The organism is Blautia fusiformis, from assembly GCF_020686995.1.
GTDB lineage: Bacteria > Bacillota > Clostridia > Lachnospirales > Lachnospiraceae > Blautia_A > Blautia_A fusiformis.
Map to the genome: position 1 here is coordinate 1 of NZ_JAJEPT010000022.1, position 49,330 is coordinate 49,330.

Below are 49,330 nucleotides of genomic sequence, written 5' to 3' on the forward strand. Positions count from 1 at the left end.
GCCAGGAGGGGAAGAGCGCGAGAAGGGGAGACGGCCTTCGCAACTATGAGTGCTTCCCCTTCTCGCAAACTGCCGCACGCCAAAGTGCTCCCCCGAAGGGGAACTCCGCCGCACGCGAGTGCCAGAACATCAGGACAACACAATATCCTGATCCTACCGGGAGGAGCTCCACCGTCCGGAAGCTCCGCAAGCAAGCACCAGCCCACTCTCCGTCACAGGAAGCCCGATCTCCTGAGATTCCACATTACCTTTCCAGGGCTTCAGTTCGGTAGCCAGCATATAAGTCAGCACAGCCGGTGCAAGACCTGTAGTATAGGAATTCACCAGGAAAAACAGCGGATCATCACTGAGGATCTTCGTACAAAGCTTGATCAGCGGATGGATCGCATCCTCGATCTTCCAGATCTCGCCCTTAGGTCCGCGGCCGTAAGAAGGCGGATCCATAATGATCGCATCGTAATGATTACCTCTGCGGATCTCACGCTCTACGAACTTCACGCAGTCATCCACAAGCCAGCGGATCGGCGCACCGGAAAGTCCGGAAGCGGCAGCATTCTCTTTTGCCCAGTTCACCATACCCTTGGAAGCGTCCACGTGAGTAACGGAAGCACCGGCTGCAGCTGCAGCCAGAGTAGCGCCGCCGGTATAGGCAAAAAGATTCAGCACCTTGATCGGGCGTCCTGCATTGCGGATCTTTTCACCGAACCAGTCCCAGTTCACAGCCTGCTCCGGGAAAAGTCCTGTATGCTTGAAGCTGAAAGGCTTCAGATTGAAAGTAAGGTCCTTGTAATGGAGCTCCCACTGATGAGGCAGATCAAAGAACTCCCACTCACCGCCGCCACGGCTGCTTCTGTGATAATGTCCGTTCATATGCTTCCAGCCACGGTTTTTGCGGGGAGTATCCCAGATTACCTGCGGGTCCGGACGAACCAGAAGATAATCTCCCCAGCGCTCCAGCTTTTCTCCTTTTGATGTATCAATAACTTCATATTCTTTCCATCCATCTGCAATCCACATGATGATCAATACCTCTTTCATAATAGTAAATTTATAAGATATATATAGCATTTTTATATAGCATTTCCGGAGATTACTGTACCAGATCCGGCTGATCGGGACGTGAATCCATAAAAACGCCATAATAATGTTTTTTCCAGTATAGAGGAAAAATGGATGCTGTGCAAGAGAAGTGAAGGATTTTCCACGAAAGATTTGACAACAGCGCTTTTACATACTAAAATGTACGCAGAGATTTTCTGCCGGGGCAGAGGCTTCCCGCTTCCGTGAAACTGTGGCTGTTTTTTGCGGAAGAGATTTTGCAGAGAATTCCTGACAGACAGAAATCGTTAACAGAAGAAACACAGCAACCGCAGATATGAAACTGTGCACAAAAAGAGGAGAAGCAAACTTATGAAAAAATATTGTGAGATGAGCAGGGAAGAGCTACTCGATTTAAAGAAAGAACTCGACCGTAAGTTCGACGAGATCAAAGCTGAAGGTCTGGCACTGGATATGTCCCGTGGTAAACCTGCACCGGATCAGCTTGATCTTTCCATGAAAATGATGGAAGTACTTGCAGGGGATGCAGATCTGAAATGTGAGACCGGTGTGGACTGCCGTAACTATGGAGTCATCGACGGAATCCCGGAAGCCAAGAGACTTCTCGGTGAGATGTCAGAGGTAGAGCCTGAGAACATCATCATCTATGGTAACTCCAGTCTGAACGTAATGTTCGATACCATTGCACGTTCCTATTCCCACGGAGTAATGGGAAATACACCATGGTGCAAGCTTGACAAGGTGAAATTCCTCTGTCCTGTACCAGGATACGACCGTCATTTCCGTATCACAGAATTTTTCGGCATTGAGATGATCAACATTCCGATGTCTCCGGAAGGCCCGGATATGGACATGGTTGAGAAATATGTCAATGAAGATCCGGCAGTAAAAGGAATCTGGTGTGTTCCGAAATATTCCAATCCGCAGGGCTACACATATTCCGAAGAAACAGTTAAGCGTTTTGCGCATCTGAAGCCGGCCGCACCGGACTTCCGTATTTACTGGGATAACGCTTACAGCATCCATCATCTCTATGATGACAATCAGGATTTCCTTCTTGAGATTCTTGATGAGTGTGCAAAAGCAGGAAATCCGGACATTGTTTATAAATTTACTTCTACCTCCAAGGTAAGCTTCCCTGGTTCCGGTATCGCAGCAGTTGCTGCATCCAAAGCGAACCTGGATGACTTCCGCAAATACATGACTGTACAGACTATCGGACACGACAAACTGAACCAGCTTCGTCACGTTCGTTTCTTCAAAGATATCAACGGACTGCATGAGCATATGAAGAAACACGCAGACATCCTTCGTCCGAAATTCGAGCTTGTTCTCGCAACACTGGATAAAGAACTTAATGGACTTGGAATCGGTGAGTGGACCAAACCTCACGGCGGATATTTCATTTCCTTTGATTCTATGGAAGGCTGTGCGAAAGCCATCGTTGCCAAAGCAAAAGAAGCAGGCGTTGTTATGACTGGAGCGGGCGCAACCTATCCATATGGAAAGGACCCGAAAGACAGCAATATCCGTATTGCACCAAGCTACCCAAGCGTTGAGGAGCTTGGCAAGGCAGCAGAGGTATTTGTTCTCTGTGTGAAGCTTGTAAGTGTGGAAAAACTTCTGGAGAAATAAATCGATCACATCAGACTGCCCGGTATTTCAGCATGCGTAATACCGGGCAGTCATAACTATTGGAGAGAGCTCATGGATGAGGAAAAAGAAAAAATGAAAACAGGCAAAAAGTTGGTCATTGCACTGATCATGATCCTGCTGATCCTTACAGCAGGGGCTTATGGATATGGTGTACATTATTTTACAGATCATTTTTTGCCGGGATCTCAGGTGAATGGTTTTAACTGCTCCTATAAAACTGCAGATGAAACAGAAAAGCTTCTTGCAAAGGAAGTGCAGGCATATGTTCTTACCGTTGATACAAGAAATAACGGAAAAGAGAGCATTACCGCAAAAGAAGCCGGCCTGGTCTACAAGCCGGATGGCGGAGCCAAAAAGCTGATCAAGAAACAGGCCCGGTACAAATGGTTCCTTGCTTTTAATCAGAAGAAAAAATATACACTGGCAACGGATACTGCTTATGAAGATCAGAACAAGCTGACAGAGGCTGTGAAGAATCTGAAATGCATGCAGAAGGACAATATGGAAAAGCCTGCAGACGCATGCATTAAGGATAATGGCGAAACCTACGAGATCCAGCCGGAAAAAGAAGGAACGACCCTGGATACAAAAAAGGTTCAGAAGGTGATCCGTGCAGCTGTTTCCGCAGGAGACAAAACAGTTAGTCTGGAAAAGAAAAACTGCTACAAAAAACCATCGATATATAAAGACGATGAAGCTCTGAAAAAAGATTGTGACCAGATGAACAAGCTTATCAGCTGCGTGATCACCTATGATTTTTCGGACCGGTCGGAACAGCTTGACCGAAATACCATCAAAGATTGGCTGGTCAGGGACGCAAACGGAGATTATATAGTAAATAAAGATCAGGTTGCAGCTTATGTGAACAGCCTGGGATATAAATATGATACCTTTGGCTGCACGAGGACATTTACCACCTACGATGGCCGCCAGAAAACCATTAAAGGCGGTGATTACGGATGGGCTATCGATCAGACCGCAGAGACTGAATGGCTTTATAATGCCATTCTTGCAGGAACTACAGAAGTGAGACAGCCGGCGTATGCTTACAGCGGACTTTGCAGAGATACCAATGATATCGGAAATACATATGTAGAGATTGACCTGACCAACCAGAGAATGGTATTCTATAAAGACGGACAGCTTCTGGTAGATACACCGGTAGTTACCGGCTGTGTCCGAAAGGGCCATTCCACACCAACAGGATGCTTTGCACTGGATGCCATGCGTTCACCGGCAGTTTTGAAGGGACCTGGATATGCATCACCGGTTACATACTGGATGCCGTTTTCCGGAGGAGTCGGAATCCATGACGCAAGCTGGCGTTCACAGTATGGCGGGCAGATCTATATCACAAATGGTTCTCATGGCTGTGTAAACACCCCGAAGGATAAGGCGGCAATCATTTATAATAATATTAGTGTAGGAGTACCAATTGTAGTTTATGAATAAGAGATTAAAAGAAATATTAAAAGAATACGAAAAAAGAAAACACAAGATCATCAAGGGAGATGAAAGTATGAATATCGTTGTATTGGCAGGCGGAACCAGTACAGAAAGAGAGATCTCCATCGTAACAGGAACCGGTGTCTGCAAGGCACTTCGTAAAAAAGGTCATAATGCCATTCTTGTAGATATTTTCTGCGGACTGGAGCCGGTGGACTGGGATGAGCCCTTTGGAGATAAAGATTATGAGGTAGATTCTGCGGCAGAGTATATGAGAAGCTTCGATGATGATATCGAAGAGATCAAACGCACAAGAAGAAGCTTTTTCGGACCGAATGTACTGGAATTGTGTCAGGCAGCAGACATTGTATTTATGGGACTTCACGGTTCCAACGGAGAGGATGGAAAGGTTCAGGCAACCTTCGATCTTCTGGGGATCCGTTACACAGGAACCGGATATTTAAGCAGTGCCCTTGCTATGGATAAGGGCCTCACCAAGAAGATCTTTCTCATGGATCAGGTACCGACACCGAAGGGCGTTTCCATGTTGAAAGAAAACTGTACAAGAAACATCCATGATCTTGGTATGGAATTTCCTGTTGTTGTAAAAACATGCTGCGGTGGTTCCAGCGTAGGTGTTTATATTGTAAACAACCAGAAAGAATATGAGGATGCCATTGATGGTGCTTATTCTTATGAAGAGGAGGTAGTTGTTGAAGAGTATATCAGGGGTCGTGAGTTTTCCGTTGCAGTTGTAGACGGAAAGGCTTATCCGATCATCGAGATCGCACCGAAGCAGGGCTTTTATGATTACAAGAACAAATATCAGGCAGGCTCCACAGTAGAAACCTGTCCGGCTGAGATCTCACCGGAACTGACCGAGAAGATGCAGCATTATGCGGAAGCTGGCGCAAAGGCTCTCTGCATTGAGGGCTATGCACGTTTTGATTTCATGATGAAAGAAAACGGTGATATGTACTGCCTGGAGGCAAACACACTTCCGGGAATGACACCCACCAGTCTGATCCCTCAGGAAGCAAAGGTCCTGGGAATTGACTATCCGGACCTCTGTGAAGAACTGATCCGCATTTCTTTTAAGAAATACAGCAAATAAAATATCTGACCGTAACTCCTCCTGTTGACAGGAGGAGTTTCTGGCAAAAGAAAGGATTTTATTCATGAAAAATCTTACATTGGAAAATATCACAAAAGTCTGCAATGGTATTTACCACGGCCCGCAGGAAAAACTTCAGGAGGAAGTGACTGCGATCACAACGGACAGCCGTAAGGTGGAAAAAGGAGGTCTTTTTGTACCGGTAGTAGGAGAGCGTGTGGATGCTCACCGTTTTATCCCGCAGGTAATGGAAGCAGGTGCACTCGCGACCTTATCCGAGAGAACTCTTGAAGGGGCGGATCATCCGTATATCCAGGTAGGCTCCTCCCTTCAGGCAGTAAAAGACATTGCGGAGTTTTATCTGGAGCAGCTTGATATTCCGGTTGTGGGAATCACAGGAAGCGTTGGAAAGACCAGCACAAAAGAGGTGATTGCCTCTGTGCTAAAGGAAAAATACCGTACACTGAAAACCCAGGGAAATTTCAACAATGAGCTGGGACTTCCACTGACAGTATTCCGCCTTCGTGATGAAGATGAGATCGCAGTTCTGGAAATGGGAATCAGTGATTTCGGTGAGATGACCCGTCTTGCAAAGATCGCAAAACCGGACACCTGCGTGATCACAAACATCGGAACCTGCCATCTGGAAAACCTTGGGGACAGAGACGGCGTCCTGAAGGCAAAAACAGAGATTTTTCAGTATGTGAAGAGAAATATCGTACTTAACGGTGATGATGATAAGCTTTCTACAGTAAAGGAATACAACGGCATGCAGCCAGTATTTTTCGGAAACGGAGAAAATGCTTCTGTTACCTGTGAAAATGTGGAAAGCCGTGGCCTGAAGGGAATGAGCTGTGACATCTGTCTGAAGGGAAAAATGGCAGAGAACGGAGAGCTCCAGACATTTCATGTAGATATTCCAATGCCGGGACGTCATATGGTATCCAATGCACTGGCAGCAGCAGCTGTGGGCAGACTTTACGGACTGAATGCAGAGCAGATCAAAAATGGCATCGAAAGCCTGGAACCGGTCAGCGGAAGATTCAATATGATCGAGACCGATAAATTCATGATCGTAGATGACTGCTACAACGCAAATCCCATGTCCATGAAGGCTTCCCTGGATGTTCTTCAGGACGGACTTGGAAGAAAGGTTGCCATTCTTGGCGATATGGGTGAGCTTGGAACGGATGAAGCTGCACTTCATGAAGGTGTAGGCGTTCATGCAGGTCAGTGCAGGATCGATGCATGCATCTGCGTAGGACCACTTGCAGCCCATATCGCGGAAAAAGCATCTCAGACCAATCCGGACCTGACAGTCATCCGGGAAAAAGATCTGGAAAGCCTTCTTAAGAACCTGAACACATATGTGAAACCTGGAGATACCATCCTCGTAAAGGCTTCTCACTTCATGAAATTTGAAAATGTAGTCAAAGCACTGCAGGAAATGTAAAAAGACCGAAAACAGGGGCAGCATTTGACGAACGAAAATTCTTTCCAGTTAAGTTATATAGAAGTATAATATTCCTAAGGCGATGAGCAGTGCGGCTAAAGAACAAAAGCACGCTCAGGCACTGTGCGGCAGTGAAAAAGGGAGGGCTTATGCTGGAGATGATTATGAAGCTGAACATCCCGCTTTACGTCATGACATCCATGGGATGTATCGGCGGTCTGGGGATGCTGGCAACAAACCTTACCTACCGAAGAATGATCCGAAATACGCAGCGATTACAGAATCTCAAAGAAAAATGGCTGAACCTGTGGAAGTCAAGGGACAGGCTCTGGCATCGGATGAACCGATTTGTATGGTATCCGTCACTGTTTTGTACATTTCTTCTGGGACTGTCTGTTTTTCTCAACAGCAGACTGGGATACAGGGAAGGATTGTCTATGCTTTATCTTTATATAGGGGCGGCAGTGCCGGTAGTACTGCTTCTTCTTCGTCAGGCATTGGACTTTTCTTATAAGGAAGAGCTTGTGATGGCTTCTCTTGCAGATTATGTGGAACAGGTCCGTACCTGGGTGGAGGAAGTACCGGTCGCAGAAAAGCCGGATCCTGTTCTGCAGGAAGAAATCGTAGATAAGATTACCAGAAGTATCCGTCAGACGGCTGCTACCGGAAGCCACTTCAGCAAGATGCTTTCTCCGGAGGAGGAAGAGATCATGCGGGAGATCATACGGGAGTTTATGAATGCAGAGTAAAAACATATCCCGGTATATTTGAGAAAATACAGAAATGTACACAAAGATATTCCGGAATAAGGGAACCGGATGCAAAAAAAACTCTCCGGCAGATACGATTCTCTGTATCCGCCGGAGAGTTTTTTTGTGTGACAGTAAAAAGAGAACGCAGGATAAGCATTCGTGGCTTTCCTGCGTCCTTTTATATGTTACTCAGTCTTCCTCAATCACCTGGATCTCCAGGTAGTCGAATTCAATATGTTCAATGAAATTATCCTGATAAAAGCGGGCCTTATCATGCTTTTTGAAATCCCGCACTGTGGCATCCAGCCAGATAGGATTTCCCAGATCCATCTGATAACAGATTTCCTCAAGTCCGTGAAAGATCTTGTGGGTTCTGGTATCATCGCTGTCATCACAGACAACGGTGTCCTGAAGCATGCGATTGTCTTTCCATATTTTTCCCCATAAACGAAACATAAACAGTACCTCCGTATTGAAACTGCCACAGCCGGCAGAATATGAATATCCGTCCGATATGGTCTTCAGTATAGCGGATTTTGCAGGGAAAGTAAAGCACAGGACAATAACGCTTGTATACAAAACAATGCACCAGGTGTGCTCACTTTTATTGACTAATGTGTAAAAATCCTCTATAATAAACGAAATTATGAAAAAAAAAGAATCATTACAGATTGGAGGAACCGAAATGAAACTTTACGATACCGGCGTTTATCTTCAGAACGGACAGGAAATCATTCCCGAGAACCAGGCTGATCTGCCTGTAGCGAAAGAAGAGGCTGCTAAGAATACCATCGCATATTCTATTCTCAAGGCTCACAATAAATCCAATAACATGGAGAAACTTCAGATCAAATTCGATAAACTGACTTCCCATGATATCACATTTGTGGGAATCATCCAGACTGCAAGAGCTTCAGGACTTGAGAAGTTCCCGGTACCATATGTACTGACCAACTGCCATAACTCCCTCTGTGCAGTAGGCGGAACCATCAATGAAGATGACCACATGTTTGGTCTCACCTGTGCCAAAAAGTACGGCGGAGTTTATGTACCGCCTCATCAGGCAGTTATCCATCAGTTTGCAAGAGAAATGCTTGCAGGCGGCGGAAAGATGATCCTCGGTTCCGACAGTCATACAAGATACGGAGCACTTGGAACCATGGCTATGGGAGAGGGCGGACCGGAGCTTGTAAAACAGCTTCTCTGCCAGACATACGATATTAATATGCCAGGAGTAGTTGCTATTTATCTGAAAGGTGCTCCACGTCCGGGTGTAGGACCGCAGGATGTTGCGCTTGCCATCATCGGCGAGGTTTTTGCCAACGGCTATGTGAAGAATAAGGTTATGGAGTTCGTTGGACCAGGCGTTGCCAGCTTAAGCGCAGATTTCCGTATCGGTGTTGATGTTATGACAACAGAAACCACATGTCTTTCCTCCATCTGGCAGACAGATGCGAAGATCGAGGAATTCTATGCGATCCACGGAAGACCGGAGGATTACAAAGAACTGAAACCGGGCAACGTTGCATACTATGATGGCTGTGTAGAGATCGACCTCAGTGAGATCAAACCAATGATCGCAATGCCGTTCCACCCAAGTAACACCTACACCATCGATGAGCTGAAGGCAAACCTTGACGATATCCTTGCAGATGTGGAGAAGAGAGCACAGGTAAGCCTTGACGGAAAGATTCCGTTTACATTGAGAGACAAGGTAGTTGATGGCAAGCTTTATGTTGAGCAGGGAATCATCGCCGGCTGTGCAGGCGGTGGATTCGAGAATATCTGCGCTGCAGCAGATATCCTCAAGGGCAAAAATATCGGCCATGATGCCTTCACCTTAAGTGTATACCCGGCAAGTACTCCAATCTACATGGAACTGGCTAAGAATGGTGTTCTTGCAGAACTGATCGGAACAGGCGCAGTTGTGAAAACTGCATTCTGCGGACCGTGCTTCGGCGCCGGAGATACACCTGCAAACAATGCATTCAGTATCCGTCATACAACCAGAAACTTCCCGAACCGTGAAGGCTCCAAGATCCAGAACGGTCAGATCTCTTCGGTTGCACTTATGGATGCACGTTCCATTGCAGCTACAGCAGCAAACAAGGGATTCCTTACCTCAGCAGAGGAGTTTGACGGAAGCTATTCCGAGCATAAATACTACTTCGATAAGTCTATCTACGAGAACCGTGTATTTGACAGCAAGGGCGTGGCAGATCCAAGCGTAGAGATCCAGTTTGGACCGAATATCAAAGACTGGCCGGAGATGGCTGCACTTGCAGACAACCTGATCCTGAAGGTTGTTTCCGAGATCCACGATCCGGTTACTACCACTGACGAGCTGATCCCGTCCGGTGAGACATCCTCCTACCGTTCCAATCCGCTTGGACTTGCAGAGTTCACACTGTCCAGAAAGGATCCGGCTTATGTTGGCCGTGCAAAAGAGATCCAGGCAGCACAGAAGGCAATCCAGGCAGGTAACTGCCCGGCAGAGGCTGTTCCGGAACTGAAACCGGTTATTAAAACCATCAACAAGACTTATCCGGATGTTGATAAGACAAACCTTGGCGTAGGAAGCACCATCTTTGCAGTGAAACCTGGCGATGGTTCCGCAAGAGAGCAGGCTGCATCCTGCCAGAAGGTACTTGGCGGCTGGGCAAACATTGCCAATGAGTATGCAACCAAGAGGTATCGTTCCAATCTGATCAACTGGGGTATGCTTCCATTCCTGATCCCGTCCGGAGATCTTCCGTTCAAGAACGGTGATTATCTGTTCTTCCCGGGAATCCGCAAGGCGGTTGAGGAAAAAGCAGACGTGATCAAGGGATATACTGTTGAAGGTGATTCTTTGAAGGAGTTCGATGTAACTCTGGGTGAGCTGACAGATGATGAGAGAGAGATCATCCTTAAGGGTTGTCTGATCAATTATAATCGTAAATAGATGCAGGGATTGAACACATATAGAGCGTGAAGGCGTTCAAGCTGTGTTCATGAATATGCTGCAGAGCGGAATATAGTAATTTAAGAATTTCCGTGTTGTTTTGCAGACTGGTGACCGTTTTAATCGAGGTTGCCGGTCTGCTTTTTTACTTTTAAGGTTATGGATACTTATTTATGGGATGTGGATGATGCGGACGCGTGAGGTGTCCTGTGGGGAGCAGAGGCTGTCGTTTCGCCTGGTCATACTAAGCGTCTGAGGCAACCTGTGAAAAGGCCGGCCCATAACTCGCCATGTACGCTGATGCGTACCTGGCTCAGACAGATGGGCCTTATTCTGCGGCCTGTATCCGCAGAATACCTTTCCACAGGTCACCTCAGCCGCCAAGTATGACCAAAGGCTCACTCCGAAGCCCCTGCTCCCCACAGGACACCTCACGCTGACATTCCCAGAGACAAATCCCAGCCCCGGTAAAAATATCAAGAAAAGCTCAACAAATGATGACCGTCTCAACACTCTTCGTTATTCAATTTTTCTTCTTCGTTCTTTCGAATAAAGTTTATCTCAATCCCCTGCAAACATTGCAAAGTACAAACATTGCAATGTTTGCAGGGCCAATACAGTCACACAGAAACTTTTCTAACTAACTTTCCATGTTCGAAAGTCAGGGCGGGAAGGACGGGCGGGGCGGGTGACTCTGCAGGAGTCGTAGTACTTCTTAGGCCGCGGGGAGGCTGCGTTGCTGGAAAAATCCCAGCTGTTTGAGCGTTAGCGAGTTCTGGGATTTTTTCAGCGGTTTTAGCAGAATCCCCGCAGCCTTAGAAGCACTAGACCTCCGAAGCCTCACCCGCCCCGCCCGTCCTTCCCGGCCGTCCGTTCGCGACATATACCCTACCTTCACAATAGTATAAATTAACAGAAAATAATAAAAAACATAAACAAATTATAAAATATAAACACATAATAAAACAAATAAATAAAAATAATAGCATAAAAACACAAAAATGTATTGACAAATACTCGCAACGATGTTATTATAAGACCATCAAAAACAACAAGAGAAAAACAAAAAAGAAAATCATTCAATTCATAGCATAGATGCACATGAAGGATGAAGAAAGGAAAAGGTGATTCCAGTGGGAACATAAACAAACACCATCATCAATATGAGAGTGACAGGAACCGGATTTCCTGCAAGAAAGACCTGATACAGATCACATATGATACACCTTAAGAAAACAGAAGTTTCTTTTATGAAATATAAATAAGATCCTCTTAAATCTTACTTATATTTTAAGAAATCAGAAACAAAAGGAAATCAGTATTTCAGGTAATATAGAATCGGTAACTCATATTGAACAACTGTCACACACCTGATACAAAGATTTCAGGAAATATGTAAAGAAATATTTCCCGAAAGAGTAAAACCCTCAACTCACCGGTTCGTTGGAAAGAAGAGATTCCAAGAACAAACGTGAAGATGAGAACGATACTTTGAAATGCATATCAGAACCATTAGGATATGGATTGAAGCTTTGCATCAGAAGAATATCTGAGAGGATATTAAAAACAGAAGAATCGGGCAGGAACTTTTTTCCAGGATACTTTAAAGAACTGCAGAGGAGAAAATCCCAATAGGTCGATTTGAATCAGCAGATCGCAAAGTACAGAGATGACAAATGGTTTTGAATTTAAGAAGTTAAGTCCAGAATTGTTTAGTGAACAGGAAAAAGTATAACCACCGAAAGTCTTCAGATAAACAGGAAATCAAACATCGTAAAAAACGATTTCTGATCTATAAAACTTTCTAAATAATCGAAAAGATATACTTACATATATCAGTCGTTTATGAGCAGGAAATAAAAAAGAAGAGAGAATCTGAAAAAGAAAAATTTCAAAATTGAATAAAGAGAATCGAAATTATTTTATAAAGTATATAAAATCAAAGATTTCGATTGATAAGTATAATAAGTATAACAAGAAAACTTTATTCGAAAGAACGAAGAGGAAGAAAAATTGAATAACGAAGAGTGTTGAGACGGTCATCATTTTTGGAAACTGTAAAAGTAAAAAAAGTGATGACCGTCTCGTTGTGTATATAAGATTGCATATATTAAGTATATAACCGTTCCGAAAAGCCCTGGATAAAATAATATGATCCGAGCAGAGAGCAAAATTTTCGATCAGAGATTTTTCCGAACAGTTATATTTATCAGTTGCCATCAAAAACATCATCAGTTATACTTCTGTGAGAAAGGAAGTAAGATGAGAAAATATGTGGAATTATCAGATTGAAGAAAATATTTTATATGAAGACAAAGAGATCCTTGTGTGCAGAAAAACAGCAGGAATGCCGGTGCAGGCAGCAAAAATAGGAACAATGGATATGGAAAGTGCTCTGAAAAATTATCTGGCACAAAAAACACCGGGAAAGATCCCATATCTGGGAGTAGTACATCGCCTTGATCAGCCGGTAGAAGGCATTCTTGTATTTGCGAAAACATCCGAAGCAGCAGGAAATTTGAGTAAACAGATGATGGCAGGAGGCGCCGGAAAATATTACCTGGCAGTAACAGAGGGAAAAGCAAAGAGCTCAGAAGGGACTCTTACAGACTATCTGAAAAAAAATGGAAAAGCCAACATGTCTCAGGTGGTGTCTGCCAATACACCGGGAGCAAAAAAAGCGATCCTTCACTATAAAGTTCTGGATCAGCAGGAGATAAACGGAAAATCCCGGACACTTCTTAAGATCAGGCTGGAAACAGGTCGGCATCATCAGATCCGTGTGCAGCTCTCTCATGAGGGACTGCCCCTTCTTGGAGACCGGAAATATAATCCTTCGGGAGAAAAAGGTACATCACTGGGACTTTGTTCCAGTTGTCTGGAATTCAAACACCCCAGAACAGGAAAAATGATGAAGTTTGAAACAGAGCCACAGGGAAGCGCGTTTCTGGATTTTGTGAAAAAAGTGTAAAAACTCTGGACGGAAATACGAAAAAGTGTATAATGTAAAAAGCAAGTAACCAAATGTAAGATTTTTGTAAAGTATAAGTTACTGTGGACGGACAAGGCAGACGATAAAGAACAGTAACCAGCGAGGAAGAGGAGATTACAATGAAAAGAGCTGCAGTAGCGTCAGCAGCCTTGTTGGCTGTGGCAACCCTGCTGACAGGCTGTCAGAAAGAAGAAGTAGAAAAGCTTGTTGCACCGATTGTAGCAGATGTCCAGGAAACCCCTGAAGCAACCGAAGTGGAAGAAGAAAAAAGCCCGCTGATCCCTGAGATCGATGACACTCTTTCTATTGAAGAAGGTGCCAGAATAGCTGTTGTCAGCAAAAGCAAAAAAGGCGAGTTCTGGAATAAAGTAAAAGAAGGAATGGAAGCTGCTGTCAAGGACGTAAATGAAGCGTATGGTTTCAAAAAAGACAAGCAGATTACGATGACCTTTGAGGGTCCGGATGATGAAGAGGACGTAGAAAGTCAGATCAATACTCTTGATGCAGTGATCGCTGAGAATCCATCTGTAGTGTGTCTTTCTGCCGGAGATATGGATTCCTGTCAGGCACAGCTGGAAGCAGCGAAAGAGAACGGAATTCCGGTGGTCGCGTTTGATTCCAATGTCAGTGATACGAAGCTGGTCAGAGCTTTCCGTGGAACAGACAATACACAGATCGGTAAATATGCAGCATATAAGCTTGGTAGCGCCATTGGAAAAATGGGAAATGTGGCTGTTTTTTCCGCACAGGAGAAAACACAGAGCGCGCAGGAGCGTGTAAAAGGATTTCTGGATAATATTGCAAATTATACGGATATTAAAGTGGTGGAAACCGTATATTCTGACCAGGTTGATGATATGAAGGAAGCCATGAAGGAAGTTCTGGATAAATATCCGGCATTGGATGGTGTTTTCTGCACCAATGCCGAGGTTTCTGAAATGTTTCTGGAGGTAAATAAGGACACAGGAGAAAATAAAGTTGCTATGGTAGGCGTAGATGCAACTAGCAAACAGCAGGAAGCGATCCAGAAAGGGGAAGAACTGGGAGTGCTTTCACAGAATCCTTATGCGATGGGATATCAGACCATGTGGGCGGCTATTCAGTCTACTGCACCGAAGAAGGAAACAAAGATTGATAAGAAGGTTTTACTTGATCCGATATGGATTGATGCTGAGAATATCAAAAGCGAAGACATTGCAAATTACCTGTACAATTAACAAATAGAACAGATAGCCACTGTAGGTCGGGTGAATAGGTTAGTTCGCATTCACCGTCTGTTCATAATTGAAAGCCATCAGTCTGATGAAGATGTAAAAAACATTTTCATCGGGCTGATGGCTTTTTTGAATAAAAATAAAAAATATGAATAGAATAAACAAATAAAAAGTGTGCGAAAAAATGGCAAAAATATAACACATATGACGATTTTTTGACACAATATAAATAAATTTCTCGTTAAATTGCATAATAAACATTGTTTTAAAAAAGCGATTGTGGTACAATTTGGATATGCAGAGAGGCGGTGATCAGATGATCCAGGAAACGATCAAGGCAGTGAAAGAGGCGGAGGCAAAAGCACAGCAGAAGATAAAGGATGCATCCGTCCGTGCACAGAGTATCATCAGCGAAGCTGAGAAAGAGGCAGAGAATATTATCAGAAAGGCGGAAACAGCCGCCGGCGAACAGGCGGCATCTGATATGAAAGCAGCCGAAGAACGTGCACACAGTACAGAGAACACTGTCGTTGGACAGGCGGAGGAAGAGCTTGCAGCTTTGAAAAAGAAAGCGGAGTCGAAGCACGAGCAGGCGATCCAGACAGTAATGGACAGTTTGTTCTGAGAGGGGGAGTGCGAAAATGGCAGTATTGCAGATGCAGCGAATCAGTATCTGCGCAATGAAAAAGAACCGTAAGGCCATATTGGAAGAACTGCAGTCACTTGGAGTATTGGAGATCGATGCAGCGGAATTGGATCCGGAGCTTAAGACGATGGATACTATGAATGCCCGGCTGATCTTTGAGAAAAACGCATCCCTTTGTGATCAGGCAATCGAAATACTGGATGAATTTTCGAAGGAAAAGCAATCCATGCTGGCATCCCTGGCAGGGAAACCGCTGATCGGAAGGAAGCAGGAGGAAGAAGCTATCCGGGATCAGGAAGAGATCCTGAGAACAGCTAGAGAAATCCAGGGATACCGGAAGAAGCTTACAGAGAACAATGCGGCAGCAGTTAAGATCGAGCAGCAGGAAGCAGCTCTTGCTCCATGGCTGAAGCTGGATATTCCGATGAACTTCGGCGGTACAGCGAAAGCAGCGGTACTTGTGGGAAGTATTGATGGAAATATAACTCTGGATCAGGTATACAGTCAGCTGGCAGCGGACGCACCGCAGCTTGAAGCCTTTGACATCCGGGAAATCTCAAATGATGCCGGTAAGCTGAGCCTTGTGGTTCTCTGCCTGAAAGCACAGGCACAGGAACTGGAAGAAGCGCTTCGGATGCAGGGATTTGCAAGACCGGCACAGCTGGTATCAGAGGTTCCGGCACAGGAGCTGGAGAACCTTAAGAATGAAGTGGTACGCATTCAGGAAGAGTCCGAACAGATTCGGGAACAGATACGCGCTCTTCACGACAGGAAGAGCTCTCTTCAGCTTTTGTCCGATTATTTCCGAATCCGTGCACAGAAATATGAGGTATTAGGACAGATCCGCCAGTCGGAGAGCACTTTTTTTGTGACAGGATATCTTCCGAAGAAACAGGTTCCTGCAATGGAGAAACGGCTTACGGAGAAGTACGATATTGTTTTTGAAGCAGAAGATGCTGAGGGAGAAAATGTTCCGGTTGCCCTTCAGAACGGTAAATTCGGAGCAGCAGGAGAGGGAGTTCTGGCAGCATTTGGTCTTCCCGGAAAGGGAGAAATCGATCCTTCCACGATCATGACAGCCTGCTATGTATTTCTTTTCGGACTGATGCTGTCAGACGCAGCATATGGACTGATCGTCTTTGCAGTCTGTCTGGGAGTACTTCTGAAGTTCCCTAGGATGGAGAGCGGAATGCAGAAATCCATCCGGCTTTTTATGTACTGTGGATTGTCCACTTTGTTCTGGGGCGTGATGTTTGGCGGATATTTCGGAGATTTTATCGATGTATTTTCGAAGGTATATCTGCACAGGCCGGTCACGGTGAAGCCGGTATGGTTTGCACCGTTAAATGAGCCAATGAGACTTCTGGTGTTCTCCATGCTGTTTGGCCTGATCCATATGTTTCTGGGAATGGGTCTTAAGGGCTACATGCTGTTACGTGACAGAAAATATCTCGACTTTTTCTGTGACGTAGTACTCTGGTTCCTGCTTCTTATGGGACTGATCCTGATCTTTATCCCAAGCAGCATGTTCCGTTCTATTTCTCAGATGGATCTGAACCTTTCACCGGCAGTGATACAGGTCGGAAAATGGATGGCGATCATCGGTGCGGTGGGAATTCTCTTCATGTCAGGAAGAGATAAGAAGAATCCGTTCCTGAGGCTGGCGCTTGGAGCCTACGATCTTTATAATATCACGGGATGGGTCAGTGATATCCTTTCCTATTCCAGACTTCTGGCCCTGGGACTTGCCACCGGAGTTATCGCATCGGTTATGAACCAGATGGGAAGTATGCTGGGAGACAGTATTCTGGGATGGATCGTATTTATTCTTGTATTTGTGATTGGTCATATCTTTAACCTTCTGATCAATCTTCTGGGTGCATACGTGCACACCTGCCGATTACAATATGTAGAGTTTTTCGGCAAATTCTTTGAGGGCGGAGGAAAAGAGTTCCACCCCTTCCGCGAAAATACAAAATATGTAGATATTAAGGAGGATTAATATTATGAGTGGTATCGTTTGGGCATTATTGGGAGCAGCAATTTCCGTAGCTCTTGCAGGTATAGGTTCCGCCATCGGTGTTGGTACAGCCGGCCGTGCAGCAGCAGGCGTTGTAACAGAAGACCCGGACAAATTTGCCAAGGTTCTGCTTCTTCAGCTTCTTCCCGGTACGCAGGGTATTTACGGACTGCTGGTAGCATTCCTTGCACTTTCCAAGGTTGGTATCCTGGGCGGCGGTGTTGCTGATATTTCCCTGGAAACCGGTCTTATGATCTTTGTGGCTTGTCTTCCGATCGCTATCGCAGGTCTTCTTTCTGCGATCCATCAGGGAAAAACTTCCGTAGCTTCCATCGGTATCGTAGCCAAGAAGCCGGAGCAGTTCGGTAAAGCCATGCTTTTCCCTGCAATGGTTGAGACATATGCGATTCTGGCTCTTCTGATCTCCATTCTTGCAGTCAGCGGAATTCAGGTTTGATTCATCAGGAGGGCAGAGCATGACAGGATTAGAGAAGATGGTAAGCCAGATTCTTGAAGAGGCCGATGCTTCTGCAGCCGTTACGATCAGTGATGCGGAGAAAAAAGCCGCAGAGATCCTCAGGGAAGCCGGAGAAAAGGCAGATAAGATCCGGCAGCAGAGAGAAGAACAGTCCAGGGCAAAGGTGAAAAGCTATGAAGAGCGGACAGCTTCCGCTGCAGATATGAAGAAGCGTACCGCAGTTCTTGCAGCCAAGCAGGAGCTGATCGGAAATGTGATCGCAGATGCCTGTGACCGTGTGAAGAATCTGGATGAAGAAAAATATTTTGGGATCCTTAAGAATATGGCTGAGAAATATCTTCTTCCAAGAGAAGGAGAGATCTGTTTTTCAAAAAAGGATCTGGAACGTATGCCGGCAGGTTTCCGTGAGGAAATAAAGAGCCTGGCACAGAAAAAGGGTGGTGTGCTGGAAATTTCCGGTGAAACCCGAAACATAGACGGAGGTTTTATCCTGATATACGGCGGCATTGAGGAAAACTGTTCCATTGATGCCATGTTCGCAGAGAAGCGGGATGAGCTTCTGGATCAGGTAAGAAAGATTTTGTTTGCGTAAAACACCATCGCAAAAAGGAGGGCGTGAATGATGTTTGGTGAAGATTATGCCTATGCGGTGGCGCGGATACGTGTTCTGGAGACCGGACTTCTGAATCAGGCAGCGATCGAGCAGCTTCTGGCATGTCAGGATGAGCAGCAGTGCCTTCAGATCCTTACAGAGAAGGGCTGGGGAAATGGTGATCCTGCAGCCGGTGCGGATGCCATTCTTTCTCGGGAGAGAGAAAAGATCTGGGAGATCATGGATTCGCTGGTAGCGGACCGATCTGTGTTTTCTGTTCTTTCCTATCAGGATCTTTTCCATAACCTGAAAGCGGCTGTGAAGGCAAGCATTCTGCAAGGGGCAGCGCCGAATATTTTTTTCAGCGACTGTTCCATTGACGGAGAGGATATGGTGAAATTCCTGAAGGATAAGGAATATGATCGTTTTCCTGAGGATATGCGGGAAGCGGCAAGAGAAGCCTATGAGACCTTTTTGTACACAAGAGACGGACAGCTTGCGGATATTATCGTAGACAGGGCAGCACTGGATGCCATAAAAAAAGCCGGAGAACGGTCAAAAGAAGAGATCGTCCGGCAGTATGCGGAATCCACGGTAGCGGTAGCAGATATCCGGATCGCAGTCCGTGCCTGCAAAACAGGAAAAAGTTCGGACTTTATGAAAAAAGCCATGGCAGAATGTGACACACTGGATAAGGAGAGACTGATCCACGCGGCAGTAAGCGGAATGGATCAGATCATGGGTTATCTGGCAGAAACGAAATATGGGGACGGAGCTCTGGCACTGGCGGAATCAGCTTCCGCTTTTGAGAGATGGTGTGATAACCAGATCATGGAGACCATCCGCCCTCAGCTGTACAATTCATTTTCACTGGGACCGCTGGTAGCCTATGTGCTTGCCCGTGAAAATGAGATCAAGACGGTGCGGATCATTCTCACCGGAAAGCGCAGCGGCCTTCCGGAAGAGTTTATCCGGGAAAGGGCAAGGGAAATGTATGTATAAGATCGCAGTTTTAGGTGATTATAACAGCATTTACGGGTTTGCGGCTCTTGGCCTTGATACTTTTCCGGTGGAGGATCCTGCAGATGGTAAAGAGAAGCTTAACCGTCTGGCAGCCGGTGAATATGCGGTTATTTATATTACGGAACAGCTGGCGGCCCAGCTTTCCGCAGAGATCAGTAAATACAGTGAGGAGCTGATGCCTGCGATCATTCAGATTCCCGGAATTTCCGGAAATACAGGTGCAGGTATCGAAAATGTAAAGAAATCCGTGGAGACGGCAGTTGGCTCCGATATTCTTTTCAGTAATGAGTGACAAGAAAGCAGGTGATTGGTTCAGATGAGCAGAGGAACCATTAAGAAGGTGGCAGGACCGCTGGTAATTGCCAAGGGTATGCGGGATGCAAATATGTATGACGTGGTTCGTGTAAGCAGCCAGCGTCTGATCGGTGAGATCATTGAGATGCATGAAGATGAGGCTTCCATACAGGTATATGAGGAGACTTCAGGACTTCGTCCGGGAGAACCGGTAGAGTCCATGGAGGTGCCCCTTTCCGTGGAGCTTGGTCCTGGCCTTATTACAAGCATTTACGATGGAATCCAGCGTCCGCTGGATGACATCATGAAGGTAGCAGGCAGCAACAACCTGAAACGAGGCGTTGAGGTTCCTGCCCTGAAGCGGGATAAAAAATGGAATTTCATTCCAGTTGCGAAGGTGGGAGATCAGCTGGAGGGCGGCGATGTTCTTGGAACCGTTCAGGAGACTATCGTTGTTACACAGAAGATCATGGTACCTCCCAATATGAAAGGTACTCTGAAGGAAATTAAATCCGGCGAGTTTACCGTGGATGAGACCGTTGCAGTTCTTTCCACAGCAGACGGCGATAAAGAGCTGACCCTGATGCAGCACTGGCCGGTACGACGTGGCCGTCCATATAAGAAGAAACTTCCGCCAGCCAAACCTCTGGTAACAGGACAGCGTGTTATTGATACCATGTTCCCTATTGCCAAGGGTGGTGTGGCAGCAGTTCCCGGCCCGTTCGGAAGCGGCAAGACGGTTATCCAGCATCAGCTTGCAAAATGGGCTGAGGCAGATATCGTGGTCTATATCGGCTGCGGTGAGCGTGGAAATGAGATGACAGACGTTCTGAACGAGTTCCCGGAGCTGAAGGATCCGAAAACAGGACAATCCCTGATGGAGCGTACTGTTCTGATCGCCAATACCTCAGACATGCCTGTTGCGGCACGTGAGGCTTCTATTTATACGGGTATTACCATTGCGGAGTATTTCCGTGATATGGGATACTCCGTAGCATTGATGGCAGATTCCACTTCCAGATGGGCTGAGGCTCTCCGTGAGATGTCCGGACGACTGGAGGAGATGCCAGGTGAGGAAGGTTATCCTGCATATCTTGGTTCCCGTCTTGCACAGTTCTATGAGCGTGCCGGACATGTGATCTGCAGTGGAAAAGACGGAAGAGAGGGTGCCCTGACAGCAATCGGCGCCGTATCTCCTCCAGGTGGTGATATCTCCGAGCCGGTTTCCCAGGCGACACTTCGAATCGTAAAGGTATTCTGGGGACTGGACGCAAACCTTGCATACAAACGTCATTTCCCGGCGATCAACTGGCTGACCAGCTATTCTCTGTATCTGGACAGCGTTGGCGGATGGTTTGACGAAAATGTAGCGAATGACTGGATGAAGCTCCGTCAGAGAATGATGACCCTTCTTCAGGAAGAGGCAGAGCTGGAAGAAATCGTAAAGATGGTAGGTATGGATGCGCTTTCACCGGGTGACCGCCTGAAAATGGAAGCAGCCCGTTCCATCCGAGAGGATTTCCTCCACCAGAACTCTTTCCACGAGATCGATACCTACACATCTCTGGAAAAACAGCACAATATGATGCGTCTGGTACTTGCATTTTATGATGCGGGTCTGGATGCGCTGAAACAGGGCGCAGATATCAATGATATCGTAAAGCTTCCGGTACGTGAGCAGATCGGCCGTTATAAATATACAAAAGAAGATCAGCTGGCAGCAGAATATGAGAAGGTAACCCGCCAGCTGGCAGCAGAGACTGCAGAACTTCTGGGAAAGGAGGGCCTGTAAAATGCCAAAAGAATATAGGACCATACAGGAAGTTGCCGGCCCTTTGATGCTGGTACGGGGCGTTGAAGATGTAGCATTTGACGAGCTTGGTGAGATCGAGCTTGCCGATGGCGAAACAAGAAGATGCCGTGTTCTGGAGATCGACGGAAGCAATGCTCTGGTGCAGCTGTTTGAGAGCTCTACAGGTATCAATCTTTCCAACAGCAAGGTACGTTTCCTGGGACGGAGCATGGAGCTTGGTGTATCCGGCGATATGCTGGGTCGTGTTTTTGACGGACTGGGACGTCCCATTGATGACGGCCCGGAGATCCTTCCGGAGGAAAGAAGAGATATCAACGGACTTCCCATGAATCCGGCGGCCAGAAGCTATCCGGAGGAGTTTATCCAGACGGGTGTATCTGCGATTGACGGCCTGAACACCCTGGTACGCGGCCAGAAGCTTCCGATCTTCTCCGCATCCGGTCTTCCCCATGCACAGCTTGCGGCACAGATCGCAAGACAGGCGAAGGTTCGCGGAAAAGATGAGCAGTTTGCCGTTGTATTTGCAGCCATGGGTATCACTTTCGAGGAGTCAAACTTCTTTGTAGAGAGCTTTAAGGAAACCGGAGCTATAGATCGTACTGTTCTGTTTGTGAACCTGGCAAATGACCCGGCTGTTGAGCGTATCGCTACTCCGCGAATGGCACTGACAGCGGCTGAATATCTTGCCTTCGAAAAAGACATGCACGTATTGGTAATCCTTACAGATATTACAAACTATGCGGATGCTCTCCGTGAGGTTTCCGCGGCTCGTAAGGAGGTTCCGGGACGTCGTGGATATCCCGGATATATGTACACAGATCTTGCTTCTCTTTATGAGCGTGCAGGCCGTCAGAAAGGAAAATCAGGAAGTATCACCATGGTTCCGATCCTGACTATGCCTGAGGATGATAAGACCCATCCGATCCCGGACCTTACCGGTTACATCACAGAGGGACAGATCATCCTGAGCCGTGAGCTTTACCGTAAGGGAATCACACCGCCCATCGATGTTCTTCCGTCTCTGTCACGACTGAAGGATAAGGGTATCGGTGAAGGCAAGACAAGAGCAGACCATGCCAACACCATGAACCAGCTGTTTGCCGCATATGCCCGTGGTAAAGAGGCCAAAGAGCTGATGACTATTCTTGGTGAGGCAGCTCTCTCCGACATTGACCTGATCTATGCAAAATTTGCGGATGCTTTCGAGAAGGAATATGTTTCCCAGGGCTATCAGGCTAACCGTGATATTGAGGAAACACTGGCCATCGGCTGGAAGCTGCTTTCCATTCTTCCGAGAAGCGAGCTGAAACGTATCGATGACAAATTCCTTGATCAGTATTACGGAAAAGTATAAAGGGGGGATGATTTGTGGCATCAACACAGGTGAATCCTACCCGTATGGAGCTTACGAAGCAGAAAAAGAAGCTGGTGACTGCAGTACGTGGCCATAAGCTTCTGAAGGATAAGCGGGACGAGCTGATGAGACAGTTCCTGGATCTGGTACGGGAGAATATGGAGCTGCGAAAAAAAGTAGAAGCCGGTATCCGAAGCGCCAACACCAATTTTGTCATTGCAAAAGCAGGAATGTCGGAGGAGACGCTGAATACGGCACTGATGGCTCCCAAGCAGGAAGTTTATCTGGAAACCGGAAAAAAGAATGTCATGAGTGTGGATATTCCTGTTTTTGAATACAAAACAAGAACACCGGATGCCAACGATATTTATTCCTATGGCTTTGCTTTTACATCCAGTGATCTGGACGGAGCGGTAAAATCCCTGGCAGACATCCTGCTGGATATGCTTCGTCTGGCAGAAGTGGAAAAGGCCTGTCAGCTTATGGCTTCCGAGATCGAAAAAACAAGGCGTCGTGTAAATGCCCTGGAGCATGTCATCATACCGGAAGCACAGGCAAACATCAAATACATCACCATGAAGCTGGATGAGAACGAGAGAAGTACCCAGATCCGACTGATGAAGGTGAAAGATATGATGCTGGAGGAGGCACATCATTATAAGGAGCGGGAGGCAGAGCGCGGAGCGTAAAGCGCAGCCATCCTGAAAGAAAAAGAAAAGTTTATATAGAAAGTTTTAAGTAACGGAAAGGAGATGTCCCTGTACTGTGTGAAATTTCGGCAGTGCAGGGGCGTTTTATTTATAAAATATTTAGCTTTTGTTATTAGAAAATCAAGAAAAATACAGTATAATAGATAATAAGTAAATCAGACAGCTGCAGATGCAGAAATATAAAAGAAAGCTGCTCTGTCTGCTGAAAAATAAAGAAAGAGGAGAAAGCTGATCTGACCAGGTAAACTGCCGGGCAGCTGCATGGCTATGAACAGCTGGCAAAGCAGATTGCGGTAGCGTCTGATCAGTAAGAGGTATATGAATATTTTACAGTCAATACAACAGCTGGACGGAGAAATCCTTCTCCTGATCCAGCGATATTTAAGAACGGATATGCTGACACCATTTATGAAATCTGTTACATTTCTGGGAAACGGAGGATGGTTCTGGATCCTCTGTGCAGTTGTTCTTCTTGCTGTTCCAAAGACAAGAAAAACAGGCTATGCGGCAGCCTTATCCCTGATCTTCGGGGCGATCGTTACCAACCTGCTTCTCAAAAATATAGTGGCAAGACCAAGGCCTTTTGCGGAAATCGAAGCTCTCATCCCTATGATCACCAAACCGAAGGATTTCTCTTTTCCGTCAGGTCACACCACAGCATCCTTTGCCGTTGCTCTGGTAATGCTCCGTATGCTTCCGAAGAAATTCGGAATCCCGGCAGTAGTTCTGGCAGCACTGGTGGCATTTTCCAGACTGTATCTTGGTGTCCATTATCCGACAGATGTTCTGACCGGATTCGTGATCGCGCTGGTGGGAAGCATGTTGTCAGTATGGATCGTGCGAACGAAACCGGAAGACAAACAGGTACACTAGCATTGTCCATAGGAAATATGAAGCACTTTACCTGGACAAAGTATTGACACGCTGAAGCAGGACGGGGTAAAATTGTAGACAGTACAACAGATTCTGACTATGGTAGAAATAATGATATGAAACCCTGTAAAATCGGATAAAAGGAGAGAGCACAAAATGATATCAGAAAAAATGAAACCCTACGTAAAAAATAATTCCGCCATCCGTATGATGTTTGAGGAAGGAAACCGCCTCCGTGCGAAATATGGCGCAGACAAGGTTTTTGATTTCAGTCTCGGAAATCCAAGTGTACCGGCACCGGACAGCGTCCGCGAAGCAATTATCGAGCTTGTAAACACTACGGATCCGACAGTTCTTCACGGATATATGAGCAACGCAGGCTTTGAGGATGTACGCCAGACCATCGCAGAATCCCTCAACAGACGTTTCGATACGAAATTTTCCGCAAAGAATCTGATCATGACCGTCGGCGCTGCAAGCGGACTGAATGTGATCCTGAAAACAATCCTGAATCCCGGAGAAGAGGTGATCGTTTTTGCACCCTATTTTCTGGAATACGGTGCATATGTCCGCAATTATGATGGTGTCCTTGTGGAAATCTCTCCGGATACCACAACCTTCCAGCCAAATCTCGCTGAGTTTGAACAGAAGATCACACCGAAGACAAGAGCAGTTATCGTAAATACCCCGCACAATCCTACCGGAGTTGTATATTCAGAAGAAACGATCAAGAAACTTTCCGCAATCCTGGAAGCAAAACAGAAAGAGTTCGGAACCGTGATCTACCTGATCTCCGATGAGCCATACCGTGAGCTGGCTTATGATGGCGTGGAGGTCCCATACCTGACGAAATATTATAACAATACTGTTGTGGGCTATTCCTACAGCAAATCTCTTTCCCTTCCGGGTGAACGTATCGGATATCTGGTGATCCCTGATGAGGCAGACGGAAGCGAAGAGCTGATCTCTGCAGCAACCATTGCAAACCGTACACTTGGCTGTGTAAATGCACCGTCCCTGATCCAGAAGGTAGTTGCAAAATGTGTAGACGCCAAGACTGATCTTGCAGCTTATGATAAAAATCGGCAGGCACTTTATAATGGCCTGAAAGACTGCGGATTTGAGTGCATCAAACCACAGGGTGCCTTCTATCTCTTTGTAAAATCTCCGGTTGAAGACGAAAAAGCCTTCTGTGAAGCCGGTAAGAAATATAACATCCTTATGGTACCGGGAAGCTCCTTCGCATGCCCCGGTTATGTGAGACTTGCATATTGTGTATCCTATGAGACAATTGTGAATTCTCTTCCTGAATTTAAAAAACTTGCAGCAGAGTATGGCTTGAAATAAACGATCATTACAAAGCAGTTGAATAAAAGATCCCCGGTACAGTCTGTTCATGCAGCCCTGTATCGGGGATCTTTTGCAAGAGGGAATAAGCAAATGAAACGTAGTCGGGAGTGAATAGACTCCCGACTGTGTTTCGTTAAAAGGATGTTCCACATTTATTTGGCTTTTTTCTTTTCTTTATTTGGCATTTCTCCGTAATAAGCTTTCAGATAGATATCTTTCAGCTCGGATACAAGCGGATATCTCGGGTTGGCACCGGTACACTGGTCATTGAAAGCCTGCTCGGACATCTCATCCAGAGTTTCCAGGAAATGCTTCTCATCTACGCCGTAATCACGGATCGTCGGCAGGATCTCGATAGTTCTCATAAGCTCATCCAGTTTAGCAAGAAGCTTTTCGAATACTTCTGCATCGTTCTTGCCTGTAAGACCTACAGAACGTCCGATCTCAGCGTAGCGTGCAAGTGTCTTCGGATACTGATACTGTGGGAAAGTACCCATCTTAGTCGGAACCTCAGCACTGTTGTAACGCATAACATCCAGAAGAACAACTGCGTTTGCGATACCGTGTGGCAGGTGGTGGAAAGCACCGAGCTTGTGAGCGAGAGAGTGGTTAACGCCGAGGAATGCATTGGCGAATGCAAGACCTGCCATGCAGGAAGCGTTAGCCATATGATCTCTGGCCTCTACGTCATTGCCATCTTTATATGCACGCGGCAGATACTCAAATACAAGCTTGATCGCTTTCAGTGCAAGACCATCGGTGTAATCGGAAGCCATCATGGAAACATAAGCCTCAATGGCATGTGTCATAACATCGATACCGGAAGCACGGGTAAGTCCCTTCGGTGCGCTCATCATGTTATTGGTATCTACGATCGCCATATCCGGGAGAAGCTCGTAATCAGCCAGTGGCCATTTAACGCCGGTATCCTGATCTGTGATGATGGCGAAAGGAGTAACCTCGGAGCCTGTACCGGAAGAGGTTGGAATCGCTACGAAGTAAGCTTTTTTACCCATCTTCGGGAAGGTATAAACTCTCTTACGGATATCCATGAAGTCCATGGACATATCGGAGAAGTCAGCGTCCGGATTCTCATAAAGCATCCACATAACCTTGCCGGCATCCATTGCGGAACCGCCGCCAAGAGCGATGATGCAGTCTGGCTCAAAGGCGGTCATAGCCTTGGCACCGGCTTTGGCGGAAGCGAGAGACGGGTCAGGAGCTACATCAGAGAAGCATGTATGAACGATGCCCATCTGATCCAGTTTATCTTCAATCGGTTTGGTGTAGCCATTCTTGTAGAGGAAGGAGTCTGTTACGATGAAGCAGCGTTTCTTGCCCATAACAGTACCGAGCTCATCAAGAGCAACCGGCATACAGCCCTTCTTAAAGTAAACCTTTTCCGGTGTTCTCATCCAGAGCATATTCTCTCTCCTTTCAGCAACAGTCTTGGTATTGAGAAGGTGTTTGACACCAACGTTCTCGGATACGGAGTTACCGCCCCAGGAACCGCAGCCAAGAGTAAGGGATGGAGCAAGCTTGAAGTTATAAAGGTCACCGATACCACCCTGGGAAGAAGGTGTATTGATAAGGATACGGCAGGTTTTCATAGCTGCTTCGAATTTATCCATCTTCTCTGTTTCATTTACGTTGATGTAGAGGGAAGAGGTATGACCATAGCCGCCGTCTGCAACGAGCTGCGCAGCCTTTGCAACAGCATCGTCAAAATTCTTGGCCTTGTACATGGCAAGTACAGGGGAAAGCTTCTCGTGTGCGAATTCTTCGCTGATATCAACGGACTCAACCTCACCGATCAGGATCTTGGTCTCAGCCGGTACAGTAACGCCTGCCATTTCAGCGATAGTAGCAGCCTTCTGTCCTACGATCTTGGCATTCAGTGCACCGTTGATAAGGATGGTCTTTCTGACCTTTTCGATCTCGTCTTTTTTAAGGAAGTAGCATCCTCTGTAAAGGAACTCTTCCTTCACTTCTTTATAAATGCTCTCCAGAACAGTTACGGACTGCTCGGAAGCACAGATCATACCATTGTCAAAGGTCTTGGAGTGGATGATGGAGTTAACTGCAAGACGGATATCTGCGCTGTCATCAATAATGGCAGGTGTATTTCCGGGTCCTACACCAACAGCCGGTTTACCAGAGGAGTAAGCTGCTTTGACCATTCCGGGACCACCGGTGGCAAGGATGATATCTGCGTTCTGCATTACCATGTTGGTAAGGTCAAGGCTTGGGATATCAATCCATCCGATGATTCCTTCCGGCGCACCTGCGGCAACAGCTGCTTCCAGAACAACTTTTGCAGCTTCAATAGTGGATTTCTTAGCACGCGGATGCGGGCTGATGATGATCGCATTACGGGTTTTCAGGGAAATAAGAGATTTATAGATTGCTGTGGAGGTCGGGTTGGTTGTAGGGATAACTGCAGCGATCAGTCCTACAGGTTCCAGGATCTTCTTGAGTCCGTATGCCTTGTCTTCTTCTACAACACCACATGTCTGAGTGTTCTTATATGCATTGTAAACATACTCTGCTGCGTAATGGTTCTTGATAACCTTGTCTTCCATGATACCCATGCCTGTTTCCTCAACAGCCATTTTGGCAAGTGGGATACGCATCTTGTCAGCAGCAGTAGCAGCTGCCTTAAAGATCTTGTCGACCTGCTCCTGTGTGTAGGTAGCAAAGATCTTCTGTGCCTCTTTCATTGCAGCCATTTTCGCGGTCAGGGCTTCTGGAGTGTCGATGATGGTAGGGATAGTTTCTTTCTTTGCCATGTGGAATCCTCCTGTTTTCATATGATAATGGTCTGTGGTCCTGCGGGCTTATCCTTTTTTCGCCGGCAGATGCTGCAGAGTTTTTGTAAGTCCCCGTGCTGCGTTTCGTTGTTGATTCAATCTGATTGAATTTTTAGTTTCGATACTGATATAGTATCAAAATTCTGAAAAAAACGCAAATTCTGAATTTTGTCGCTATGTGCAAAATGACGAACAGAAAATTCGGGGAAAATACTGTAAATTTTACTTTGCAGAACGCTGAATTATTGGAAAAATCTTAAAAAAAATTTTTGAAATTCAGCACTGTGCACAAAAAACATGTTAAAAAATTGTCAGCACTGACAAAAAACATGCACACATATGAAGGGCGGCAAAAGATAAAACGCAACACGTAGTTAAAACATTAACGTTAAACTTTTGTCAAACGATCATGCGCACATTATAATTTAACTGATTTCAGACGTCAATAGAGAATTTGATAAATAATTCACAAAAATACGGAATGATTTTGATAAAAAATTCACAAAAATATTGTGGCAAAGTAAAGCGTGATAACATAAGAAACCAAAAAACTTGAAATTATTTAAATTTCCAGAATAATTAGGCGGAAATTATCGGGATTTTTTTCAGAAATGCAGAAAAAAAACTGCCATACAGGAAATGCTTCCCATATGGCAGTTTATATAAATATAGGTCAGGCGGATAAAAGCATCCGCATTCACTATGCGGCTTTGCGCCGAATTACTGTAAAAGGTTTCTGCTCAACAGTAAATGATAGCCAGGTTCGATCAGCTCTTGCGGAATGCGGCACGTTTTCTGTCTCTGGAGTCCAGAATACGTTTACGGATACGAAGGCTTGTCGGTGTTACCTCAAGAAGCTCATCCTGGTCGATGAACTCAATGGCCTGCTCAAGACTTAAGATCTTTGGCGGAACAAGCTTCAGTGCATCGTCAGCGGAAGAGGAACGGGTGTTGGTAAGGTGCTTGGTCTTGCAGACATTCAGTTCGATATCCTCGGCCTTTCCGTTCTGTCCGATGACCATACCGCTGTAAACCTTCTCGCCAGGTCCGACGAAGAGAGTACCACGCTCCTGAGCGGAGAAAAGACCGTAAGTTACAGTCTCGCCTGCCTCGAAAGCGATGAGGGAACCCTGTTTACGGTACGGGAAGTCTCCCTTGTATGGTGCGTATCCGTCAAACATGGTGTTCAGGATACCGGTACCCTTGGTGGAGGTAAGGAATTCGTTACGGAATCCGATCAGTCCACGGGAGGGGATGGAGAACTCAAGACGTACAGTTCCGTCGCTTGCTGTGCTCATACCCTGAAGCTCACCTTTACGCTCGCTGAGTTTCTGGATGATAGTACCGGAAAATTCTTCCGGAACGTCAACGTATGCGATTTCGATCGGCTCCAGTTTACGTCCACGCTCGTCTGTGTGATAGAGAACCTCCGGTTTGCTGACTGCAAACTCGTATCCCTCACGGCGCATGTTCTCAATAAGAACGGAGAGGTGAAGCTCACCACGGCCGGAAACCTTGAAGCACTCGGTTGTATCGGTGTCTTCTACACGAAGGCTGACGTCTGTGTTCAGCTCACGGTAGAGACGGTCACGAAGGTGACGGGAAGTGATGTATTTACCTTCCTGTCCTGCAAGAGGACTGTCGTTTACAAGGAAGTTCATGGAGATTGTTGGCTCGGAAATCTTCTGGAACGGAATGGACTCCGGGTTGTCTCCTGCACAGAGGGTATCTCCAATGTGGATATCCGCGATACCGGAGATTGCAACAATAGCTCCGATGGTAGCGCTCTTAACTTCAACTTTGTTCAGTCCGTCAAATTCGTAGAGTTTGCTGATCTTTACACGCTCGTGTTTGTCAGGGTCATGATGGTTCAGAAGCATCAGCTCCTGGTTCACGGAAATGGTTCCGCGCTCAACCTTACCGACACCGATACGGCCTACATACTCATTGTAGTCGATGGTGCTGATAAGAACCTGTGTATCTCCGTCCGGATCTCCCTCCGGAGCAGGAATCGCATCAAGGATAGTCTCAAAAAGAGGAGCCATATTCTCAGGCTTATCATCGAGGTTACGAACTGCGTAGCCGGCCTTTGCGGAGGCATACAGGAACGGGCAGTCCAGCTGTTCGTCAGATGCGTCCAGATCCATGAGAAGCTCCAGAACCTCGTCGACAACCTCCTCCGGACGTGCTTCCGGACGGTCGATCTTATTGATGCAGACAATAACATGCAGGTTCAGTTCGAGAGCTTTACGAAGTACAAATTTAGTCTGAGGCATGGCACCCTCGAAGGCGTCCACAAGAAGAATAACGCCGTCTACCATCTTCAGCACACGCTCTACCTCGCCGCCGAAGTCCGCATGACCTGGAGTATCGATGATATTGATTTTTACATCCTTATAATGAACTGCGGTGTTTTTGGAGAGAATCGTAATGCCGCGCTCACGCTCAATATCGTTGGAATCCATGACACGTTCCTGGACTTCCTGGTTCTCACGGAAAACACCGCTCTGTTTCAAAAGCTCGTCAACAAGTGTTGTTTTACCGTGATCGACATGGGCGATAATGGCCACGTTACGAACATCTTCACGCTTGGTCTTCATATAATCCAAATCCTTTCTTTCCATATATAAGTAATCTTTTTTGTTAAAAATGATGTCCAAATTTATAGTCTATCACATTTTTGTGAGATTACAAGACATAAAAAAATATTTTTGGTTTTTCATTTTTCAGGCATATTATACCGCAAATACACATAGATTGATATAGACGAAATACACGAAGAGGAAGGAGAGCTACTTATTATGGCAGATAAAATTATTGAAAACAATCAGGTATCCGTTATGGGACGGATCGCTACGGGGTTTACTTTCAGCCATCAGGTCTTTGGAGAAGGATTTTACATGATGGATATCCTGGTAAAACGTCTCAGCGATTCGGAGGACAGGATCCCGGTGATGGTGTCTGAGCGGCTGATCGATATCACACAGGATTATGTGGGAGAATATATCGAGATCCACGGACAGTTCCGATCCTATAACCGTCATGAAGAAAAGAGAAACCGGCTTGTGCTTTCAGTCTTTGCCCGGGAAGTGAAGTTTGTGGGGGAGGAAGAAGAAACTGTGCCGGTCAATCAGATCTTTTTGGACGGATATATCTGTAAACCGCCTGTATACAGAAAAACACCGTTGGGAAGAGAGATCGCAGATCTTCTGATGGCAGTTAATCGACCTTACGGAAAATCCGATTACATACCATGTATATGCTGGGGAAGAAATGCCAGATATGCTTCTGCTTTTGAAGTAGGCGGGCATGTACTGATCTGGGGCAGGATCCAGAGCAGGGAGTACATGAAACGGATTAGTGAAAACGAAACAGAAAAAAGGATTGCCTATGAAGTTTCGGTGAGTAAATTGGAATATGTTGAGTAACATTGGATATATTTTGGAATAGTGGTGAGAACATTAAGGTAACACTTGCATTTCCAGCCAATCTGCGGTAATATTAAAAAAATCAGAAAAATGGGGAATTACCGGTTTCACTAACAGTAAGAGGAAAAATCATGGAAAGAGAAATAACAGAGGTTTATTGCGGGAACGGGAAAGGAAAGACAACTCTGGCTGTAGGCCGGGGGCTGCGCTTTGCTACACAGGGAAAAAGTGTGATCATCATACAGTTCCTCAAGGGCAGGGAACGCAGAGAACTGGATTTCCTTGAGGAACTGGATAATTTTGATTTCAAGATTTTCCGTTTCGAAAAAATGGACACCTGCTATAATGACCTAAGTGAGCAGGAAAAGGCAGAAGAGAGAACCAATATTCTCAATGGCCTTAATTTCGCACGGAAGGTAATTGCTACCAGAGAGTGTGATTTTCTGCTGCTGGATGAGATCCTCGGGCTTATGGATAAAGGAATCGCTCCAGTTGAGACGATCATCGATATGCTTAAGCAGAAGGATGAAAGTATGCATATAATTATGACCGGACGCTGGCTTCCGGATGCTTTGAAGCCCTATGTGGATAGTATTACCACGATAACAACAGAGCTGACTGACCAGGAACGGGAATAAGCAATATTTCACAGAAGAAAGAAGGAGGAAGACAAATGGCAATTTTTAAAGGAACAGGCGTTGCAATCGTAACACCTATGCATGAAGACGGTAAGGTGAATTTTGAGAAACTTGAGGAAATCCTTGAGGATCAGATCGCGAACAGCACAGACGCCATCGTTATCTGTGGAACAACAGGAGAATCTTCTACTCTGACACACGGAGAGCATCTTCAGACAATTAAGTTCACAATTGATAAAGTTAACAAACGTGTGCCTGTTATCGCAGGAACAGGTTCCAATTGTACAGAGACAGCGATCATGATGTCCAAGGAAGCAGCTTCCTATGGCGCAGACGCTCTTCTTATTGTAACACCTTACTATAACAAGGCTACACAGAAGGGTCTTATCGCTCATTACACAGCAATTGCCAATGCAGTTCCGGAAACTCCGCTCATCATGTACAACGTACCGAGCCGTACAGGCTGCAACATCCAGCCGGCTACAGCAGCTTACCTTGCAAAGAATGTAAAGAACATTGTCGGAATCAAGGAAGCAACAGGAGATCTTTCCCAGATCGCCAAGATGATGTCTCTGGCAGACGGACAGCTTGAGCTTTACTCCGGAAATGATGATCAAGTACTTCCGATTCTTTCTCTTGGCGGACTTGGAGTTATTTCCGTACTTTCCAACGTTGCACCGAAGTTTACACATGACATGGTCATGAAATATTTCGACGGCGACACCAAGGGAGCAACAGAGGATCAGCTGAAAGCTCTTCCGCTGATCAATGCGCTGTTCAGCGAGGTAAATCCGATTCCTGTTAAGACAGCTATGAACCTTATGGGAATGAACGTAGGGCCGCTTCGTATGCCGCTCTGCGAGATGGAAGAGGACACAAAGGCAGCTCTTGCAAAAGAGATCGAGAAATTCGGCCTTAAGCTTGCTAAGTGATCTGACTGTAAGCGAAAGGTAAAGGAGAATATACTATGGTAAAAATCATCATGCACGGCTGCAACGGACATATGGGCCAGGTCATCAGCGGCATTGTGGAGAAAGATCCGGATGCTGAGATCGTAGCAGGTATTGATATTGCAGATCAGGGAAAAAACAGCTATCCGGTATTTACCGATATTGACGCATGTCAGGTAGAGGCAGATGCAATCATTGATTTTTCTTCCGCAAAGGCAACAGACAAGCTTCTTGAGTACAGCGCGGCACGCCAGATCCCGGTTGTTCTGTGCAGTACCGGCTTAAGCCAGGAGCAGCTTGCAAAAGTGGAAGAAACATCCCGAAAGGTAGCAGTGCTGAAATCCGCAAACATGTCTCTTGGCATCAACACACTTCTGAAGCTGGTTCAGGACGCAGCTAAGGTTCTTGCAGCTGCAGGCTTTGATATGGAGATCGTAGAGAAGCATCACCGCCTGAAATTAGACGCACCAAGTGGTACTGCACTTGCGCTGGCAGACAGCATTAATGAAGCTATGGATAATCAGTATCATTATGTATATGACCGCAGCCAGAAACGTGAAAAACGCGATGATAAGGAGATCGGTATCTCCGCAGTTCGCGGCGGAACTATCGTAGGTGAGCATGAGATAATTTTTGCAGGTCAGGACGAAGTGATCGAGTTCAAGCATACTGCATATTCCAAGGCTATTTTTGGAAAAGGTGCTGTAGAAGCAGCCAAATTCCTTGCAGGCAAACCGGCAGGACGTTATGATATGAGTGACGTGATCGGCTGATCCTGACAGATTGAGCCGCAACAGAATAAAATTACAGGTAATACAGACGGGGTTCGTGTAAGATCGGACCCCGTCTTTTTTTGATGAAATTGCGGTTTTTGAAATTTTTCCCAGAATAGGATAGCGGAAAAAGTGCCATATTAGGAATACAGAATTTTTTAGAAAAAGGAGAAGATCATATGAAAAAATGGAAGGCGATTCTTTTTGGTACTTTGCTTACCCTGTCTCTGTGTACATTTACAGCCTGCGGCACAGAGGTAAACAATGCGGATGAAACAGTGGATGAAAAAGATAAAAACACGAAGGATAAGGAAAAAGATACAAACGAAAATACTGCCGTAGAAGATGAAACTATGGAAGAAAAAGCAGACAATGACGGTGTGAAGGACAATGGAGAGAGCATTAAGGATTCCGGCACGGATAACAATGAGATGTCCGATGGAAATATTACCGTGACGCCTGCAGGAAATGGAAATAACGGGACAGCAGCACCCGGAGCTGCGGATGCTGACAGAAACGAAAATGACGGAACTGTATCCGGTGAGCTGGGTGACAGTGTAAAGGACCTTGGCGACGGTGTAGGTAATGCAGTGGATGATATCGGAAACGCAGTGGGAAATGCGGTAGAAGGAAGATAACAGATATTTTACCACAGCATTGCATAAAACTGTTTCAGATGCTATTATCAGTGCATGGAAAGAAAATGGAGGACAGGATTATGAAATTCAGACCATGCATTGATATACATAACGGAAAAGTAAAACAGATCGTAGGAGGAAGCCTGAAGGATCAGGGGGATCAGGCGGCAGAAAATTTTGTGTCAGAGCAGGATGCGGCATTCTATGCAGAGCTTTATAAGAAGGCAGGATTAAAGGGCGGTCATGTGATCCTTCTGAACGGAAAGGATTCCCCGAACTATGAAGCGACGAAAGCCCAGGCACTTCAGGCTCTGGGAAAATATCCCGGAGGGCTTCAGATCGGAGGCGGCATCTGCCCGGAGAATGCGGCAGAATATCTGGAGGCTGGCGCCAGCCACGTGATCGTAACCTCCTATGTGTTTAAAAACGGAGTGATCTCCTGGGAAAATCTGGAGAAGATCCGTGATGCTGCAGGGAAAGGACATCTTGTACTTGACCTGAGCTGCCGCAAAAAAGATGGCAAATATTATATTGTCACAGACCGATGGCAGAAATTTACAGAAGAGATCGTGACACCGGAGCTGATGGAAAGGCTTGGAAGCTTCTGCGACGAATTTCTGGTCCATGCAGTGGATGTGGAAGGAAAGGCCCGAGGTGTGGAAACAGAGCTTGCAAAGCTTCTGGGACAATATACAGCCCATCCGGTGACCTATGCAGGCGGTGTGGGTTCTATGGCAGATATTGAAGAGCTTCGAAAAGCAGGTCAGGGCAGACTGGATGTGACTGTTGGCAGTGCTTTGGATATTTTTGGCGGAAGTATACCCTTTGAAGCTCTGGCTAAAATGAAATAGTATATACAAATAGTGAAGCAGATGCTTTTGTCCCATCAATCTTCTGGCACTGGTGTGCAGATATACATTTGTAATGAATTAATTAGATGAAATACTCTAATAGTTGCGCATTCACGACAAAAAAAACATTTTGAGGGAATATATCGAATAAATTTGGAAAAAATTTATGAAATTTTTGAAAAGTGATGTTAAAATTCAATTTAATATGTTATAATAGCAACATAAAACAGCAAAGGGGATGGAAGTCATGAAATTTATTATTAGTGGAAAGAATATAGCAGTAACCGAAGGACTTAAAACAGCTGTTGAGGACAAGCTTGGTAAACTTGAAAGGTATTTCACTCCTGAAACTGAGATTTCAGTAACCTTAAGCGTTGAGAAGGATCGCCAGAAGATCGAGGTAACGATCCCTGTGAAAGGTAACATTATCCGTTCCGAGCAGGTAAGCAATGATATGTATGTATCCATCGATCTGGTTGAAGAGGTAATTGAGCGTCAGCTTCGTAAATACAAGAACAAGATCGTTGACAAGCAGCAGGAATCCACAAACTTCCAGAAGGCATACCTTGATAAGGATTATGAAGAGGATGAGGAAGTTAAGATCATTCGTACCAAGAAATTCGGGATCAAACCAATGTATCCGGAAGATGCATGCGTACAGATGGAGCTTCTCGGACATAATTTCTTTGTATTCTTTAATGCTGAGACAGAGCAGGTTAACGTAGTTTATAAACGTAAAGGAAATACTTACGGACTGATCGAACCAGAGTTCTGATAGGGGATTTTATTATCACAACTGAATATTGAATGGAAGGCTCCGGGAATCTGTGTGAGAAATCGGCAGGTTTCCGGAGCCTTTTATGTCACAGCAAAATCAGGCTTCTTTTCTGTTGCAAGCAATAGGGGAGAATTATATAATGAAGACATATGCGAAAGGAGGAAGGAAAAATGAAAAAGAAGCTTCCTGTGGTGATCTTAAGTGTAGCTCTTGGTATGACCATGATACCGGCTACCTGTATGGCAGCGGAATTTAACAGTGGTGACACCATAAAAGAACAGACTGTGGAGGACCTGGAACTGAGTTCCGGAGAAAACAATACAAAGGATTCACAAAAGTCAGAAATACAATGGACAGGATTTAAATGGGACAGCTATTCCCAGGCAGAGATAACGCTTACGTCAGCCGTTAACGGCGTCTGCTATTATAAATGGGCAGAGCGGGGGGAAGACGGAAATCCCCAGGTGCCTCAGATCGAGACCGGAAATACCGTGAATGATGAGGTTTTGATCAGTGAGGATGAAGAGTTCGGGATCACACTTGCAGACCTGGATACAGACCAGGCAGTTGATCTGTATATCCAGATTGAGGATGAGAATGGGAAATTAAGTGATCTGAAGCGGATGGAGCTGGATCAGGACAGCCGCCCGGCGAAAAAAACAGATTCTGAGAAAAAACATAAAGCATCCAAACCAAAGGCAGAGGACAGTACGGTAGAGGGGCTGGATTCTCCTCTGGAATTCTACCCGGATACATTTTATGATTTTAAGGTTATCGGTGCCGGTACCGATAATGAGGATCCGGAAAACGGAGACATTAAGTGGGTGCCTGTTTACTGGAGCACATCTGCGAATCCGAATTCCAACCGGATCCGAAGCACCTGGAAGATCGGTTCCAAGGAAGGAATCGACCAGGAGGGAACTTTTAATCTGTATGTTTTCTTCCGCAAATATACCTGCAAGGATTCCAAATGGCAGTCTACGGATAAGATACAGTCTGTACAGTACAAGTTTCAGTCAGCCCCACTTTCTGAAAAATAATACTGTGTGGAGTGCGAATATCTCCTTGACATAACAAATATGTAACTCACGGAGAAAAGGAGGAAGGTAAATGAAGAAAAAAGTTCTGGCACTTTTTTTAAGTGCTGCACTTTGTGTGACGGTGCTTCCGGCAACCGGTATGGCTGCAGAGTTTGGCAGCGGTGATGCAGAAATCACAGAAAATGCTGCGGACAGCCAGGAAGTGTTTTCCGCAGAGGAAACTACAGAGTCTATGGGAGAGACTGAGCAGCCTGCAGAAGACAGTGAGGATATTTCTGAGGAAATGGTGGATAACTCTTCCGATGCAACCATGGAAGATGTGGAAAACGCAGAAAATGCGGAGAACAGCGAGGATGCTTTCGGCGGAGCTGAGGAAGGAGTTTCAGAAGAGATCTCCAGTGAGGATGATCCGGAAGTATTATTGACAGAACTGATACCTGAAGAAGCAGGAGACAGTATGGAAGAAGAAAACGCAGAAGCTATGTCATCGTCAGATCCGGAGCTGACAGTGACACCGACAGCGGGTCCGGAACCGACAGTGACACCGATAACGGATCCGGAACCGACAGTGACACCGACAGCGGATCCTGAACTGACAGTGACACCAACACCGGTGCCAAAAATAAACGTAAAATGGACCGGAGAAAAATGGGTAAGCCGCAATTCTGTAAATGTGACACTTAAAGTTGATGCAAACGGAGCCTGCTACTATAAAGCTGTAGCGAGAAAAAAGGACGGAACTTCTGATGTTCCGAGGGTCGATACGGGAAACTCTCGTGTGGCGGTTACTGCAAACAGAAGCTTTGTGATATATCTTAAGAATCTGGATACAGAGAAAGAATTTGATCTGTATCTTAAGGTATTGGGTTCAGACGGAAGAACCAGCAACCTGAAAAAATTAAAGTTGAATTACAGGGGAACCCGCCCGAAATATGATGTGACGCCGACACCGACCTATATACCTTCTATACCAGATGTCAAAGATAGTTTTGTAAGAGGGTTGGATTTTCCGCTGAAATTTACTCCGAATAAATATTATAATTTTACTGTGACCGGTGCGGGAACTACGAATACAAATCCCGGGCCCGGAGATGTGAAGTGGGTGCCGGTTTACTGGAGTACTTCACCAAATCCAACCGATAACAGGAAGAATACTACATGGCGGATCGGATCTGCCAAAGGAATAAACAAAGCCGCAACTTATAACATGTATATCTTTTTCCAGAAGTATGTTTATCAGAAATCTGAATGGAAAAAGACTGATGAAGTACAGTCAGCCGTATACCAGTTCCGTTCCGCGGCCCTTACAACGGTAAAGCTTACCACGCCCGGATTATCCGGCACTTCCAACAGCCCTGCCGGCATCGTCTTCAAATGGAAAAAAGCTGCAAATGCTTCCGGCTATAAGATTTATCGAAGGACCGGAAACAGCAGCAAGTGGGTCAATATCGCTACCGTAAGCGGAAGCAATACGCTGGTCTATACAGACGGATCAGTAAAATCAGGAACCATGTATACCTATATAGTCCGCGCATACAAGGGTTCTGCTTTAAGTGCTTATAACAAAAACGGCAGCCGGATCGTCCGTCTGACAGCTCCGGTGCAGTACAAACCGTCCAGCAAGGCTTCCGGGAAGCTGACTGTCCGCTGGAAAAAAGCAGCTGGTGCTTCCGGCTATCAGATCCAGTATGCGGCATCAAGGTCCATGAGAGGGTCCAGGACAGTGTCCGCCAGTGCACTGACCCGAACACTTTCCGGTTTGAAAAAGGGAAGCACTTATTATGTTCGTATCCGTGCATACAAAAAAGTGAGCGGAAAGACATATTACGGTGCCTGGAGCAGTGTGAAAAATGTAAAAGTAAGAAAATAAGATCTGTAATATCCCGCGGGATCCTCGAAAACAGGATCCTATGCGGGATATTTTCTGTTGTTCCTGACATGATTTGTTAAATAATTGTTCATTGTTTTTATAACAGGAAAGTGGTAGAATATATACCATATGTGATCCAGTATAACGGATATCAACAGAGAACTGGAATGATCCAAAATTGGACAGATCAGAGACAGCAGTCTTATTCGAATAAAATGATTGGAGCAGAAACATGAATGTTTTTTCAAAAGTATTTGGAACCCGCAGCCAGCGTGAGGTAAAACGTATCATGCCGCTGGTTGAAAAAACCGAAAGCTATCAGTCTCAGATGCAGCAGCTTACGGATGAGCAGTTACGAGACAAAACAAGAGAATATAAGAAACGTCTTGCAGAAGGTGCAACACTGGATGATCTTCTTCCTGAGGCATTTGCCACCGTACGTGAGGCTGCCAAGCGTGTGCTTGGAATGGAGCATTACCGTGTACAGATCATCGGTGGTATCATCCTTCACCAGGGCCGTATCGCCGAGATGAAAACAGGTGAAGGTAAAACTCTTGTTTCCACACTTCCTGCATACCTGAATGCCCTTGAGGGAAAAGGTGTCCACATCGTAACTGTCAACGACTACCTGGCTAAACGAGATGCCGAGTGGATGGGTAAAGTCCATGAGTTCCTTGGCCTGACTGTAGGCGTGGTACTTAACGACATGAAGCCGGAAGAACGCCGTGCGGCATATGGATGTGACATCACATACGTTACCAACAACGAACTTGGATTCGATTACCTTCGTGATAACATGGTTATCTATAAAGAACAGCTTGTTCAGAGAGATCTTCACTACTGTATCATCGATGAGATCGACTCCGTCCTGATCGATGAGGCACGTACACCTCTGATCATTTCCGGACAGAGCGGCAAATCCACCAAGCTTTATGAAGTATGTGATATCCTTGCACAGCAGCTGGAGCGTGGTGAGGCCAGCCATGAGATGACCAAGATGGCAGCCATCATGGGTGAGGAAGTTATCGAGACCGGTGACTTCGTTGTAAATGAGAAAGACAAGATCGTCAACCTTACCGAACAGGGTATCAAGAAGGTTGAGAAATTCTTTAATATTGAGAACCTGGCAGATCCGGAGAATCTGGAGATCCAGCATAACATTATCCTTGCCCTTCGTGCACATAACCTGATGCATAAGGATCAGGATTATGTTGTAAAAGATGACGAGATCCTGATCGTTGATGAGTTTACCGGACGTATCATGCCGGGCCGTCGTTATTCGGATGGTCTTCATCAGGCAATCGAGGCGAAAGAGCATGTTAAGGTTAAGAGAGAGAGTAAGACTCTTGCAACCATCACTTTCCAGAACTTCTTCAATAAATATGATAAAAAAGGCGGTATGACCGGTACAGCCCTTACTGAGGAGAAAGAGTTCCGTGATATCTACGGCATGGACGTTGTAGAGATTCCGACCAACCGTGTGGTACAGCGTAAAGATCTTGATGATGCCGTTTACATGACAAAGAAAGAGAAATTCAATGCAGTTGTAGAGGCTGTTAAGGAAGCACATGCAAAACATCAGCCGGTACTGGTTGGTACGATCACTATCGAGACTTCCGAACTTCTCAGCAGAATGCTGAAGAGAGAGGGAATCCCGCATAACGTATTGAATGCCAAGTTCCATGAACTTGAGGCTGAGATCGTAGCTCAGGCAGGACAGGCAGATGCCGTTACCATCGCAACCAACATGGCAGGCCGTGGTACCGATATCAAGCTTGACGATGTGGCAAGAGAGGCCGGCGGTCTGAAGATCATCGGTACCGAGCGCCATGAGTCAAGACGTATTGATAATCAGCTCCGTGGACGTTCCGGACGACAGGGAGATCCGGGTGAATCCCGTTTCTACATTTCCCTTGAGGATGACCTGATGCGTCTGTTCGGTTCCGAGAGACTGATGAAAGTGTTCACATCTCTTGGTGTTGAGGAGAATGAGCAGATTGAGCATAAGATGCTTTCCAATGCCATCGAGAAAGCGCAGGAGAAGATCGAGTTCAACAACTTCGGAATCCGTAAAAATCTTCTCGACTATGACCAGGTTAACAATGAGCAGAGAGAGATCATCTACGAGGAGCGTCGTCAGGTACTTGACGGTGAGAATATGCGTGATGCCATCTACAAGATGATCACAGATATCGTAGACAGCATGACAGACATGTGCTTTTCCGATGACATGGATTCTTCTGAGTGGGATCTTAATGAGTTCAACACTGCGATCACTCCGATCATCCCGATTCACCCGCTGACCGCAGAGAAGGTAAAAGGCCATAAGAAAGATGAGATCAAGCATATTGTGAAGGAAGAGGCTGTGAAGCTTTATGAAGCGAAGGAGGCTGAGTTCCCGGAACCGGAACAGCTTCGTGAGCTTGAGCGAGTTGTCCTTCTGAAATGCATCGACAGCAAATGGATGGATCACATCGATGATATGGAAATGCTCCGTCAGGGTATCGGTCTGATGGCATACGGCCAGAGAGATCCGGTTGTTGAGTACAAGATGAACGCATTCGAGATGTTTAACAGCATGATCAGCTCCATTCAGGAAGACACTGTACGTATGCTGTATCATGTTCATGTGGAGCAGAAGATCGAGCGTGAGCAGGTTGCTAAGGTAACCGGCACAAACAAAGATGACAGCGCAGGCCCGAAGAAACCGGTTCAGCGAAAAGAAGATAAAGTATACCCGAATGATCCGTGCCCATGCGGAAGCGGCAAGAAATACAAACAGTGCTGCGGACGTAAGGCTGCCAAGATCTGAGAAGGAAGATAAAAATAGTCTCACCCGGATGATGTGGTGGGGCTATTTTTTCTGGGATTTCTGTTACATAGGAACAGAGTACAGCGAATATTAAATAATAGTCATATAGACTTGTCTGATTTTTTATATGCTGCGTTGTCGTCAATCGCCGTAGCCACCGCTACGCTTCATTCTCCCGCCCTGCATATGAGAAAGTCATCCTGCGTCAATAGAGCAGATACTTAATTTTCGCTGTAAGAGAAGGGACATGATAATATGGCAATTATAAAAACTGCAATTCTTCAGACACATGTATATACTGATAAATTTCGCAATATCACCCAGGCAGCAGAACTTCTTGCCAGCCCGGAGCTTCAGGGGATCGATCTGGCAGTCCTGCCCGAAATGTTCTGCTGCCCCTACGAAAATAAATACTTTCCGGAATATGCCGAAATTGAGGGCGGAGATACCTGGGAAAAATGCTCCAGGCTGGCAGCGGAATACGGAATTTATCTCGTAGCAGGAAGTATGCCGGAGAGAGATGAAGCCGGCAATATTTATAACACTTCCTATGTCTTTGACAGAAATGGTCATCAGATCGGTAAGCACCGGAAGATGCATCTTTTTGACATTGATGTAAAAGGCGGTCAGTATTTTAAAGAGTCCGATACCCTGACACCGGGAGACCAGGTGACGGTTTTTGATACAGAATTTGGTAAGATGGGCCTTTGCATCTGCTACGACTTCCGTTTTCCGGAGCTTGCCAGGCTGATGGTGGACGAAGGCGCCCAGGTAATCATCGTGCCGGCTGCTTTTAACATGACAACAGGGCCCCTTCACTGGGAGCTGATGTTCCGCCAGAGAGCCGTGGATAACCAGGTATACACCATCGGAGCTGCCCCCGCCAGAGACCTGAACGCCGGGTATCATTCCTGGGGTCACTCCATTGCCGCAGACCCCTGGGGAAAAGTCCTCATGGAAATGGAAGAAAAGCCGGACGTGGAGATAGTGGAACTGGATCTGGACGAGGTAAAAAAAGTCCGTGAGCAGCTGCCGCTTCTGAAGCACAGAAGAGGGGATATTTACGCCCTGACCACGTTTTCGTTGTAATTTCCATGCCCATATGGTATTGTATAAGACAGGCAGGAAATCCTGTATCAATATATAGAAAGAAGGTGAAGCTGTGGTTGAGTTAGATCAGTTCAAGAGTATTCTTGCAACATACACAGAGCCATTAGTGGAAGTGAGGGATTCACTTTGACCTCGCTAACAAAGAGCAGAAGGTCGAAGAATTAGAGCGCGAGATGGAGGCGCCTGATTTCTGGGATAATGCGGAAGCATCCCAGATGAAGATGAAACAGTTAAAGAGTCTCAAGGACGATATTGAGACATACCATAATCTGGAAACACAGATGGAAGATATGGAAACCATGATCGAGATGGGATATGAGGAGAATGATCCTGAGATCGTCCCTGAGATCCAGGAAATGCTGGACGAGTTCCAGGCAAGCTTTGACAGCATCCGTGTGAAGACACTCCTTTCCGGAGAGTACGACGGAGAGAACGCCATCATCAAGCTGAACGCAGGAGCCGGCGGAACAGAGGCCTGCGACTGGTGCGGAATGCTTTATCGTATGTACAGCAGATGGGCGGAGAAGAAAGGCTTTGCGCTGGAGGTCCTGGATTACCTTGACGGTGATGAGGCCGGTGTGAAATCCGTAACCTTCCAGGTGAACGGAGAGAACGCCTACGGTTATCTGAAATCCGAGAAGGGTGTTCATCGTCTTGTACGTATTTCTCCGTTTAATGCAGCAGGAAAGAGACAGACCTCTTTTGTATCCTGCGATGTTATGCCGGATATCAAGAAGGATCTGGATGTTGAGATCAATGATGACGATATCCGTATCGATACCTACCGAAGCAGTGGTGCCGGTGGACAGCATATCAACAAGACATCCTCTGCGATCCGTATCACCCATTTTCCAACAGGAATCGTGGTACAGTGCCAGAATGAACGTTCTCAGCACATGAACAAGGACAAGGCTATGCAGATGCTGAAGGCTAAACTGTATCTGCTGAAACAGCAGGAAGCCGAGGAGAAGCTTTCCGGCATTCGAGGCGAAGTGACAGATATCGGCTGGGGAAACCAGATCCGTTCCTATGTCCTGCAGCCATACACCATGGTAAAAGACCATAGAACCAATGAAGAAACCGGTAATGTTGACGCAGTTCTGGACGGTGGTATTGACATTTTTATCAATGCATATCTGAAATGGATCGCGCTGGCGAAAAAGAAAGAATAACATTACTGTCACGGAACCCCATAAAGACAGAGAAAAGGACTCCGCAGGCAAAAAAGCGCTTGTGGAGTTTCTTTTATTATGATAATATATCTCTTGTACAAAAACAGTTGTCTTTATGAAACGGACAAGAGGCTGCTGGCCGCAATGTGAACAGCAGTCAGAGAGGTTGCTATGCAGAAACAGGTTGAAAAGAAAAAATACTATGTAGTAAGAGAACGGGCAGTGCCGGAGGTACTTCTCAAGGTGGTTGAGGCCAAGAGATTGCTGGAATCCAAACGGGTGGCTACTGTTCAGGAAGCTGCTGAAAGGACCGGGATTAGCCGAAGTTCTTTTTACAAATATAAGGACGATATTTTTCCTTTCCACGAGGAGACCAAGGGAAAGACCATCACCTTTATCATTCAGATGGACGATGAGCCGGGGCTTTTATCAATGGTGCTGCAGACGATTGCCCGTTTTCACGGTAATATCCTGACCATACATCAGAGTATTCCCATTAACGGAGTCGCAACACTGACGCTGAGCGTTGACATCCTTCCGGGAGAAGGCGACGCAGAGGCTATGGTGGAGGATATTGAGCAGAGAGACGGTATACACTATTTGAAAATTTTAGGCAGGGAGTAAGCATATGATAAACATAGCAGTATTAGGCTACGGTACAGTAGGAAGCGGAGTTGTTGAAGTCATCAACACCAATCATGAGAGCATTAACAAGAGAGCTGGAGATGAGATTAACATCAAGTACGTTCTTGATTTAAGAGATTTTCCGGGAGATCCGGTTGAGAAAGTTCTGGTTCATGATTATGAAGTGATCGTAAACGATCCGGAGGTAGATATTGTTGTTGAGGTTATGGGCGGGATCGAGCCGGCTTATACCTTTGTAAAAAGAGCGCTTCAGGCAGGAAAGAGCGTAAGCACATCCAATAAGGCTCTGGTAGCCAAGCATGGTTCCGAGCTCATGGAGATCGCAAAAGAAAAAAATATCAATTTCCTTTTTGAGGCAAGCTGCGGCGGCGGTATCCCGATCATTCGCGCACTGAATTCTTCACTGACAGCAGATGAGATCGATGAGATCACAGGAATCCTTAACGGAACCACCAACTACATGCTTTACAAGATGAGCACAGAGAACTGTGATTTTGATACGGTTCTGAAGGAAGCTCAGGCAAAGGGCTATGCAGAGGCAGATCCGACTGCAGACGTAGGAGGTGCTGACGCATGCCGTAAGATCGCCATCCTTTCTTCACTTGCATACGGAAAATTCCTGAATTACGAGGATATTTATACAGAAGGAATCACAAAGATCACACCGGCAGATATGGAATATGCAAAAGAGCTTGGCATGACTATCAAGCTTCTTGCCACAAGCCGCAGGATCGGAGATTCTTTCTATGCAATGGTAGCGCCGTTCCTGGTAGGCCAGAGTAGCCCGCTTTACAGTGTAAATGATGTGTTTAATGCAGTATTTGTGCACGGAAATGTTCTTGGAGATGCCATGTTCTACGGAAGCGGAGCAGGTAAGCTTCCGACTGCAAGTGCAGTAGTTGCAGATGTTGTGGATGAAGCAAAGCATCTCCACAGAAATATCATGACAAACTGGAGCAGCTATGCCCTGAAGCTTATGGATATGGATGAAGTTGAGGGACGTTTCTTCGTACGTGTGTCTGATACTACTATGGATGAAGTGGAAAAAGCTTTTGGTGATGTACAGACCATCGAGCCGGATGACCTTCCGGACGAATTCGGATTTATCACACCGGTGATGAAGCAGGCTGAATATTATGAGAAGATCAGCAAGCTCACCGGAAAAGTACTGGCAATGATCCGTGTAAAGGATTGATGCCGAAGGGAAGAAAAGAACATGTTGATTGTAAAAAAATTTGGCGGTACTTCTGTGGCAAACAAAGAGCGTATCTTTAATGTTGCCAGAAGATGTATCGAAGATTACAAAAAAGGAAACGACGTGGTGGTCGTGCTTTCTGCAATGGGTAAGTATACCGATGAGCTGATCACCATGGCAAAGGATATCAATGACAAACCTCCGAAACGTGAGATGGATATGCTTTTTACCATCGGAGAGCAGATGTCAGTGGCACTGATGTCCATGGCTATGGACAGTCTGGGAGTACCGGCTGTTTCTCTGAACGCCTTTCAGGTAGCTATGCACACAACAAGTGCACATAGCAGCGCACGCCTGAAAAAGATCGATGCGGCACGTATCCGCAGAGAGCTGGATAACCGCAGGATCGTTGTGGTCACAGGCTTCCAGGGCATTGATAAATATAATGACTATACCACACTTGGACGTGGCGGTTCTGATACCACAGCCGTAGCTCTTGCGGCAGCGCTTCATGCAGATGCCTGTGAGATCTATACCGATGTGGACGGTGTTTATACCGCTGACCCGCGTAAGGTTCCGAATGCCCGCAAGCTCAAGGAGATCACTTACGATGAGATGCTGGATCTGGCAACTCTGGGTGCGGGAGTGCTTCATAACCGTTCTGTGGAGATGGCAAAGAAATACGGCGTGCCGCTGGTGGTACGTTCCAGTCTCAACAACAGCGAAGGAACTGTGGTAAAGGAGGAAGTAACAGTGGAGAGAATGCTGATCAGCGGTGTTGCTCTGGATACAGATGCAGTACGTATTGCTGTGATTGGACTTAAAGATTCACCAGGAGTGGCATTTAAGCTTTTTGATACCCTGGCTAAGAAAAATATCAATGTGGATATGATCCTTCAGTCTATCGGCCGTGCCGGAACCAAGGACATTTCCTTTACTGTTGATAAAAATGATCTGGACGATGCAATGGGTGTTCTGGAAGCTAACCAGGCACGCATCGCTTATTCTGAGCTTCATGCGGAGAAAAACATTGCCAAGCTTTCTATTGTAGGAGCAGGTATGATGAGCAATCCGGGTGTTGCTGCAAAAATGTTCGAGAGCCTTTACAATGAGGGTGTGAACATCAATATGATCGCAACATCTGAGATCCGTGTGACGGTGCTCATTAACGAGAAAGATGGTGTACGTGCCATGAATGCGGTACATGATGCGTTTAATCTTGCAGACTAAACAGATGTGAAATATGAGAATATGATATATCTGAAGTAAAAAATGACGGGGCGGAGGCTTGGATGAGTCTCCGCCTTCTATAACGAAGGGATACAGAATTATGAGAAAAAATCTGAAGGGCTGTAAGAAGCTGGCAGGGGAAACTCTGGCCGGTAATTTTACGGTCCCTGTGATCGGAAGTATTGCGGTTGCGGCGATGAGCGCAGTTTCAAGCTATATTTCCACAGCACTTTTTCCGGGAGATTCCCTGTATGCGATCATTGGAGGAGAGGTATTCAGCTTTGTCCTTTCTCTGGTGATCTGTATTTTTTCCGCAGGACTTTACCGGATCTATCTGAATATTTCCAGAAGGGAAACCTACTCTTTCGGAGACCTTCTGTACTTTTTCAGCCATCAGCCGGATCATGTGATCGTGGCATCCTTTGTGCTGGCATTGATCAATCTGGTGACATCACTTCCACTGGCGTGGTTTTCTTTTACAAGCAATATGGGAAATACAACGGAGGAGCAGATGAACTGGGCAGTAACTTACATGCTGCTCACACTTCTCGGGTTCGCGCTGAACCTGCTGGCAGCTATGCCGTTCACCATGAGCTATTACATCCTGTCCGATAATTCGGACATAAAAGGAGTGCAGGCACTGAAAGCCAGTGCAAAGCTTATGAAGGGACATTACTGGGAATATATGAAAATGCTCTTAAGTTTTGTTCCGTGGATCATTTTTTCCATATTTACATTGTATCTGGCACTGATCTGGCTGGTGCCTTATATAGAAACCTGTATGGCGGTTTTCTATCGGAATATTTCCGGAGAGTTTGATGAACCTCCGGTGGATACTTATCCTCCGGTAACTCCGATCCCGCAGTTCCACGATGAAACCGAAGCCTGATCGCCTTCCGGAGGATGTTTTCCCTTTCCGGGAGGATGCATGAAACGCAGGTGATGCCCTTTCCGGGGGGATGCTTGAAACGCAGGTGATGCCCTTTCCGGGGGGATGCTTGAAACGCAGGTGATGCCCTTTCCGGGGGGATGCTTGAAACACAGGTACTTTCCCTTTCAGGGGGACCATTTTGGCATGGGCAGGTATGAGGGGGAAAGCACTCAAAGTTGCGAAGCCCGCTTTTCCCCCTCGAGCTCCCCCTTTCCGGGCACGCAGCTATTGTAGGTTGTAGGAATATGTGAAGATATTGGAGGGGCGATGGATTCTACTACGTTGGCTGTGGAAGGTTGAGCCGATTTATGCTGACGTAAATATATTGGCGAAGCCTGTTCCTGAATAACAGCGATACACCACAATCCAGAGAACAAGCCCGCTACGCAGTCCACTTTCCCATTCAGCCAGAAGCAACAAATAGTGTAGAAGTAATAATCAGCGCCGAAGCAATAAACAGTGCCGAAGCAATAATCGGCTCAGCCTGCTACTGCCAGTGCAGCAGAATACATGGCCGAATCAATAATCGGCTCAGTCTGTCACTGCCGATACAGCAGAATACAGGACTGAGCCGATACACTTACACATTCCACAACGCATCACAGTGGCGTGGCCAGGAGGGGAAGAGCGCGAGAAGGGGAGACGGCCTTCGCAACTATGAGTGCTTCCAGATCGG

Annotated in this window: 39 protein-coding genes; 35 read left to right on the plus strand and 4 right to left on the minus strand. The window is 46.1% G+C overall.

Annotation, left to right across the window (positions count from 1 at the left end):
• Positions 1 to 153: 153 nt before the first annotated feature.
• Positions 154 to 1,017, minus strand: coding sequence for a class I SAM-dependent methyltransferase (locus LKD46_RS15025; protein WP_227574318.1), 864 nt, complete (start codon positions 1,015 to 1,017; stop codon positions 154 to 156).
• Between the two features lie 393 nt (positions 1,018 to 1,410).
• Between LKD46_RS15025 and LKD46_RS15030 the strand changes: the two genes are divergently transcribed.
• From LKD46_RS15030 to LKD46_RS15050, 5 genes are all read left to right on the plus strand, one after another.
• The gene (locus LKD46_RS15030) at positions 1,411 to 2,694 is read left to right on the plus strand and encodes an aspartate aminotransferase type Ic (RefSeq protein ID WP_227574319.1); all 1,284 of its coding nucleotides are present in this window, start codon (positions 1,411 to 1,413) and stop codon (positions 2,692 to 2,694) included.
• A 72-nt stretch (positions 2,695 to 2,766) separates the two neighbouring features.
• Positions 2,767 to 4,167, plus strand: a complete 1,401-nt coding sequence (locus LKD46_RS15035) for a L,D-transpeptidase family protein (RefSeq protein ID WP_022427350.1) — start codon at positions 2,767 to 2,769, stop codon at positions 4,165 to 4,167.
• A 67-nt stretch (positions 4,168 to 4,234) separates the two neighbouring features.
• Positions 4,235 to 5,275 (plus strand): D-alanine--D-alanine ligase family protein, encoded by a 1,041-nt coding sequence (locus LKD46_RS15040; protein ID WP_227574322.1) that lies wholly within the window; start codon positions 4,235 to 4,237, stop codon positions 5,273 to 5,275.
• 64 nt (positions 5,276 to 5,339) lie between these two features.
• Positions 5,340 to 6,728 carry a UDP-N-acetylmuramoyl-tripeptide--D-alanyl-D-alanine ligase gene (locus LKD46_RS15045; protein ID WP_147602682.1) on the plus strand — a complete coding sequence of 463 codons (1,389 nt, stop codon included), beginning with the start codon at positions 5,340 to 5,342 and terminating at the stop codon, positions 6,726 to 6,728.
• 149 nt (positions 6,729 to 6,877) lie between these two features.
• Positions 6,878 to 7,477: a hypothetical protein gene (locus LKD46_RS15050; protein ID WP_022427348.1), complete on the plus strand. Its 600-nt coding sequence runs from the start codon at positions 6,878 to 6,880 to the stop codon at positions 7,475 to 7,477.
• Positions 7,478 to 7,669: 192 nt separating this feature from the next.
• On the opposite strand, the gene LKD46_RS15055 is transcribed toward LKD46_RS15050, so the two are convergent.
• Positions 7,670 to 7,936: a hypothetical protein gene (locus tag LKD46_RS15055; protein ID WP_015526267.1), complete on the minus strand. Its 267-nt coding sequence runs from the start codon at positions 7,934 to 7,936 to the stop codon at positions 7,670 to 7,672.
• A 229-nt stretch (positions 7,937 to 8,165) separates the two neighbouring features.
• Between LKD46_RS15055 and LKD46_RS15060 the strand changes: the two genes are divergently transcribed.
• From LKD46_RS15060 to LKD46_RS15125, 14 genes are all read left to right on the plus strand, one after another.
• Complete coding sequence (locus tag LKD46_RS15060) at positions 8,166 to 10,424, plus strand: hydratase (protein ID WP_195635039.1); 2,259 nt, start codon at positions 8,166 to 8,168, stop codon at positions 10,422 to 10,424.
• Positions 10,425 to 12,696: 2,272 nt separating this feature from the next.
• Positions 12,697 to 13,395: an RluA family pseudouridine synthase gene (locus tag LKD46_RS15065; RefSeq protein ID WP_092069748.1), complete on the plus strand. Its 699-nt coding sequence runs from the start codon at positions 12,697 to 12,699 to the stop codon at positions 13,393 to 13,395.
• A gap of 140 nt (positions 13,396 to 13,535) precedes the next feature.
• Positions 13,536 to 14,633, plus strand: coding sequence for a substrate-binding domain-containing protein (locus LKD46_RS15070; protein ID WP_022427345.1), 1,098 nt, complete (start codon positions 13,536 to 13,538; stop codon positions 14,631 to 14,633).
• 286 nt (positions 14,634 to 14,919) lie between these two features.
• Entirely contained in the window at positions 14,920 to 15,255 is a 336-nt protein-coding gene (locus LKD46_RS15075) for a V-type ATPase subunit subunit G family protein (RefSeq protein WP_118752836.1), read from the plus strand.
• A gap of 16 nt (positions 15,256 to 15,271) precedes the next feature.
• A complete protein-coding gene (locus LKD46_RS15080; RefSeq protein WP_195635040.1) occupies positions 15,272 to 17,278 on the plus strand; it encodes a V-type ATP synthase subunit I in 2,007 nt (668 codons plus the stop codon).
• 4 nt (positions 17,279 to 17,282) lie between these two features.
• A complete protein-coding gene (locus LKD46_RS15085; protein WP_015526259.1) occupies positions 17,283 to 17,753 on the plus strand; it encodes a V-type ATP synthase subunit K in 471 nt (156 codons plus the stop codon).
• A 19-nt stretch (positions 17,754 to 17,772) separates the two neighbouring features.
• A complete protein-coding gene (locus LKD46_RS15090) occupies positions 17,773 to 18,366 on the plus strand; it encodes a V-type ATP synthase subunit E (RefSeq protein WP_015526258.1) in 594 nt (197 codons plus the stop codon).
• 30 nt (positions 18,367 to 18,396) lie between these two features.
• The gene (locus LKD46_RS15095) at positions 18,397 to 19,368 is read left to right on the plus strand and encodes a V0D/AC39 family V-type ATPase subunit (RefSeq protein WP_118368597.1); all 972 of its coding nucleotides are present in this window, start codon (positions 18,397 to 18,399) and stop codon (positions 19,366 to 19,368) included.
• Positions 19,361 to 19,681, plus strand: coding sequence for a V-type ATP synthase subunit F (locus LKD46_RS15100; protein ID WP_015526256.1), 321 nt, complete (start codon positions 19,361 to 19,363; stop codon positions 19,679 to 19,681). Before LKD46_RS15095 ends, LKD46_RS15100 begins: the two co-directional genes overlap by 8 nt.
• 24 nt (positions 19,682 to 19,705) lie before the next feature.
• Entirely contained in the window at positions 19,706 to 21,475 is a 1,770-nt protein-coding gene (locus LKD46_RS15105; protein ID WP_022427341.1) for a V-type ATP synthase subunit A, read from the plus strand.
• Position 21,476: 1 nt separating this feature from the next.
• A complete protein-coding gene (locus tag LKD46_RS15110) occupies positions 21,477 to 22,850 on the plus strand; it encodes a V-type ATP synthase subunit B (protein WP_015526254.1) in 1,374 nt (457 codons plus the stop codon).
• 14 nt (positions 22,851 to 22,864) lie between these two features.
• A complete protein-coding gene (locus LKD46_RS15115) occupies positions 22,865 to 23,539 on the plus strand; it encodes a V-type ATP synthase subunit D (protein ID WP_195635041.1) in 675 nt (224 codons plus the stop codon).
• 339 nt (positions 23,540 to 23,878) lie between these two features.
• On the plus strand, positions 23,879 to 24,433 hold the full coding sequence (locus tag LKD46_RS15120; RefSeq protein ID WP_015526252.1) for a phosphatase PAP2 family protein: 555 nt from the start codon (positions 23,879 to 23,881) through the stop codon (positions 24,431 to 24,433).
• A 156-nt stretch (positions 24,434 to 24,589) separates the two neighbouring features.
• On the plus strand, positions 24,590 to 25,780 hold the full coding sequence (locus tag LKD46_RS15125) for a pyridoxal phosphate-dependent aminotransferase (protein ID WP_195635042.1): 1,191 nt from the start codon (positions 24,590 to 24,592) through the stop codon (positions 25,778 to 25,780).
• A gap of 155 nt (positions 25,781 to 25,935) precedes the next feature.
• Here LKD46_RS15125 and adhE read toward each other — a convergent pair whose 3' ends face one another.
• Together adhE and typA are read right to left on the minus strand one after the other, a co-directional pair.
• The gene (gene adhE / locus LKD46_RS15130; protein ID WP_044962213.1) at positions 25,936 to 28,572 is read right to left on the minus strand and encodes a bifunctional acetaldehyde-CoA/alcohol dehydrogenase; all 2,637 of its coding nucleotides are present in this window, start codon (positions 28,570 to 28,572) and stop codon (positions 25,936 to 25,938) included.
• A 788-nt stretch (positions 28,573 to 29,360) separates the two neighbouring features.
• Positions 29,361 to 31,193 carry a translational GTPase TypA gene (gene typA / locus LKD46_RS15135; protein ID WP_059086972.1) on the minus strand — a complete coding sequence of 611 codons (1,833 nt, stop codon included), beginning with the start codon at positions 31,191 to 31,193 and terminating at the stop codon, positions 29,361 to 29,363.
• Positions 31,194 to 31,394: 201 nt separating this feature from the next.
• On the opposite strand from typA, the gene LKD46_RS15140 reads away from it, so the two are divergent.
• The 16 genes from LKD46_RS15140 to LKD46_RS15215 all read left to right on the plus strand — a co-directional run bounded on the left by LKD46_RS15140 (position 31,395) and on the right by LKD46_RS15215 (position 48,612).
• On the plus strand, positions 31,395 to 32,021 hold the full coding sequence (locus LKD46_RS15140; protein WP_015526248.1) for a single-stranded DNA-binding protein: 627 nt from the start codon (positions 31,395 to 31,397) through the stop codon (positions 32,019 to 32,021).
• Between the two features lie 131 nt (positions 32,022 to 32,152).
• Positions 32,153 to 32,659, plus strand: a complete 507-nt coding sequence (locus LKD46_RS15145; RefSeq protein WP_015526247.1) for a cob(I)yrinic acid a,c-diamide adenosyltransferase — start codon at positions 32,153 to 32,155, stop codon at positions 32,657 to 32,659.
• Between the two features lie 35 nt (positions 32,660 to 32,694).
• Positions 32,695 to 33,591, plus strand: a complete 897-nt coding sequence (dapA, locus tag LKD46_RS15150; protein ID WP_015526246.1) for a 4-hydroxy-tetrahydrodipicolinate synthase — start codon at positions 32,695 to 32,697, stop codon at positions 33,589 to 33,591.
• Positions 33,592 to 33,626: 35 nt separating this feature from the next.
• A complete protein-coding gene (dapB, locus tag LKD46_RS15155) occupies positions 33,627 to 34,382 on the plus strand; it encodes a 4-hydroxy-tetrahydrodipicolinate reductase (protein WP_015526245.1) in 756 nt (251 codons plus the stop codon).
• Positions 34,383 to 34,561: 179 nt separating this feature from the next.
• Entirely contained in the window at positions 34,562 to 35,020 is a 459-nt protein-coding gene (locus LKD46_RS15160; RefSeq protein WP_118752832.1) for a hypothetical protein, read from the plus strand.
• Between the two features lie 80 nt (positions 35,021 to 35,100).
• Entirely contained in the window at positions 35,101 to 35,871 is a 771-nt protein-coding gene (gene hisA, locus LKD46_RS15165) for a phosphoribosylformimino-5-aminoimidazole carboxamide ribotide isomerase (RefSeq protein ID WP_118752831.1), read from the plus strand.
• Positions 35,872 to 36,118: 247 nt separating this feature from the next.
• Entirely contained in the window at positions 36,119 to 36,646 is a 528-nt protein-coding gene (gene hpf, locus LKD46_RS15170) for a ribosome hibernation-promoting factor, HPF/YfiA family (RefSeq protein WP_015526242.1), read from the plus strand.
• 173 nt (positions 36,647 to 36,819) lie between these two features.
• Positions 36,820 to 37,689 carry a hypothetical protein gene (locus LKD46_RS15175; RefSeq protein ID WP_118752830.1) on the plus strand — a complete coding sequence of 290 codons (870 nt, stop codon included), beginning with the start codon at positions 36,820 to 36,822 and terminating at the stop codon, positions 37,687 to 37,689.
• Positions 37,690 to 37,759: 70 nt separating this feature from the next.
• A complete protein-coding gene (locus tag LKD46_RS15180; RefSeq protein ID WP_227574320.1) occupies positions 37,760 to 39,559 on the plus strand; it encodes a fibronectin type III domain-containing protein in 1,800 nt (599 codons plus the stop codon).
• A gap of 232 nt (positions 39,560 to 39,791) precedes the next feature.
• Positions 39,792 to 42,371, plus strand: a complete 2,580-nt coding sequence (gene secA / locus LKD46_RS15185; RefSeq protein ID WP_021652694.1) for a preprotein translocase subunit SecA — start codon at positions 39,792 to 39,794, stop codon at positions 42,369 to 42,371.
• Between the two features lie 255 nt (positions 42,372 to 42,626).
• Entirely contained in the window at positions 42,627 to 43,460 is an 834-nt protein-coding gene (locus tag LKD46_RS15190; RefSeq protein ID WP_227574321.1) for a carbon-nitrogen hydrolase family protein, read from the plus strand.
• 73 nt (positions 43,461 to 43,533) lie between these two features.
• A protein-coding gene (gene prfB / locus LKD46_RS15195; RefSeq protein WP_110104007.1) for a peptide chain release factor 2 occupies positions 43,534 to 44,653 on the plus strand; the annotation gives its coding sequence in 2 pieces (ribosomal slippage) (positions 43,534 to 43,608 and positions 43,610 to 44,653; 1,119 coding nt in all).
• A 171-nt stretch (positions 44,654 to 44,824) separates the two neighbouring features.
• The gene (locus LKD46_RS15200; RefSeq protein ID WP_059086691.1) at positions 44,825 to 45,277 is read left to right on the plus strand and encodes an ACT domain-containing protein; all 453 of its coding nucleotides are present in this window, start codon (positions 44,825 to 44,827) and stop codon (positions 45,275 to 45,277) included.
• A gap of 4 nt (positions 45,278 to 45,281) precedes the next feature.
• Complete coding sequence (locus LKD46_RS15205; protein WP_021652697.1) at positions 45,282 to 46,493, plus strand: homoserine dehydrogenase; 1,212 nt, start codon at positions 45,282 to 45,284, stop codon at positions 46,491 to 46,493.
• Positions 46,494 to 46,514: 21 nt separating this feature from the next.
• Positions 46,515 to 47,723: an aspartate kinase gene (locus tag LKD46_RS15210; RefSeq protein ID WP_021652698.1), complete on the plus strand. Its 1,209-nt coding sequence runs from the start codon at positions 46,515 to 46,517 to the stop codon at positions 47,721 to 47,723.
• Between the two features lie 100 nt (positions 47,724 to 47,823).
• Entirely contained in the window at positions 47,824 to 48,612 is a 789-nt protein-coding gene (locus tag LKD46_RS15215; protein ID WP_110104006.1) for a DUF975 family protein, read from the plus strand.
• Positions 48,613 to 49,330 lie beyond the last annotated feature (718 nt).

Bases quoted from the DNA above. Each gene is read 5' to 3' on its own strand.
- LKD46_RS15190 (WP_227574321.1), top strand. From the start codon at position 42,627: ATGGCAATTATAAAAACTGCAATTCTTCAGACACATGTATATACTGAT.
- LKD46_RS15215 (WP_110104006.1), top strand. From the start codon at position 47,824: ATGAGAAAAAATCTGAAGGGCTGTAAGAAGCTGGCAGGGGAAACTCTG.
- LKD46_RS15125 (WP_195635042.1), top strand. From the start codon at position 24,590: ATGATATCAGAAAAAATGAAACCCTACGTAAAAAATAATTCCGCCATC.
- LKD46_RS15120 (WP_015526252.1), top strand. From the start codon at position 23,879: ATGAATATTTTACAGTCAATACAACAGCTGGACGGAGAAATCCTTCTC.
- LKD46_RS15060 (WP_195635039.1), top strand. From the start codon at position 8,166: ATGAAACTTTACGATACCGGCGTTTATCTTCAGAACGGACAGGAAATC.
- LKD46_RS15095 (WP_118368597.1), top strand. From the start codon at position 18,397: ATGTTTGGTGAAGATTATGCCTATGCGGTGGCGCGGATACGTGTTCTG.
- LKD46_RS15055 (WP_015526267.1), bottom strand. From the start codon at position 7,936: ATGTTTCGTTTATGGGGAAAAATATGGAAAGACAATCGCATGCTTCAG.
- LKD46_RS15045 (WP_147602682.1), top strand. From the start codon at position 5,340: ATGAAAAATCTTACATTGGAAAATATCACAAAAGTCTGCAATGGTATT.
- LKD46_RS15160 (WP_118752832.1), top strand. From the start codon at position 34,562: ATGAAAAAATGGAAGGCGATTCTTTTTGGTACTTTGCTTACCCTGTCT.
- LKD46_RS15140 (WP_015526248.1), top strand. From the start codon at position 31,395: ATGGCAGATAAAATTATTGAAAACAATCAGGTATCCGTTATGGGACGG.
- LKD46_RS15035 (WP_022427350.1), top strand. From the start codon at position 2,767: ATGGATGAGGAAAAAGAAAAAATGAAAACAGGCAAAAAGTTGGTCATT.
- LKD46_RS15175 (WP_118752830.1), top strand. From the start codon at position 36,820: ATGAAAAAGAAGCTTCCTGTGGTGATCTTAAGTGTAGCTCTTGGTATG.
- LKD46_RS15080 (WP_195635040.1), top strand. From the start codon at position 15,272: ATGGCAGTATTGCAGATGCAGCGAATCAGTATCTGCGCAATGAAAAAG.
- LKD46_RS15090 (WP_015526258.1), top strand. From the start codon at position 17,773: ATGACAGGATTAGAGAAGATGGTAAGCCAGATTCTTGAAGAGGCCGAT.
- LKD46_RS15085 (WP_015526259.1), top strand. From the start codon at position 17,283: ATGAGTGGTATCGTTTGGGCATTATTGGGAGCAGCAATTTCCGTAGCT.
- LKD46_RS15105 (WP_022427341.1), top strand. From the start codon at position 19,706: ATGAGCAGAGGAACCATTAAGAAGGTGGCAGGACCGCTGGTAATTGCC.
- adhE (WP_044962213.1), bottom strand. From the start codon at position 28,572: ATGGCAAAGAAAGAAACTATCCCTACCATCATCGACACTCCAGAAGCC.
- LKD46_RS15040 (WP_227574322.1), top strand. From the start codon at position 4,235: ATGAATATCGTTGTATTGGCAGGCGGAACCAGTACAGAAAGAGAGATC.
- hpf (WP_015526242.1), top strand. From the start codon at position 36,119: ATGAAATTTATTATTAGTGGAAAGAATATAGCAGTAACCGAAGGACTT.
- dapA (WP_015526246.1), top strand. From the start codon at position 32,695: ATGGCAATTTTTAAAGGAACAGGCGTTGCAATCGTAACACCTATGCAT.
- LKD46_RS15110 (WP_015526254.1), top strand. From the start codon at position 21,477: ATGCCAAAAGAATATAGGACCATACAGGAAGTTGCCGGCCCTTTGATG.
- LKD46_RS15025 (WP_227574318.1), bottom strand. From the start codon at position 1,017: ATGTGGATTGCAGATGGATGGAAAGAATATGAAGTTATTGATACATCA.
- LKD46_RS15070 (WP_022427345.1), top strand. From the start codon at position 13,536: ATGAAAAGAGCTGCAGTAGCGTCAGCAGCCTTGTTGGCTGTGGCAACC.
- LKD46_RS15210 (WP_021652698.1), top strand. From the start codon at position 46,515: ATGTTGATTGTAAAAAAATTTGGCGGTACTTCTGTGGCAAACAAAGAG.
- LKD46_RS15100 (WP_015526256.1), top strand. From the start codon at position 19,361: ATGTATAAGATCGCAGTTTTAGGTGATTATAACAGCATTTACGGGTTT.
- typA (WP_059086972.1), bottom strand. From the start codon at position 31,193: ATGAAGACCAAGCGTGAAGATGTTCGTAACGTGGCCATTATCGCCCAT.
- LKD46_RS15030 (WP_227574319.1), top strand. From the start codon at position 1,411: ATGAAAAAATATTGTGAGATGAGCAGGGAAGAGCTACTCGATTTAAAG.
- LKD46_RS15200 (WP_059086691.1), top strand. From the start codon at position 44,825: ATGCAGAAACAGGTTGAAAAGAAAAAATACTATGTAGTAAGAGAACGG.
- dapB (WP_015526245.1), top strand. From the start codon at position 33,627: ATGGTAAAAATCATCATGCACGGCTGCAACGGACATATGGGCCAGGTC.
- LKD46_RS15050 (WP_022427348.1), top strand. From the start codon at position 6,878: ATGCTGGAGATGATTATGAAGCTGAACATCCCGCTTTACGTCATGACA.
- LKD46_RS15145 (WP_015526247.1), top strand. From the start codon at position 32,153: ATGGAAAGAGAAATAACAGAGGTTTATTGCGGGAACGGGAAAGGAAAG.
- LKD46_RS15205 (WP_021652697.1), top strand. From the start codon at position 45,282: ATGATAAACATAGCAGTATTAGGCTACGGTACAGTAGGAAGCGGAGTT.
- hisA (WP_118752831.1), top strand. From the start codon at position 35,101: ATGAAATTCAGACCATGCATTGATATACATAACGGAAAAGTAAAACAG.
- LKD46_RS15180 (WP_227574320.1), top strand. From the start codon at position 37,760: ATGAAGAAAAAAGTTCTGGCACTTTTTTTAAGTGCTGCACTTTGTGTG.
- secA (WP_021652694.1), top strand. From the start codon at position 39,792: ATGAATGTTTTTTCAAAAGTATTTGGAACCCGCAGCCAGCGTGAGGTA.
- LKD46_RS15065 (WP_092069748.1), top strand. From the start codon at position 12,697: ATGTGGAATTATCAGATTGAAGAAAATATTTTATATGAAGACAAAGAG.